Here is a 56,828-nt window from a genome sequence, read left to right on the forward strand (position 1 = left end):
CGACATGCCACTTGATAAACTGAAAATAGATCGGTCGTTTGTCGAGAACATTGTCACGGATCAGCGTGCCAGAACGTTTTTCACCTCGATGGTCACCTTTACCAAATCCCTTGGGTTCGGGATCGTGGTTGAAGGGGTGGAGACGCTCGAGCAGCTTAATATTATACAGATGTCCAATGTCGATCTCATTCAGGGCTATTTGTTTGGGCGGCCGATGGTGAACGACGACATCAATGCGCGCATAGATGAACTCCTGGCGATTGACAAAGGGCAGACGGGAAAGAAAGTTGTTCGGATCAAAAAGCCTTGATGCCGCCATCGGTGGTCGTATTTGCTCAGATGCACGCACTCGCCTGCCATGATTGAGCGAAGAGAGGTCCGGCCAAAGGCGGCATAAAAAGCCTTATATTGCGTCCGATTGACCTTTTGTCAGACACGATATCGGGGCATCCACGATGACGCGATTTGCCTGTTAGAACAAAAAAACCGACCTGTGCGGTTAACGGGTGTCGCAGGCAATGTTGGAACGAAAGATCTAACGCGCGATCAATATTGCGGCTTCAGCCGACGGAATGACCGAAACGGATTCCACACCCTCCGGCGGCGTGCTGAAAAGGCGTTTGCGTTCTGAGCTCAGGGATCTGAAGAAAGGAAGTCGACTCAGGATGGAATCGCTGTTTTCGAGTTTTCCATTGGCGTAGAGATCCACTTCATGGGCGAACCAGTCGACCTTCTGGCTGCCTCTCCATTTTTTCATGCCGTAGTAACGCTTATAAAAGCCTGCATGCTCCGGACGAATAACGGACAGCGTGAAGTCTGCGTCGAAAAAGATGCATGCCATCGCCGTCAGCCGTATCGTCATGAAGGGCAGAAATGGAAGGATACCGGACAGGTATGAATCGGCGCAAAAGCGACTGGAATCGATAAATTTGAAACCTCTGTCAAAATGGGAATCCAGAGCGCCGGGAAAATGCGAATTCGTTGGACAAGTTCGCTCTGTGGGTGTCGCGAAATGAATGCGAAGCGAGCTCGCGAGACGATCCTCGAAATAGAGGCCGAAAATCTGGGCATTCGGCGAACTGTCATAGGCGTCCGCGCTCTGATGGGACGCATCGGACTCGATCAGTTCTTCGCGCCGATAGGCGTTGTATCGCAGGCGGAAAATCTCTTCGAGATCGTTACCGGCGACGACGCGTCGGTATTCAATCCGATTGAGTGCGGCAAGTCCTTGAGCCGCAAAGCTTGTCGTGGCAGCCAGAGGGTGTAAAGATTTATTGCGCACCGTCATCGTCTTTTCCTTTGCCCCCAAAAGATCCTAACGATTTATTAAAATCATAACAATCCTCGTCGCGATCGATCGCCTCCACCGTTCACAATATGGTTAATTTGCAAAGGGCCGCGAGCCCCTCGCCACGCAACTTTAGGTTGGCCGCCGGCGTCGATGGCTTGCATTTCTGCTGGTTTCGCAGTGAACGGGCGGCAACAGCAAAACGAGGGCTGCGAGCCGTGCGGGCTTCCACCAGTTTCACACTCTGGTTGTCGCGCGACGGAATAGACGTGCGCCCTATGTACCGGGAACGTTGATGTGGCCGAGTTGGATACCATTCAACACCAGACCCGCCAACATTGGCAAAGCGAGATGGCAGTCGCGGTCTTCACACCGCCAATCTTTTGACATGCTTTTTCGACGGAACGGAAATTCCGGCAAACTGTGGGAAAGGTACGGCGACCTATTGAAACTGCTTGTATTCGATCCTGAAACGATCCGGGACTGTTACGGGAGAGCTCTGTCTTATGATATCGAACACCGCGCCATAACCGCTGTCGCAGACGATCCTCTCGAGCTCCGCATTGGCAAGCATGGCCATGGTCGCCAAATCGCTTTCCGTAACCAAGGCCTCGTCGCTCAGCTCCAGGAATACCACGCAGTCTCCAAAGCTCTCACACCTGAACGTCGCCACCGCCTCTCGCGAATCCTCGGACAGCTGATAGTCGACGCGATCGACATGGGCAGCGTCCGCATAGGAGATCAGTCGCAATTCAATGTCGACGTTCCTGCCGGCTTTAAAACAGGCGCTCATAACTGTCCTTGTGTATCAAAGATGGTGTCGACAAGATACAGGCGTATCCTGCTAAAAACGACGATGCAAGCTCGAGTATTTTTCTAGCAGCTAATACTAAGCGGACCAATAAGAGCGCCGGCCCTTATTCGCCCTATAGTTAACCAAATATTACTCGATGATACAACTGTTCACAAATCGAACGGCCGTTGCCAATTAGTCTTGACGTCATTCGCAGTCACGAACCCGATCTCCGATGCCGCTGAAGACTGATAACGTCGAAATTGTTTCGCGCCGGGTTGCAAATGTCGTCAACCCTCGTCCCGCGCTCTCCGTCTCATAGCGCCAGGCAGGGTGCCAACGCGTCGGCAAAGCTCTCTTGTTTAACATGGAAGAGCATCGTCCATTTAAGATCTGCCGAGGCCGACAGACGAAACACACACCTAAGACGTGCAGGCATGGCAAATTGTGACTGACGATCACGCTGATTGAGACGTTGAGACGTTGAGGCAGCATCAGATCGCTGCCCTGACTTTGCGGGTTGTCGCAACCGCTGTCCGCAAGAGCGTCCGCATCAGGGATTTTCCCCTATCGATCGCCGTCACCCTTTTAGGTTGTCTATCCTCCGGTGTGAGTCAGAGCCCAGAAATGACCCTATCAACGTGAGGAATAACAAGCGTTTTATCATGCGTATCGGCATCGGGACCCCTAGCCGATTTACAGCCTGACTGCGCTGCGCTAGACACGCTACCTTGAAGCAACCTCATCACTATAGCCCTTCTAGGCGGGTATGATTGCAGTTGCCATGCTGGCCGCATTGAGATGCAGTATGCGACAGTCGTTTTGTATGGCGCAAAACTTCCTCTGGTCCAAGCGGGCCGCCATGGCCCATATAAAAGCGCCTCTTCCCGCCCTCTACCATACGGTTTAATTCTCGGGCCACTGCGTGTGGATCGTCTTCGAAAGGCGGACGTATCGCACGGCCCGTGAACGCCACGCCTCCTATGAGAATTCCAGATGCGAGCAGGTCTCCGACCAGGACGTCCTGCGACCCCAGCTCCACAGAGATCGAACCTGCGGTGTGACCTGCCGTGTGGCGTACCAGTCCGTCGACGCCAAAGTTCAGGAGATTTACCGTCTCGCCGTTGGTCATCAGCATGTCGGGCTCGAAGCCTTCATAGGGCTGATGAGGGGCAGGCGTCCTAAAAAACAGCTTTCCCACCAGACCGGTCGGACAGTAGGTCATGGGACGCCCGCGGGTGTAGAAATCGACATCGTCCGCGTGCGCGAGGATTGGCGCACCTGACAGCGCCCGAAGGCGGGCGGCGCTCCCGGCGTGATCCGTATGGGCATGGGTGACAACTATCAGCTTGATGTCACGAAACGACAATCCGTGCCGGCCGAGAACCTGGCCGATCTTGCCCTCCGATCCGGGTATTCCGGCGTCGACGAGGATGCACCCGGCCTCGCAGCGAATGACGTGCGCATTGACCATCTTCAGGGGCAGAATGGGAATGCGGATAATCTCTGTTTCGAACATGGTGGTATCCTCGTGGTCGCTTGCCTGGCCCCAACAGTCGACGCGGCTGGGTCGAAAATATCTGCATGATCAAAACAGCGAACGGATTGGGACCTTGGCCATGGCAGTAGCAAAGGTTCGGATCAATCCGGCCAGCTCCCGCGGCGCTTCCAGCGGAGAAAGGTGACCTACCCCCGGAAGAATGTGCAATGTCGCTTGCGGGATGCGCGGTAGCAGTTCCCTCTGCAGGACGGACGGAGGGTCAACCTGATCGAGTTCACCGGAAATTACCAGCGTCGGGACCGTCACATCGACAACAGCCTTCGTGATGTCCTCCTGGCTGGCGGCGAGCGGCCACGCCGCCTTGGCGGCCGGAGCGCCGCGCATGCTGTCGGCGATCACGCGGACGAGATCGTCAGGATCAAGCGGGCTGCCTGCAAGGACTTGCTCGACCGTTGCGATGACGCTCTCGCGGCTTGTATACGCACCGACCATCCCCTCTCTCACTTCCAGCGGCAGGCCGAGTGGCGACGGCGGCGATGGGGCGACCAGTATCAATCCGACCAGCCCTGTTGGCTGGCGGGCGGCAAGAAGCTGCGCAACCTTGCCGCCCATGGAATGTCCCACCACGATGTATCGATCGAGGCCCAGCACATCGATCACACCAGAGGCATCGTTCGCAAGGTCTTTCAGGGCGTATCCGTCATCGGGCGCATCCGACTCGCCCCAGCCGCGCTGGTCTATCGCGACCGTGCGATAGCCGGGTGGCAGAGCGTCGATGACGTGCCGCCACGTCCGCGACGAACCGCCCCAGTAGTGCAGAAAGACGAGAGCCGGTGCACCTACACCGCGGTCCTCGACATGGAGTCGTATGCCGTTCGAATGGATGTCCATTGCAATAGTCCTTCTATCTGAGGTCGAGCGCCGTCGCGGAAGCCTTCGGTTAAGCGGCAGCCTTGAGGATGAAGTTGGCCACGACGTCCGGATGCGAAAGCATCGGCACATGGCTGGCATCGACATGGGCAACAGTGGCGTTCATACGGGCCGCCATTCGCTCCTGTTCCACGGGCAGGATGGCCATGTCCTGGTCGCCGATCAGGTAGTAGGTCGGCCGGGTGCGCCATGCGGCCTGGGTCAGCGTCCCGCCAAGCGCTGCACCGTTGACCGGTCCCTGGGTGGCATATAGAAGCGCCTGCTCTGCGGCATCGAGGTCCTGTGCGAAGAGCGTCGAAATGCCCACTTGCGTCAGTTTCAGGAAGCCTTCCGCGTCCGGACGGATTTCACCGTTCAGCGGCGCTGCTTCGAACTGTGCGAAGAGCGAACCGGCGGATTCCCCGCCGTCGGGCGCGAATGCGTCGACGTAGACAAGGCTCGCCACCTTCGGATCGTTCCCGGCTTCGCCAATGACTGCGCCGGCATAACTATGGCCGACCAGTATGACCTCGCCGTCGGCCAGTGCAATCGCACGGCGGACTGCTGCGACGTCTTGTTCGAAGCTTGTCAGCGGAAGCTGCACGGCCGTAACCGTGCGATTAGTAGCTGCCAGCAGCGGGATGACCTTGTTCCAGCAAGAACCGTCTGCCCATGCGCCGTGAACCAGAATGACGTTGGAAACCATTGTATTTCTCCGTGATGATTTGGGTATGGATTTGAGGTTGAGGATGGGTGCGATCAGGCATTCCAGCCTGAGCACCGGATGACGGAGCAGAAATTGCCGCGGCAGAAGTGCGGCTCCTTGTCGGCAATGACGTCCGCCTTGACGTTGCCGAAAGTCGTATCGGGTTTATGTTTGATGCCGTCGTAGAAGGCCTGAATGATATCTTCCTTGAAGGCGGGTGTGCGCGGAAACGCGGCGACTACGGCTTCGCGGATGTCGTCGGCATACTGGTCGTAGGTCAGACCGAGGACGTCCATCTCGACACCCGCCGTAGTCAGCGCAATGACGGGGTGCATGAACTCGGGCACGCCCGGTGTCGTGTGCAGGGCGATGCCAGTCCAGACCTTCTCGATATCGGAAGGATCGACGTTGTGGGCCGTCAGAAAATCGCGGGCAGCGTTTGCGCCGTCAACTTCGAACCGTAGGTGAGGGCTACTGTGCGATGGCATCAGACCCACGTCATGGAACATCGTCGCGGCATAGAGTAGTTCGCGATTGACTGTGAGACCGCGCTTTTGGCCGGCGATCGCGCCGAAGAAGTAGACGCGGCTTGAATGGTTGAACAACAGTTCGGTCTCGGTGTCCCTGACGAACTCGGTGACGGCGCGGCAAAGCGCGCTGTCGGGAATCGAGACCCCGTCGATCTCCGGCTTCGAGAAAAGTGCTTCTGATATCGTCGACGTTTTGCCTTGTGCCATGTCTTCTCTCCGTACCTGCAGACACGCCTCCGCCATCCCAAAATCGGGGTGGTTGCGAGCCTTGCGATCGTTTGTTCGTTGAACGCCTTGTCAGGGCTGGGGCGGCGTTGTGTTCCGCCCCTCCTTGATCGCAGATGGGCGTTCTGACCGCAACGACGGCGGACATTGAGAAACTGCCAACTGTGTGTGATAACCTGCCTCAGCGTAAAATTTGCGATCGGATGGTAGGCCATGGCAATAAGGGAGGTGGCAGTGGTCATTCATGACGGCGTTCAGGCGTTGGACGTCGCGGGACCGCTCGATGTGTTCGCCGCAGCCAATGGGTTTCTTCCGGCTGAAGACCACTATCGATGCCTGCTGGTGGCTGGGAGCAAGACACCTGTCCAAAGTTCGAACGGCATGTGGATGATGCCCGATCTCGACTACGAAGAAGCCAGTCGCGAATTCAATACGGTGCTGGTTGCTGGCGGACCCGGTCTTCCCGGTAGAGCGCCAGACGACGCTATGTCGGCCTGGCTCCAAAACTGGGGAACACAGGCCGAGCGCTACGGCTCCATATGCAACGGCACATTCGCGCTCGGGCACGCCGGTCTTATTGACGGCCGGACGGTGACCACCCACTGGATATGTTCAGCCCAGCTTGCAGCCATGTTCCCGACTGCTCGTGTGGAGCATGACCGGATACACGCCCGTGACGATCGCCTCGTGACGTCGGCAGGTGTCACGGCAGGGATAGACCTTAGTCTCGCTCTCGTCGGCGAAGATCACGGATCTGCGGTATCGCTGGCATGTGCCAAAGGCCTCGTCGTCGTGGCTCAACGCCAAGGCGGCCAGTCCCAGTTCAGTCCGCTGCTGCGAGCGCCAGGCGAGACGGTCACGCCACTGGCCAAGGTCCAGGCTTATGTCATGGAGCATGTCGGCGAGGCTTTCCCGGTCGAGCGGCTTGCTGAGATCGCAGGTGTCAGCTCGCGCAGCATCGCGCGAATGTTCGTACGGGAGATGGATATAACGCCCCACGACTTCGTGGAGGGCATTCGAATAGATCAGGCGCGGAGCCTGCTCGAGGCAACCGACTATCCGCTCAAGGTCGTGGCGTTCGACTGCGGTTTCGGCAGTCCAGATCAGATGCGTAGTGCTTTCCAGCGCAAGCTCGGTGTGACGCCCCTACGATATAGGGAGAGTTTTAGGATTGCGTCATAAGAAAATTGACTTGAACTTTCCTCCAGGGTTCGCGTCGCTAGAGTGCGATGAAGGGCGACTAACGCGACAAACCTTGCGACACCCCGACAGCGCTCGCTATTCGGTCCTAACTGCCGCTAGAGCGATCGCCACCTGAAGACCCTGACACCTAGTATGAGGAGCCCGAAGCACGCTTATATCGACTATTTCTACTATAGCAACTTATACGACAAACCTCCGTTCAGGAATTGCCGTCGAGCCTCACATTGCGACAGGGTTTGTCGTGCAAAAAATGACCCTGTTGCATGGCGAACTTTGCCCCGCCATCAACCTGAGCAGAAATCATTTGTTTCCCGTCACGGTCTCGCCCTGACAAAGCGTTGCTCGCAGACCTCGCTTCCCCATTGGTTGCCGGCCCGCTCCTCTATGAGCGAGAACCCATAAGCTTCATAAAGATGCCTGGCCGCATCGAGCCCTCCAAAGGTCCAAAGATGAGTTTCGACGAATGCCTGAGCGTCTACGAAGTCCAGTGCTGCAGACAACAACTTTCGCCCGGCGCCGGTACCACGTATGCCATCATCGATGATGAACCAGCGCAGATGGGCGATGCCCGCCCCCAGATCTTCTCCGTCGATTGCGACCGATCCGACGATCTCCCCGTCTCGCAAAACTGTCCAGATCGCATTTTGCGGATTGTCCAGTCTGCCACAGAACTCAGCGAGACCACTCGCCACGACGCTCTCGAACCGCTGTCCGAAGCCCGATGTCCTGGTGTAGTAGAGGGCGTGCATTTGCGTGATGCGGGCAATGAGACCTGGCTGGTATCCAGCGGCGATCCCAATGACTGGAGCGGGCACGGTCTTCCCGAGCGCCCCGGCGTAAAGTCGCAGCCCGTCCAGCACGATGCGGGCCTGTTGGGGGCGAAGATGGGCAAGAGCATCCGACACTTGCGCCCGCGCAAACGCATGGATGGCCGCAACGCGCTCCCTGCCCAAGGGCGTCAGTGACAGAAGCTTCACTCGCCCATCATCTCTTCCAGGATTCTCGCCCACCATGCGCGACACGATCAGCTTGCGCAGCAGGCGGCTCACGCTCGACTTTTCCAGCTTGAGAGCTTTGCCGAGTTCGACTGCGGTGGCGTTTCCTTTCTCAATCTCGATCAAGGCGTGCACCGCAGACGGAGGGAGTTCAGTACCGGCGAAAGACGCCCCCGTAAAACCCAATTCACGCACCAGATCGCGTGATGCCGCACGAACAGGATCAACAAGAGCAGAATGCTGAAGGGATACCATAGTCACACTCAAAAGGTTGCGTCATACAACTATCGTAACGTCCTACGGTCGATTGTCAATGATCGCGTGCCCTGCAGTTGTGCACCTATTGTGCGTCTGCTCACACGGACGTCGCTGTCCATCTCGGCCGAACCGAGACCTCGGGGGCCGACCAGATGAAATCGTCTATCGAACTTGTCGGCCGGTCGAGAGCTCGGCGGCTCAGCTCCAGATCATGATATTTACCCTGCAGTTGTGAACGGTCGTTGAGAAGTGCGGGTATTCGGTGCCGAGCCGCCCATGGCGGTTTTTCGTGACTTCGGAGTAGACGTTCGACGGATTGCCTGGCCCTGACTTGCCTGCGCGCAGGCAAGTCAGGGCCAGGCCGTCGAGAAGTATACCGGAGGGGTTTCTGGTGATGGGGGTGAGGACTGGTACAGGCGCTGCGCCTGCCGTAATCTTCGTGATGATCGATGAAGGCAGGCACAGCGCCGACTGAACGGCTAACTCTACCCGGCTGCGGATTTCGCTAAATCGGGACAGCGGTTTCAGCAAGTCGCGGACAAGCGTTTCGCTAAGTCGCGGACAACGGATGCGATCGAATCCCGGTTGCCTTGTTGCTGTTACGCGTGATTGTGTTCGGTTATTTCGTCGCCGGTCAAGAGCGTCGGCGTTTTTCGTTTGCGCATGCTGTCGCCTTCGAGAGTGATGCGGTGGGCGTTGTGAACAATGCGATCCAAAATCGCATCGGCCAAAGTGGCTTCTCCAATCATTTCGTGCCAGGCGGCCACCGGAAGCTGAGCTGTGATCAGGGTCGATTTCCTTCGATATCGCTCCTCGAAGATTTCGAGCAAATCGAGGCGCTGTCGGTCATTCAGGGTATGGGTTCCCCAGTCATCCAACACCAGCAACTGAACACGTGCCAGCTTGTCGATGAGGCGCGGAAAGCGTCCATCGAGCCTGGCAAGTGCGAGATCCTCGAAGAGCCGCGGCATACGAACGTAGAGGACAGAGTAGTCGAGGCGGGCCGCCTGTCTCGCAAAGGCGCAGGCGATCCAAGTTTTTCCAGTGCCCGTTTGGCCTGTCAGGATCAGGTTCTCGTTTGCCTTCAGCCATGCGCCCTGCGCCAAGGACAAGACATTGCGACGATCAAGGCCGCGGTGAGATCTAAAATCGATGTCTTCGATCGAGGCATTGGCAAATCGAAGCTTTGCTGTGGCGAGCCGATTGGTCAGCCGTCGGTCGGTTCGTAGTGCGATCTCGCGGTCGAGCATCAGGCCAAGCCGTTCGTCAAAGCTAAGATCATTTCCATGAACTTGCTCGATAAGTTCGCGATAGGCGGTTGCCATTCCGGCAAGACCAAGCGCACTCATCTGGTCCAGTGTTGGATGTGTCAGCATTAGATGTCCTTTCATTGGTAGTAGGTTTTGCCGCGGATATTGCCGTGCGGCGGTGCCGGCTTCACGGTCTCGCTTGCGGCAGGAGCCTGATCGAGACCAGATCTGAGAATGTTGGCGACAGACGAATAGGTCAGCGCATTGATGACCAACGCACGCTCACAGGCCAATTCCAGCCGATCGGTTTCGTAACGACGCGCCAGGGAGAGAATGCCCTGAGCGGATCTGTAGCCTTGCTCCGGGTGCGGCCGATCGCTAAGCAGACGCTCGATAAATATCGCAGTATTGGCCCCAACCTTCGCCGCTTCCTTGCGCAACGTGTGAGGCGTCGTGTTTGCATAGCGCTGGTGAGCTTTCGGCATATGCTCATTGACAGTGATATGGCCGGAACGCTGGGAGCTTCGGATGTGGCTGGCGACCCGCTTGTGGTCAAAGAAGATCTCGACCGCTCGATACGTCAGCCTGATATCGACCTTCCTGCCGATCAGACCGTGCGGCACGGAATAGAACGTCTTGTCGACGTCGACATGGTAATCGGGATGAACCTTGGCGACCTTCCATTCCGCGTATTCAAACGGCGTTGGCGGCAGTGGCTTGAGCTGGGAGCGCTCGACCTCATCGAACAGGGCTCGCCGGGATTTTCCATACCGACGCATCGTACGGGTGTTAAGGTCCTCGATCAGAGCGCTGATGCGGATATTGAGATCGACAAGGCTGAAGAAACGGTCGTTTCGAAGTCTGGCCAGAACCCACCTCTCGACGATTAAAACCGATCCCTCCGCGGATGGTTTATCCCGAGGACGCCGCGGCCGTGCTGGCAATACGGTCGTATCGTAGTGTTCGGCGAAGGCAGCAAATGTCGCGTTCAACGTCGGTTCGAACCAGAGAGCCTTGGCAATCGCGGATTTGAGGTTGTCGCAGATCGTTGTCTTCGTCACCCCACCGAAGTAACTGAAGGCTCGCTGGTTCGCCTCGATCCAATCCGGCAGCTTCTGACTGAAGCTGGCATAGGAGAACACCAATTGCGATGCACTCAGCACGGCCACATAAATCTGTGCTGCCCGGATCTCGCCAGAAGACGGATCGATGATCGGGATCGTATGGCCGGCATAGTCGCATTCCATCGCGACACCAGCCACATGACGACTGCGATAGGTGGGTTTGGCGCGGCTCTCATAATCAGCAAATCGGCAGCAGAACCAGGTGTAGCCGTATCCATCCGGATGGACCTCCCGGTATTCCTGCCATAGCAGGTTGAGCGTCACGCCTTTGCGTTTCAACTCGCTGGCCACTTTCGGCCAGTTCGGTTCCTCGCTGTCTCGAGGAGGTCGCCCCATCCGCCGGAATAGTCGCTGCTCCAGGAGCTCGTCATCATCCAGACCGGGTGGAAGTGGCCATGCTGCAAGCCCCGCCTCCCGCGCCCGCAGCAGATACGTTGAGACCGACGTCTTGCTCATCTTCAGCCGCTCAGAAACGGCGCGTATCGACAATTCCTGCTCGAACGTCAGCCGCAGTATCGATCGAATGTCTTTCACATCAGTATGTCTCGCTTGTTTCCGTCTAGGCATTAGATCCTCGCTTAAAACACGAGAACAAATTGCCAGATCGGCGCTCACGAGATTCGATCTAAATCCGCTGTCGCTTCTGTCCGCGACTTATTGAATTTGCTGTCCCGAACTTTCTGAATTCGGTGTCCGCGACTTACTGAAATCTTTGTCCGGGACTTTGTGAAACCCGCAACCCGGCGGCGCGCCCTACACCGTGCGGAACACGAATGCCGGGTTATTATGGCGCAGACGGGGCTTCACGTCCATGTCATGGCAGCTGCCATGGAGCAGATGAACACGATACTGGACGCTTTTTTCTGTGCGAGCGTTGCCGGGGACAAGTGCTGATCTGCCGATGCTGCGACCGCGGACAGATTTATTGCGCCGGAGGCTGCGCGCGTGTCGCCCGTGCCGAGCGGCGTCGGGATGTCGCCAGGCGTTATCAGACGAGCCGGAAGGGCCGCTTTGCTCATGCAGCCCGCAGCCGCCGATATCGGGCCCGCCACAATAAAGTGACGCACCATGGTTCACTCGCCAGCGATGCCGATGTTGATGTGATAGTGGCTTCGGTGACGACACCGAACGAGGCATCCGACCCTGCTGACACGCCGCCTTTGACCGAGCCTGCGATCCTTGAAGGATTGCCGACCGGCATTCTGGGGCATCATTGTCACTGGTGCGGCCGCTGGTGCTCACCTTTTGTCCGCAGTTTGGGCGGCGATAGATCGCCTCGATGCCCATCTTCTTCATCAGCGTGGCGAAGTGCAGCCGCCCAGCTTCCAGCCCTTCTCCTCTCAAGAGCCCTTGCAACATCCGACTTCTGGCAAACGGGTAATCGAGATGCAGTTCGTCGATCCGGCGCATAAGGGCCAGATCACCGTCACACACCTGACGAGAACGATAATAGACGCTGCCACGGCTGAAGCCGAAAAGCTTTGCCTGGCGTGACACGGAGAGTTTGTGCTCGCGGTCGATCATTTCTTTCCGCCCAGCAATCCCGCCTTGCCAAGCGCACCGGATAAAAAAATCGTTCTCCAGTGTCAGCTCGCCGATCTTGGCGTGTAGTGTTTTGACATCGCCGGTTGGACCCGCCGGTTCCGCCTTAGCTTCATCACCGAAAACTCCTGTCGCCCCCTCAAGGAGCTGGTCTTTCCACTGCTTGATTTGGGTGGCGTGCACGTCGAACTGTTGGGATAATTCCACCAGCGTCTGCTCGCCTCGGATGGCGGCGAGCGCCACCTTTGCCTTGAAAGCCGGGCTATGGTTCCGGCGCGGTCGTCTTGTAATGGTCTCTCCTGTTCCCGACATCTAAGCCGAAGTCAGGCAAAAATTCCACTTATCCCACTGTGCAGATTTCCCGAGCCAGCTCTGTTCCCGTGTCTCATTTCTTCGAAGTAAGTGAGCCTATAATCGGAAAGCCGCTTAGCGAGAAAGACGAATTATTCCATTTTGTGGGTACTATCGAAGGTCTCGATCTCAACAAGTCCTTTGCCCAGATTGTCGACGAGCACGTTCGCTGGAAAATCCTGTCATTGGTAAAGGCAATCGCGAACGCAGAAAAATGCGGAATTAGGTAGTAAATGCCACCAAGTGAAGCCCGCGAGAGCGCCAGTCTAGTGACGACATCCGTCGTCCGGATCATCAGATGAACCGATATCCGACGGCTCAATTGCCTCCCGGCGATGCTCGAGTATCGCCGGTGAATCCAAGATGTCGCCAAGGTAGTCGATGTCGCCCCCTGTGACACCGCATTCTGAAAAGATGTCACGCCATCTTCCTATCCATCCGGCCATCTGGTTCCATTCGTGCCGGGCATCCTCTTTGGACATGCCGAAGTGTGGCGCTGCCGCCACGGCGTGTGCGATGCTAAAGTCGTTCCGGAACTTCGGACTCGAGGAGATCTGGATCGCCTGCTGGCCGAGACCGTTCATCTGGGTCGGAATGTCGAAAGCCGGCGACAGCAGCCATCCATCTTCGGCATGAAGAAAGGCATGGTTCTTTGTATGATCATCAGTATTGTCTATCATGATGTTGAACGCCATTCTGCGGAACAGTTCACGCTGCATGTAATGAATGCGGTCGGGAATGCCATGCCGCCGGATAATCGCAGCAATGGTGGCATAACTATCGTCCGCCTCCGGAGACAGCAGCGTGCGCGCTGAAACAGCATGCACGCGCTGGTCGTCTACACGGTCAAACCGACGAACCATCAGAATATGGTCGATCCCGCCGGGAATAACCTGTGACGACGCGACGTGTAGGCCAGCTCGGCGGCCCAATTCCATGCAGGCATGCTCGACAAGGAGTTGATCCACGTTGCTGCCACGCGGAAATTTGGCGATCCACTCTCCTGCATCGTCTTCGATTAGCATCTTGGGATGGGCACCGCCCATGCTGCCGGCGCTCGCAATGAGTTGCCTTTCACGTTCGGTGAGAGGTTCACGTTCAAGGACGCGTGCAATTAGTGCCTCCGCCTCTTGGAGGGAATCCAAACTCATCAGTGGCTGTTCGTTGACAGGGCGATACTCGTCGAAGCTGGAAGACATCCCAAGCGCACCAAAACGCCGGTCGCCCGCATACCAGAGCTTGTCGAGAGGACTCATGCGCGATGGGCGCGAGACGACCCTGATCATGCGCTCACCCCAGCGATCCGGCATGGCGTCTTCGATTGCTCCAGGAGCCACCATGTCCTTCAAGGGGGCATGCACCTTCTTGTCAAGGGTGAGGTCTGGAGACAGAGGAAATCCCGAACGCCTCCACTCGTCATCCAGTTCAAGAAGGCATCTCCGATTGCTCGCCTCAAGCTTCACCTGCCCAACAAAGCGCGGATCGAGCGGATTTTCAAGATACCAGACCGCAAGAGAATTTCCTCGGAAGTCGCCCATGCTACCCTCTCTTTCGGCTTGCCCGGTTCACGTCGATCATTATGGCGTACTCGTCCTCGCCAGGCTCGAGGAGCTCGGAAAGCTTTTCGGACTTTCCAAAAATCCAAAGCGCCACAGCATAAACACCTATAGACACCCTTGCATCGCCCGCCTCCATCCTGCGCAACGTGGGGATAGAAGTCCCCATTCGTGTAGCCATAGTCTTCAGACTGTCTCCTCTGCGCTCGCGGGCGATGCGCAGGTGAGAGCCAAGCGTCTCCAGCGCAACCAATGTCGCGTCAGTCAGGATCTCAAGCGACGCGGAGTTCTTTGACATGAACTTATATTTTCTCTTTAGGGTAATTTTATGAAATTATATGTTCTTTTGGGCGAATACAAGAGCTATCGCTCATTCCGTCATTTGAACGGATTCCGACACGGCCTCATGCATTCCACAATACTACTTGTCGGCCATGTTGGTCAGGTCATGGAGCGGCTCGCACGCTCTAAGACGATCCCAAGGAAGTCGATGAGATTGTTGGTGGCAGTTGCTACCTAACACCGGAAAAATGAGCCATTTTTCACGGGAGGAATAGTCAGGATAGAGGCTATAATCTCTTGTCTATCTACCCAAATCTGGGTCCGAAAAGAATATGCTGCCGTAAGCAAATTAAAATGTCCTGAGCTGAACGTCTTGGTTTACAGCGTGGGGAGCCGAAAATTGCCGATATGGAGAGAAATTATACCGGAGCTGCTGGGAGTGAATACATGGATCACGATTTTGCGTTCGTAATTTCTGGCGGCAAAGTCTATAGCAAAGCGGCTCGGCCGAAGTACCTCTGCTATGCGGATAGGGCCAACACTGTGTGTCAGCCGCACTTGAGTTCATCACGGCAATAGATCTGAACGATCTCATCGAAACTGGCATCTGGGACAAAGCCAAGATCCAGAGCGAGGCGTGCGTCAAAGGATTTGGGCCAGGAGCTGACAATCATGTGAATCGCCGGATCGGGCTCTTCGCGAATGAGGGCCACTGCATCGTCACCGGCAACCTTCCGCAAGGCTTCGATTTGGTCTTCCACCGACGCTGAGACGCCAGGCATCGTCAACGCCCGGACAGTGAGGTCCGGGCCCGCAACCTCTGCGGCCCTGATGAGGAAATCTACCGCCTTCCGCGGTGAAGCGAACCAATGGCGAATGTCGCGCGATACGGGGAGGACGGCTTCTTCGCCGTTCAGGGGCTCGCGGATGATGCTCGAATAGAAACTCGACGCCGCCTTATTGGGTTTACCGGGTCGCACGCAAATCGTCGGGAGGCGTATACTCAAGCCATCTATGATCCCGCGCCTGGCATAGTCGGCGACGAGAAGCTCCCCCATCGCCTTTTGTGCGCCATAGCTTGATAGGGGACGCGGGAGATAATCATCTGGAATGACATCCGGAAGTGGCGCGCCGAAAACCGCAATCGAGGATGTGAACACGAAACGCGGTCGGTAATCTTGTCCGATCGTGCGAACGGCATTGAGTAGCGCGCGGGTCCCCTCTAAGTTGACCCGGTAGCCTTTCTCGAGGTCGGCTTCCGCCTCTCCCGATACCACCGCAGCAAGATGAAAGATCACGTCAGGACGATACAACAGGATACGCTCTGCCTCTCCTTGGTCCGAAAAGTCAGACGTCAGAACATCGACGTCAAAGTTACCGTTTACACGCGCCGCCGGCACAATATCGTGAAGGGTAAACGCCGTGATGGCCTTTCCAGCAAGCTCTCCTTCGGCCGCAAGGCGCTCGGTCAGTCTTCGCCCGAGCATTCCAGCTGCTCCCAGGATGGCAATACGCATGACTACACTCCCATATAAAGTATCATGTTCGGCAGCGGGTCGTAGCTCTTTGCCCATCGCCCATGCACACCTTAGTGGTGAAAGTGACACGTACACGCGCGTTTTCTCACGAGCTCTAATGTCTACTGCCCCGCGCAAACTCAGTTTGCGCTTATCCCCGCCGGGGCTGCCGCTACTTTTCTAAAGTACTTTTTCCTCAGCGACAACTTGGCAAACGCAATCCACAGCGACAATATCGCCCACGGTTCCCGTTTGTCGACATTCCAGCTTCATTTCGCGGTCGCGAGTCGCCAAGCTTGCCCTAGACGATTGCACGAGAAGACATTGCATCGGAATTCGCACGAAATTAAATCTTGGGGACTGGGGGTTGTGGTCTGGAGCATGGCAGCAAGAGGGCTGCGATTGGAAAGAATTCAAAGGTGTTTCCTTGGTGATTGCCGCCTCTACCTTCCGTCAGGTAGTTGATGACCGATACCTACGCCTTATTGTCCGTCGACGTTGTAGCCGCGATGTGGGCCACATCACGCGCGCTGTCTCGGGCGCTCTTCTCGGATTCCCGCGCGCTCTTTGCCGCGTTACGCGACAATTATCCGGGCGGGGATCCCTACGTTAATTACGAACGCAAGCGTGTGCTGCCAATCTCAACGTTATGGGCCGCTAGGACAAAGTCCGGTCTGAAAAAATCATCGAGAGGAAGGGCGACGATTGCGCCAAGCCCGCCTGCGCCAGTGGGCGCGCCACGATCCGTTTGCGCGCCGCCTTGATCCCGTTGACGAAAGGCACTGGCGAGGAATTGGCGAAATTCTGCAGCGCCGGGGCGGCCTCATGGGCGAAACGGGAGGCGGCATATTTGCTGTGACGGATGGTGATCTCTTCGAAATCCTCCACGCCCCATAGATTGCGGTTCTGGCAGACCGCTCGAAGGTAGAAGCTCGCCATGCCGAGCGTTTTGGCACCAACCTCGCTGTTCCAGGCATAGAATCCTCGGAAGAACAGGTCGGGCGACCCACCGGGCAGCTCGCCAGCCTCGATGGGGTTCAGATCGTCGACGAGGAACAGGAACACGTCGCGGTCGCTGGCATAGGCGTGGTGGTGTCCTTGGTGATATTGACGCGCGGAATATAGATCCCGGTCGACCAGTCGAGCACACCCGGCACCTTCCAGCGCGTGTAACCGGTGCCATTGCCGGCGATGCGCTGAACCGCTTCGACGAGTTCGTGATCGTAGATGCGACCGTAATCGACACCGGTTGACGCCCGCAGCTCGACGCGACCACCATCGGTTTCGAGCGTCTTGATCTGCTCGGCCCGATGCGAGGTCAGACGGTATTGCAGATTGATCCCGGCGAGCGCGGCGGGGAGTTGGCGCAAATAGGCGGCCGGCGCACCGACCTGGGCAGCGAGCTGTCCAAGACTCCAGTGCGTCGGCGCGATGGGCGCGTCTGCACCGGGAAGGATCAACTCCAGGCGCTCGGGATTGGTGCGGCTCGCCTCGACATGGATGAGCGCGCTTTGCACAACGCGGGTCCGGCTGCGTTCGGCACGATCACGCACCATCCGAGCCAGTTCGCCAAGCGACAGGAAGCGCTCGTCATGAGGGCGGGAATACCATTCGGATGAGACGCGACCGACCTGTCGGCCGCGGCTCTGATCAACCTTGAAGCCACCACTCTGATCACGGGGGGTGTCCAGTACCTGAATGTTCATAGGATCTACTCCAGGACGGGTGCCGGAAGCCTCTCTCTCGGCCCTCCCACGTCCACGAAATGAGACGCCGCCTCTTACTCTGGAGGGATAGCGCACGACCGAAACGGACAAATGGAGAAGCCAAAGACATGAAGCCGGCACAACGTCCTTGGATAAACTTCGGTCCTCCGGCGACATTGAGAACCAAAGCTGCATGGGGTCAGCACGTAAAGTCGCAACCGACCGCAAGAGCATTTCTCCAGGCCTGCGTTCTCCCCTTGCCGTTATTGCCCCGCCTGCCCGAGTTTTTAGCGACGAAACGAGAAACGACGCTTCCACATTTTCCGAGCCAGGAACATTTGCCGGCAAGGACGAAGGCTTTCGCGCGAGTCGCCAGTCCGGCCCTATGGCCACGCTGGCGGATGCGTTTCATCTCAACACGCGCAGTCGATCATGTTCTCACCGACGGCGGTGACGGACAGGGTCGCAACGCGCTTCAGGTTTATGACGTTATGCTAACGAAGATTCCGCCGGATAAGCGCAACTATGATTGCGCATAGACTTGATATTTGCGCGTATCTGGGCATTCTTGCGCCTACTCCGTTAGGCGCAAGAAAAGCAACGAATCGTGGCGAACCAAATTCCTGAGGACGCATTTGCTGCGATCGAAGAGATCGTAAGCCAGCACACAGGTGCTATTCCAGCATCAGAGATTCTTCGCGCTCTGCAAACGCCTATCCCCCAACGCACCCTGCAATACCGGCTGAAACGGCTGGTATCGGATGATCGCTTGATTATGGAGGGCGAAGGCCGCTGGGCAAAATATCGCCTGCCCGACCACGCTTCGTCCCCTCCATCACCTGGCGAGGACAGGGTTTTCGACATTACACTTTCCGATGCAGCCAAATCAGTGCGCGATTATGTTCGACAGCCGTCCGAAGCCCGTAAGCCGGTCGGTTACAATCGCGAGTTTCTCAACAGCTACCGCCCGAACGTTACCTTTTATTTGACCCAATCCGAGCGCCTCCATCTGACGTCGGTCGGGCGGCTACAGGTCGCAGAGCAGCCAGCAGGAACCTATGCCAAGCATATCTTGAGCAGGCTTCTGATCGACCTTGCCTGGAACTCGAGCCGGCTTGAGGGCAATACCTATTCGCTGCTCGACACCAAGCGCCTCATTGAACTCGGTGAAGAAGCCGAGGGCCGAGCCCATCTCGAAGCGCAGATGATCCTCAACCACAAGGACGCAATCGAGTTCCTGGTCAGCGCAGCCGATGACATCGGCTTCAACCGCTACACGATTCTCAATCTACATGGTCTGCTAGCCAATAACCTGCTTGTCGATCCATCAGCTGTGGGAAGGTTACGCTACATAGCGGTCGGAATTGAGCGGTCAGCGTTCCACCCTCTGGAAGTGCCGCCGCTCATTGAGGAATATTTCGATCAGATCCTGGCCACTGCCGACGCCATCACCGACCCGTTCGAGCAAGCATTTTTCGTTATGGTGCAATTGCCCTATCTTCAGCCCTTTGACGATGTGAACAAGCGCGTTTCCCGCCTTGCCGCGAACATCCCGTTTATCAAGCATAACCTCTCGCCGCTCTCCTTTGACGACGTACCACGGCAAGCCTACACAGAGGCGGCACTCGGTGTTTACGAGCTAAATCAGATGGATCTGCTCAAGGACCTCTTCTTGTGGGCCTATGAACGCTCGGCTGCGCGCTATGCCGCTGTTCGCCAATCGCTGGGCGAGCCCGATCCATTCAGGCTTCGCTATCGCGCCGAATTGCGCGAGCTCGTCGCGACCCTCATCCGAGGGTGCACCCGACGTAAGGAGATCGCCCAACGCATCGCAGCTTGGGCGGCAGAGAAAGTCGATCCCGCCGATCGTCGGCGCTTCATCGAGATTACCGAAGCCGAAGTAACGGGACTGCATGAAGGCAATTTTGCGCGCTATCAGATCCGACCCTCGGAGTTCGCAGACTGGCGCAAAGTCTGGGAGGCGGAATGACCGACAGCTCTTACCCGATTATCGCCGCCGACGACTTCGCACGCCGATTTTCAATGCGGCCAGGTGGCATAATGTGGCTACTTGGGGCTGGAGCGTCTGCCGCGGCCGGTATTCCCACGGCTTGGGACATGATTTGGGAATTCAAACAGCAAATTTATGTAAGTCAACGTCGCGTCTCGCCAAAAACCGTAGCCGACCTGGCAAATCCGGCGGTCCGTCGCTCATTGCAGAGCTTTATGGACGGCCTCGATCGGTTTCCACCAACAGGGGCTCCCGATGAATATGCGGCGTTGTTCGAAGCGGCCTATCCAAGCGAAAACGACCGCAGGACGTACATCGCGGCCAAACTCGCCGGTGCAAAACCGTCTTACGGCCACATGGCTCTGGCGACCTTCATGAGAGCAAGCCGCACCAAAATCGTATGGACCACAAACTTTGATCCGCTTGTCGCCGATGCATGTGCCAAGGTCTATGACGGGACGGGGCATCTGACCACCGTCGCGCTCGACGCTCCCGATCTCGCGCGAGACGTAATCAACGGCGAGCGCTGGCCTGCGGAAATCAAGTTACACGGCGATTTCCGATCGGCAGTAAGGATGACCGCTCGACTGCTGCCCAATGGGGAAGAATTATCAACATATCCAGCATGGCGGCATTGATGACTCCTGCGAAAAGACCCGACTATGGTGCCGCAAAGGCCGCGATGGATTGCGATGACAGCCTCTTTGGCGAAGGAGGTTGCGATGGATGGCATCACAGCCAACACGGTATCGCCCGGAACAATTAAAAGCGGCAGGCTAGACGAAGGCTTCCGCAAGGTAGCCGCCGCGCAAGGCCTTGCGCTGGACGCACCATGGACCGAAATCGAGAAAATAGTGCTGCCGATGTTTGCCCAAGTCCCCATGGGAAGGGTTGGAACACTTGAGGAGATCGCCGATGCCATCGCCTTCCTCGTTAGTCCACGCGCCTGCTATATTACGGGAGCGAACCTGCGACTTGATGGCGGCATGTGGCCAGGCCTTTGATTGTCGAGGCCTATCCGAACTACGAGCCGATATCTTGTACTGCTGCCATCGGCGCTCTGAACGTCGCCGTGAACCCCGAAGGGAGATAGGACTTCTCGGCGTGTCCCGTCCCCGCGATCCCCATGCGGATCAGCCTCGAGCCGAACCCGCGCCTGATCGGCTCAGATATCTCCGGCCCGCCGCTTTCGGTCCAAACCATCGATAGGGTCGGGACACCGTCAAGATCATCGACCGACCACTTCACAGAAACCCGGCCCGACCCGTTCGAAAGAGCTCCGTACTTGATGGCGTTGGTGGCCAGTTCGTGGAGGAGAAGGGAGAGCGATAATCCAGCCTTGGGACCAAGGGTAACCTTTGGGCCGTCCAGGTCCCGACGCGTCCCGTCGGCGTGAAGGGTGAGCACGCTGAGCATCACGTCACCGATCTCGGCCGACGACCAATTCTCCCGAAGCAGCACGTCATGTGCCCTGCTGAGCGCCTGAAGCCGACCCGTAAACGCATCGACCGCATCGCGCTCAGTCACGTCTTTCAATGCCTGGGCAGCGATCGCCAGCACCATCGACAACGTATTCTTCATGCGATGACTGAGTTCGGCGGTGAGAAACTTTCGCTCTTCCTCCGCCTGTGCCATGGCTCTCGTTTGTGCGAGCATTTGTTCGCTCAAACTGCGTTGAACCTCCGCCTCTTCCGATTTCTCCCGCAGGGCCTTACGCAGTTCAAGCTGTGCCATGACCTGCCGCGCGAGCAGACGGAGTGTGTCCTGCTGCAACTCGTCGAGGACCATCGGCTCGTACCCGAGAACGCATACTGTACCGATAGGGAGATCGTCTTCCGTCTTGAGGATCGCGCCAGCGTAGAAGCGAAGATGCGGCTCGCCTGTCACCAGAGGATTGCAGTCGAAACGCTTGTCCTTGGTCGCATCCGGAACCATCAGAAAGTCGTTCTCGAGGATCGCTTTGGCACAGAACGAGCTGTCGAACGGGGTGGACCTCACCCCCAACCCGACCTCGGCCTTGAAAAACTGCCGCCGATCCCCGATCAGGTTGACGACGGCAATCGGTGTGCCGCACAAACGCGACGCGATCTTTGCAATGTCATCGAAATCCTTCTCCGGTTCCGTGTCCAGAACGTCATAGGAATACAACGCGGCGAGCCGACGTTCTTCGGGGAAGTCGACTGCGAGATTTTTCAACGAGGGATTTCCTTGGCCTGACAAACTCAGGTCTCCATGGGATTGATATACCAACGCACGATGTAAAGCGACGAATATCGGGGTAGGATTCAGCCGGCCGCCGTCCTGATGACCGCCAGCACCTCGCGCTCCGAATACGGCTTGCCGACAAAGCCGATCGGCTGCCACTGCATCGCCATCTGCCGGGTTCGTTCGTCGAGGTTCCCGCTGACGAACAGAGACGGGATGTTCCACCTCTGCCTCAGTGCGGCGGCCGTATCGACGCCGTTCGACCCACGCGCCAGGTTGATGTCCATGATGGCGACGTCGATCCCTCCGTCCACGCTTTCGGCGATAGCTAGCGCCTGGGGCATGTCGGAGGCCTGGCCTACGACCGTATAGCCAGCATCCAGCAGCATGTCTTCGAGGTCGAGCGCCAACAGCATCTCATCCTCGACAATCATAACCCGCAAAGCCGTCATCTGTCGTTTCCCTCGAAGGCCAGCATGAAGCGATAGCCATCAGGAGCATTGGCCTCTGCGACAACACCGCCGAGCTGGGAAGCCATGGTGGCTATCAGTCTACCCCCCAGTTCGTCGGACCCCATTGGCGAGGCCACGTCCGACCCCGACACCGTTAGTTCTATCTGACCTTCGGCAGTGGTCTTCAGTGAAACGGTAATCGGATTTTGCTCGTCGGCCCCTCTCAACGCCCCGGCCAGAAGCTCGTTGACGATGACCGATATCGGTATAGCGCGTTCGGTGGGCAGCTCCAACGCGTCGGCATCGACGATGATCGCCTTGGGCCCGTCGCCCACGAGATCAAGGCAGAGCTTTGACAAGTGGTCAGCCATGTCCACGCTGAGCGAATTATGGTTTCGATAGAGCCGTTCGTGTACGGATATGATGGCTCGGACTCGCGAAATCGCCCGGGCGAAGGCTTCGTTCGTGGCAGGGTCCCGTAGTTTTCGCGCCTGCAATCGCAATGTGCTGATAACCAGCTGAAGGCTGTTCTTCACGCGGTGGTTGACCTCGGCGAGAAGAAGTTCCTTCTGCTCGATCAGTTCCGCCTGTGCGGCGAGTGCGGCGCTTAATTCGGCCTCCCTTATTCGATCTGCGGTGACGTCCATCAAGACGCCGATCATGCGGACCTTCCCGGTGGAGGTCCTCAACACCTCGCCTCTCGACGTGACGTGCCGCACTTCCCCGGACGGCAGGAGGATACGGTAATCGAACTTCATCGCCGTTCTGTCCGGACAGTCCATCACGTCGGCGACGACCTTCTTCGTGGACAGAAGGTCGTCGGGGTGCATCCTTGCAAAGAAAGGCGCCGCGAGGGGGCCGCCCTCTCCGGGCTCGAAACCGAAGATCACGTCGACGGAATGGCTGCGCCTCCAGATATCGGTTTCCGGTTCGTATTCCCAGCTGGCAAGGTCCGCGGCGTGTAGGGCGACGCGAAGGCGGGCGTCTGCCTCTTTTGCCTTCAGGACGCTCTCGGTGACGTCCATGGGATTCTGGATGATGTATTCGACTTCGCCGTCGTCATCCGTCACGGGAGTGTGGACAGGGGTCCAGAACTTCTGCATGAAGCCCCCGCCCGGCTGGGGGATGTCGTACTGGATGACCGCCATCTCATGTGGCTTGCCGGTCTCAATGACGTGGCGCAGAGAAACTTCGAGGGGGCCCTGTTCGACAGTTCCCTCGGCATCGGGGTTTTCGGGGAATGCCACCAGGATATTCTGACCGACGATATCGGCCAGGCTGCGGTCTGTCAGCGCCAGGTATGCGTCGCTGGCTCCGACGATCATGAGGTCGGTGTCGAGAACCAGATATGGCTGAGGCATTCCCTTGAGGATGGCCGCGAAATTCGTGTTGGACATGGACATTTAGAGCGGCACCCAAGATTCTTTTCCGTCATGACAGACTATCAGGCGTTGAAGTCCTTTCAATAAGCCGCTCCCAGAAATAGAGCGGCGATCTCGAAGAGAAAGTCGTAAGGCTCTGTGTTGAAGTACCTGGGCCTGTCAAACAGCGATGGTCTCGTACGTGAATATAAGCGATCCGACAGACGGCTCAACCTTCTTCGTCTTTTGCTTTCGAGGGGACCATCCCTCGGCGGTCGTCATAGGGAATTTTCTCCCTGGCGATATCCGCCGTGATCGGCCTGGCTTCAGTCTTAGCGCCGGCGGCACGTTCCAAATTGCTGACCTCCCGATCGAAGCCCCGCCGTCGACATGCAAGGTCTGTCCGGTGATGAACGCCGCATCGTCGGAGAGCAGGAAACCGATCACGCCGGCTACTTCCTCCGGCCTGCCGAAGCGGCCCATAGGAATCGCTGATAGGTATCGCTCTTCACCGTTGCTTCCGATAGGGTTATTTGTACGGAACAGTTCGGTCTCCGTGGGTCCAGGCGAAATTGCATTGACGGTGATGCCGTCCATAGCGAGTTCCAGCGCCCAACTCCGGGTGAAGCTGACAAGTGCTGTCTTGGCTGTGGCGTAACTCGTCCGCTCAACGGCGCCGAGCACCGTGAGACTCGAGATATTGACAACCCGGCCCCACCCGCGCGACCGCATACCAGTCAATGGTGGCGCCATTGACCGCCATCTCAATGTTTGTCTATTTTAATAGACATTGTCGTTTACAATATCTTCTAAAATAGACAAAACTGCCGGAATATTTGCCATTATTTCTCCGATGTGATATATCCTAAAGTAGATATTAACGTCACTTGTGTATGCCATGGCAGAGAATGCGAATTCCTTTTTGTCACTTTCGCTAACCAGTCGATCAGCGTTGCAATTGCTTGCGTCCGAGATTCAGGCAGCTCGAAAGCTTCGCGGCTGGACAGAGGCCGATCTCGCCAAACGAACCGGATGTTCGCGGCTGACGATCCGCGCGATAGAAGCCGGCAAGCCAACCGTTGCAGTCGGCTACATCTTCGAAGCAGCGACGATGGTTGGGTTGGCCTTGTTCGGAGGCCCCTTTGAGACGAAAGCCCGGCTTTCTGAAACTAAGACAAAACTCGAGCTTCTGCCAGCACGTGTCCGATATCAAAAGCCGGAGCTGAAAGATGATTTCTGATCCCAGCGAACTTTACGTCTGGATATGGTTGCCGGGAGAAATCGAGCCAGTCGTCGTGGGGCGCGTAGTCCGTGAGAGGGATCGCTATTTCTTCAACTATGGTCGCAGCTACCTGGAGAGAAAAAAGGCAATCGCCATTTTTGATCTCGACCTGCCGCTCGGCGCGGGCGTCATCGAACCTCCGGCCGATCATTTTCTCGCACCATCCCTGCGCGACGCATTGCCTGACCGATGGGGCCGGCGCGTTATAGTCAATGAATTGTTGGGACTGAAGCAGGACGCGATCGACGAGGACGCCTTTGGCGAGATGACATTCATGCGCCATTCCGGTTCAGACAGAATCGGTGCGCTGGATTTTCAGGAGAGCGCGACGGAGCACATTGCTCGCGAGGGTGACCATGCGACGCTGACGGAGTTGCTGAGTTTCGCCGATAAGGTGGAAGCCGGGGAACCGGTCCCCGAAGGCTTGCACCGTGTCATCCTTCATGGCAGCTCGATCGGCGGTGCGCGCCCAAAGGCGCTCATCAGTGACCACCAGGCGGGGAAACCAAGGAAGCTGATCGCTAAATTCTCGGCCACGAATGACACATTCGCGATGGTCAAGGCGGAATTTGCAACCATGCGCCTGGCAGCATGTGCTGGTATGTCCGTGGCGCCGGTAGAAATAGATAGAGTCTTGGATCGCGATGTCCTTCTCGTCGAACGGTTCGACCGCATTTCCGTCGAAACATCATGGCAGAGGCGTGCAATGGTCTCCGCCCTGACATGGACACAGGAGAATGAACTCGCTGCCCATCATATCTCGTATCAGATGCTCGCGGAGATCATTCGAGCTCGGTTTTCCGAACCATTGGAAAACCTGACCGAACTTTTCTCGAGACTTTGCTTCAACATTCTCGTTGGAAACACCGATGACCATGCAAGAAATCATGCAGCCTTCTGGGATGGGAAGACACTCAACTTGACGCCCGCATATGATATCGCCCCGCAACGCCGGGGAACACCAGAAGCCAATCAAGCAATGATTGTCTCTGGAGGAAGTCGCGCTGCGAAGTTGATGAACGTCTTGGCTGTCGCGCCGTCGTTTTTGCTATCAAAGGCGCAAGCTCGCACGATTATCGATGATCAGACCGCCGCAATCATCGCCAACTGGCAACTAATCTGCGAGGAGGCTGGCATGACGGCAATTGAGCGACGTTTTTTTGAGGGGCGCCAGATCCTCAACGGCTATGCCTTCGACGGCTACGGCCGCGCCCCAAGGCTTGGCGAATGAGAAATGCGGCCCAGACTTCGTTTTCGGATATACCCGTTGTGGTGTGAGTATCCAAGACAAGTGCCTCATGTCTGCAAATCAAAAAACCGCCACGCGAAACCGGAAGGCCACTGTAGTTTGTGGAATTTTGCCCTCAGCCAAGCCCTGCTCACCTTTTGGTGACACGGTTCGCAGACGTCTCGGCAGAGGAACGTTTCTCCCTGGCAATGATCGATACCATCCGCCCGCGCACTTATGATTGAAGTTGTCGCGGAGGGAGCGGAAACACCTAAACATGCTGATGTCTTGCGCGATCTTGGTGTCGATGTCTTGCAGGGCTATGCGCTCAATCGACCTGAGCCTTGGGGCGTCGTAACCCGCAGACTGTCGCTGCAGGATATGACCGTGAGGGAGCACTTAAGGAATCGCCTTGTGTAGAGATGCCGCGTCAGTTCCAAGTCAATCTCTTCGATGCCGTTTCAGTCACCCAGGCATTCCTGCCTCATTTTCGCTGACGGCTTAGTGGCTTTGTCGTCAACGTGACGTCGATGGGCGGAATGATCACCATTCCTGGGATCGCCCACTTTCAGCTTGACGCTGGAAGCCTCTTTACCTGCTGCCTCGCGAGAACAACCGCTGGAAAGAAATCCTTCAAGACACTTCTGCAGTGTTTCGACATCTAGAAAGCCAAATTCTATTTGGTCGCGGGACGGATCTGGACGCATTTTCCACTCCTGCATCGGTCACCATCTGATCGTAGCGCAACGAAGGCCCGATGCAACCGTTCGTCCGCCCGCGGACAGAGGCGCCGGGAATGTGGAAAAGTGCTGATAGTGGAGTAGGGTTGCTAGCCCATCGATCCTATCAAGCGACAGAATTCGGTCTCAGCAAGGCCGTATGCCTCACCTGCGAACGCCTCAAGTCGTTTGCGGTCCCGGATCGTTACGAGGCCTCGCGAACTGTAGACCAGGTGATCACCCTCAAGCTGATGGAGAGACGTCGTCACGCTCTGCCGCCTTACGTTCAGCATTGCGCCTAGGAATTCGTGTGTCACAGGCAGCTCGTTTCCAGCCGTCCTGTCATGCACCATCAAAAGCCATCGAGCGAGCCGCTTTTCGACGGAATGCGTCGTGTTTGACAGTGCGGTGAAACTGGTCTGGACGAAAAGGGCCTGCGCGTATCGACTCAAAATCTTTCGAAGTGCCCTACTCGCGGCGAGCGCCTCAAAGAGATGGTCGTTCAATATTCGATTGCCCTTGCCCTCCACCTGCATAAAGACCTTGAACGGGGCCTGGTCGTCCTCGAATAGACTATTTGGTGGCGACATGCCTTCCCGACCGAAGATCGCAACTTCGACCTCATGTCCAGCTGGCGAGACAGCCACCACCGATCCAATGCCCGACTCCAGAAAGAAGCTGTATTTTGCCGCTTTGTTCGGTTCCGCCATCTCGAACAATCTGGGGAGTTCGACCGGCTCGAAGTTGGCAACTAATCTTTTCCTGTCCGGCTCTTCCATTAAGGCTATCAGACGATTGAACATTATTTGGTTCTCCGTGGTGGTCTGGAGAAAGATGTTTCGTGACGGCATTCTGACAAGATCGCTCTTACTACTCCGAGACGAAAACCAATAGTGAAGCAAAGGGACGCTACCTTAACGCCCGGAAAAGGGCTGAGCCCGCCTCAGTCTTTAAGTTGTGTCATTGTGCGTCGTTCCAGCTGTCACTCGTTCGGCAGCAGCACTAACCCGCGGCTGGCTGACAAGGCAGCCAGAAATTTGGCGGCGATGTCGCCCACCAACAAGCGTTCACGGTTCTTGCAAACACGATGACGGCCCAGCTCGGCGCGTCAATCGACATGCCGTTCAATCATCTAAACAGCAGGTTATCCTCCATCTGCTCTATGAGCTAGCGCTCTGAGCGGATCGTGTGGGAAGCCTGAAACAACAGCGCACGCTGTAGCTATTTCGGCGGGATGGACGGGCGGCCGATCGCTGAAAACATCGCTTCAAATCAGGCAACACTTTCCGACGGTGGTGTAACATCGCGCGGATTGCGGCAGCGGATCGTTTTGGCGGGACGCGTACCTCGCAGCTCGCATAAGAAAACAGACTTGCTGTCTGGACATCACTGCCTCGCATGTCTTCAGACATTTGTCGGCGGGTACCAACTCGTCCGGCACGCTGAAGAATTTGACGGCTACCCCGTCACTATTGATGAATTTGTCGAGCACGCAAGGGATGGCCGGCTTGGATATCGGCGCTTGATCGCCGATGCAGCGGACAAGGCCGGCTGGGGTATGGGCATCGCTGCCGCCATCCTCAACCCACCACTGTTCGTCATAGTTGGCCAGCTGGTCGCAATCGGCGAAGCCTTCCTGACGCCGATGGAGCGCAGTTCTTGCGCCACACCCTCCAGCCGCCGGACCACCTGGTTGAAACAACGAGACCCCGTTTCGTGGATGGGAAGTTTCTGGGTAATGATGACACAGTCCTTGGTGCAGTGGCTCTCGTGTTGCATCAACACGGACGCGTCACCGGCTTTTCATAGCGGAGTTAGGCTTCCCAAATCGAACGTGACGGTCGTAGCGCTTGATGGGATGCGAGCCGTCGACCCCGTGCTTATCGCCGCTCTAAACAATTGATCAGAAGCGATCCAGTGACTGGGAACATCAGGCCATGGCCCTAAATTTTCTTAGGTCTGCGCGACTACATTGCTGTATAGCCGCCATCGATGGTCAGCACCGTGCCGGTGATGTAACTCGATGCGTCAGTGGCGAGAAAGAGAACGGCATTGGCGATTTCGCGGGGCTCGCCGAGGCGACCCATCGGCGTCATGTGCATCCATGTGTCGAACCACTCCGTGTTGCTACGGCCGCGCAAGGTCAGCTCGGTGGCGACATAACCGGGTGCGACGGCATTGACGCGCACACCACTCCTTGCCCATTCGACCGCCAGCGAATTGGTCAACAGATTCACGCCGGCCTTGGCAGCGTTGTAGGATACCTGCGGCTGGGGGAAGACGGTGACCTCGCCACAGATGGATGAGATGTTGACCATCGAGCCGCGCCCGGCAGCCACCATGCGGCGCCCGAACGCCTGGGCGCAATGGAAGACACCGCCGAGATTGATATCAAGCACGGACTGCCAGTCGTTTCGGCTCATGTCGAGAGCCGGCGCATTGCGCACAATACCGGCATTGTTGACCAGAACATCAACAGAACCATGCTGCGCATAGATTGTTTCCACGACATCCGCGACCATCGCGGGTTTTGTGACGTCGAGCGCGACGAATGCAGCCGCACTTCCGGACCTGACGATCGCATCGACGACAATGTCGCCCTCCGTCTGATCCAGGTCGGCGATGACGACACGGGCACCAGCATCGGCCAGCCGTTCGGCGATCGCCCGGCCGATGCCGCGCGCTGCCCCCGTGACAACGGCCGTCTTGCCGTCGAGGCGGAAATCGGCATCACCCATGTCGTGTACCTCCCTGTTCGAGAACCGATTTCAGCGCCGGATAGAGTACCCGGTACTGCTGATAGAATTCGTTGTGGAGTGCCATTTCGCGAGGCTGCGGCTCAATGCGTTTGCCAGGGCGCACCCAACCTCTCGGACCTTTTCAAAAGCGATATCATATTGCTCTCTGCGGGCACTGCGAAGGTGAACGCCACGCGCGCGATCTTGAAAGCTGGGTTTATAACAGGCCTCGTGATCGACGCCGATAGCGCGCGACAATTGGATGTAATTTTGCAGCGCTAGCGGCAGACCTATGTAGGACACGGTCGACGTACCAACGACATAAGCGGCGGGCATTAGCCTCGAACCATGACGAACCACGGACCTGTCGTGAAACTCCATCTCCGACCGATCGTCGCCAGTCAGCCTCGGATCGAAGCCATTTAGATGAATGGTCGATCGCTTCGTGATCAATCACTCAATATCTCGCTACCCTCCCCATCTACATTTCTGCAGCGCTGTCTCAGGAACGGTGTCGGCAGCCAAAGTCCAAGCCGCTCTGCGCGGTCGCACGCCATGCATCGCAGAACAGCACGACGCTGCCTGTTTGGAGGCACGGTGCGATTGTACCGGCGGCATAAGAACAGTATGTGGTTTCAGCGCATCCCACCTTATCGCTCAAAGCATTAAACGTCTCTCTTTCACGTCTAATTATGACAATAAAAGCATATCGTACCGCTCTTGGCCATTGCGTATCTTTCTGACCCGAAATATTATTCCCACACACAAAGGGGAAACGCCCGTTCTTGAGACCAAAAATATACTACATTTCAAAAATAGCATCTCGTGAGCAGCTGTCTTATGGCCATACATGCCTACCTGCAAAAAAACATTGGTAAAAACGAGGTGACAGACGTCCAAGAGATGCTGGCAAAGTTTGCTGGCGAACGAAACTGGACGATTGCCACCACCAGCGTCGAGACCGAGGGCGGCGCGACATACAACTGTCCGGGCCTTTTCCACCTATTGGCAATCTGCAAGCCCGGCGACATCCTCCTGATCGCCCAAGTGGACCGTCTTACCCGTCTGAACGTCGAAACCTGGGATCAGTTGCGCTCCGAAATCAACGCCCGTGGTGTTCTCGTGGTATCTCCGGACCTGCCGACAACGTGGGCTTTCGGATCGGCGGAACCGACTGAGCTCTGGGGACCTGTGAATCAGGCGATCAACAGCACCCTTATCGACGTCCTGGCCACCGTTGCGCGTAAAGCGCAAGAAAATAAGCGCTGGCTTCAGCGTCAAGGTATCGCCGCTACCAAGGCGGCCGGTGGTTATCGTGGCCGTCCGGAGAACACGCGGCGCAACGACGAGATCATAGCGATGCTTCGAAGTGGGAGGACCTGGGAGAGCGTGCGGAATAAGGTCCGATGCTCGAACTCCACAATCGCGCGAATGGCAAAACGCATAAAGACCGAGCCGGTGGACGAATGACCGTCCCCGGCTGCCGCTGAGGCCAAAGCCTTTGGACTGTGGGCGTCCGCCATTCGGGCTTTCGGGGCAGGTGTCAGCGGCGGTGCCGTCGCAAATGGCATCCCCGTGCTCCACCGACCGGACCATCTGCAGTAGGTAGGAATAAGCCGCACCTGATGTCCTGGTCGTGACCGCCGGTTATTGCCCGTCCCCGGATCATCGGTGCAATTGCGCTATAGCGGTGTGAAAAACGCAGCTCGGCTGTCTCGCGCAATTGCCTTTTGCTGTTGGAAGCAGCAAGACATGTTCGGTGTGCTGAAGATGGCCGATGCGCCGTGCAGGAATATGAATGCGGACTGGGATGACCGGCGCCTGAGGAAATTGTTGATGGTATCTGCCGATCGGCTCGTTCTGCCCTTTTTGGCTTTGCCGCGCGTAACAAAGCGCGCCTTTGCACTCCTGGTCGACTCCAGCCTTTGTGTCCTTACGGTATGGTTTGCCTATTGTCTGCGGCTTGACGGGTGGGTGATCCTCGAGGGCGTCGAATGGGTGCCTGCCTTCGTCTCGCTCCTGCTCGCGATCCCGATCTTCATCGTGCTGGGGCTTTATCGCGCGATCTTCCGCTATGCCGGCCTCTCGGCGTTCATGACCGTGGTCAAGGCGGTGGCGATATACGGCCTGGCCTTCATGACGATCTTCACCGCGATCAGCATTCCAGGCGTGCCGCGCACCGTCGGCATATTGCAGCCGTTGCTGCTTCTGATCGCTGTCGGGCTGTCGCGCATGTGGACTCGCTACTGGCTCGGCAACGCTTACCAGCGGCTTCTGAACCGCAATTCGCTGGCAAAAGTGTTGATCTATGGCGCTGGTGCTTCCGGAAGGCAGCTCGCCGCAGCTCTGTCCAATAGCTCGGAGTTGAATGTCGTAGGCTTTCTTGACGATGACAGGCACCTGCATGGCAGTATCATGGCCGGGCTGCCGATCTACGATCCCGCAGACCTTCCGGCACTTGTTGCTACCGGCGAAACACGCGATGTATTACTGGCGCTGCCGAATGCCACAAGGCAACGCCGCAACGAAATCCTGGAGGCGATTCGCAAGGCCCGCGTCACCGTCCGCACCATGCCCGACCTGACCGCCTTGGCGCAGGGACGTGTGGCCGTGTCCGACTTGCGTGAACTCGATATCGAGGACCTACTTGGCCGCGATGTCATTGCGCCCGACCAGGCTTTGCTCGACCGCAACATCCGAGGAAAGGTCGTCATGGTGACCGGTGCCGGAGGCTCGATCGGCAGCGAGTTGTGCCGCCAGATCGTCAAGAACCGCCCCTCGAGCCTGCTGCTGGTGGAGCAGAACGAATTCGGCCTCTATCTCATCTTGGGCGAGCTCGAGAAGGCGGCGCTGGCGATCCAGGATGCCGAGATCCGCATTATCCCTTTTCTTGCCTCCGTTCGCGACGGACCGCGTCTGGAGCAGATCATGACGGCATGGAAGCCGAGCACCGTCTACCACGCTGCCGCCTACAAGCACGTGCCGCTCGTCGAGTATAACCCTGCCGAAGGTATCAAGAACAACGTCACCGGGACCGTCGCCGCAGCCACGGCAGCGCAAAAGGCGGGCGTCGAGAATTTCGTCCTCATCAGCACGGACAAGGCGGTTCGCCCGACCAATATCATGGGCGCGAGCAAGCGACTTGCGGAGATGGTGCTGCAGGCCCTCGACGCCGATCGCGTCACCAGCGGCACGACCACGAGTTTTTCGATGGTCCGCTTCGGCAACGTGCTGGGCTCATCGGGTTCCGTCGTGCCGCTGTTTCGCCAGCAGATCCGTGACGGTGGCCCGGTTACGCTCACCCATCCGGAGATCACCCGCTATTTCATGACAATCCCGGAAGCCTCGCAGCTGGTCATCCAGGCCGGCGCCATGGCATCGGGCGGGGATGTCTTTCTGCTCGACATGGGAGAGCCGGTTCGCATCGTCGATCTCGCCCGCCGTATGGTTGAGCTTTCAGGTTTCAGCGTTCTGGACGACGACAATCCGGAGGGCGATATCGAACTGCGGATTACCGGCCTGCGTCCCGGCGAAAAACTCTTCGAGGAACTGCTGATCGGCGACAACCCGCAGCCTACGCCGCATCCGCGCATCATGCGGGCTCGTGAGGATTTTCTCAGGTGGCCGGAATTGTCCGAACGCCTGGCGGCGCTGGAGAAGGCACTGGATGAAAATGACATTCCGCTCGCCCAGAGCATCCTGAAGATGCTGGTCTCCGGCTATGCCCCGAATGGAAATGTGGTGGACCTGGTGTTTCGCGAACGCGAGGGAGAGGCCGCCGCTTAGACCGGCTCGCGGTCTTTTGTGTTTGAGCGCCTGAAAGCTTCTAGCGGCTGATCCGCTGGCATCCCCATGTCGCATAGAACCACCGTCGCAGCTGGTCGTGAGCGCGGAACCAGTGGGTTGTCATGCGCAGCATGAAGTGTCGCTTGGCAGCCCTGTAATGCGACCTCTTGCCGATCGTCGTGTCTCTTCGATGCGGACTGAATGTTACGAGATTGTCTTCTGTCGAAAACGTCTGGACACCAGTCGACCAGCCGCGTTCGAGAGCGACATCGTAGGGCAACAGAACCGTATTCAACCTCTTTACCAACTTCAACGCCGCTTCGCGCGTGACAATGTAGCATGCAGCCGAGCCCTGGGGACCGTGCAGGCAGCGGCCGACGACATCGCCGAGGGTGGTCATAGCGACGGGTCTGAAACCGACCTTTCGGTGATTTGCGAGCTTGATGACGCTGCCCTCGGTGCCAGGCACGGCCGCCACGGCCGCCATGGCCCGCGGGATAAGTGCCGCGTTGAGGTCGACATCATCCTCTATGATGATGGCCATCGCGTCGCCACTGGCAACGAAGGTTTCAAGAGCCAGCAGGTGGCTTCGATAACAGCCGTATTCGCCGGCGAGGATCGTGCGGCCGTTGTGATAACTGAAGGAGCGGGGATGAAAGCCGACCCGCTCCTCCGCGAGCACAGATTGGCCGTCTACGGCTGCGACCCGAACGAGGTTCAGGCCATGCTGGACGGCCTGGGTGCGGAGGCGATCCCAGCGCTCGATGCAGCGATCCAGATTGATAACGTAAATGAGGAGCGGAGACGCGGGGACAGCCCTGTCAATCCCGTGACAGGCATCCTTTCGCTCGACCCGTTCAAGCATTCACTCAACTCCCGACAGATCAGCACGACTAAGGTCGCAACATCCAAAGAAGACGTATAAGTCATAGTGCATAGTGACCCCGATTGCGAGTCCTGGCGTCGTCTCATAGTCGACGCCCCAACGAAAGCTGCCCCGACAGCGTGGGGCGACCGGAGTTGTCACCGCAGGGCACCGCAAAGCGGACCCCGCCGTCGAAAGCCTAATCCATAGCCGGCTGTCATCTGCGAACACCACTTAGGTTTGACGAAAGAACAGATTCGATCTGTCGGCTAACAGCCGACGTCGTCAAGCAGTCATCCGCATCACCCTGCGTGTAAAGATGCCGGATGCAGCTTTGACAGGAAGCTATTTCCCAACTCATCTTGAATTTTAGTATATTTGAACTGTGAAAGCTCAAAGCCCCTGCTTAGCCTATAGTCGCCGGCGTCACGAAAGGCGACGGCTCAAGAAACGGCGACGTGCGCCACATGGGTAGGGACGGGACAATGAAACTCCACAAGGGACTGCTTGCCAGCTTGTTCGGCGCAATGACACTGGCTGCTGCCTTCGGAGCCAGTGCGGCCGACAAAAAAGTCGTCGTTGGCTATCAGACGGATGCCTTGCCGTCGTCGGTCGGCATCGCTAACGGCGCCTTTGCCAAGGCGACCGGCTATGACATCGATTTCCGTAAATTCAATTCTGGCGCCGATATCTTTGCCGCCATCGCCTCCGGTGACGTGCAGGTCGGCTATGTCGGTTCCAGCCCCTTTGCAGCGGCGACTTCGCGCGGCCTGGCCGTCAAGGCCTTCTACCTCTCGTCGATTTCGGGCATCGACGAAGCGCTTGTCGTGCGCAATGGCTCTGGGATCAATACGCTGGCGGATCTGAAAGGCAAGAAGCTGGCGGCCGCTCCGGTCTCGACTGACCACTACCAGCTTCTCGCTCTCATCAAGAGCCTCGGCCTGACCGAAAAGGACGTTCAGGTCTTCGCCATTCCCCAGCCGCAGATCGTTGCGGGTTTCGCGCGCGGTGATATCGATGGCGGCTTCGTTTGGGATCCAGCGCTGACTGAACTGAAAAAGAACGGCAAGGTGCTTATCACCTCCAAGGAGGTTGCCGACAAAGGAGCGCCGACCTTCTCCGCCTGGGTCGCCGCTACCGACTTCGCCGACAAGAACCCCGGTTTCCTGAAAAACTTTGCCGGCGTTATCAACGCCTCCTATGTTTCCTTCGCCAACGACAAGCCCGCTTGGGGGCCGGACAGCGACAACGCCAAGCTGCTGGCCAAGCAGCTCGGCGGCACGGCGGAACAGCAATCTGCCGCACTGAAGAACCTGACATTGCTGACACCTGAAGTTCAGGCTTCCGATGCCTGGCTCGGCGGTGGTGAGAAGTCCGGTGCGGCCAAAATCCTCAAGGATACAGCAACGTTCCTTAAGGACCAGGGCAAGGTCTCGGACGTCCTGCCAAGCTACGCCGCCTTCGTCACGCCGGACGCCGTCGTCGCGCCGAGTAACTGATAGCAGCTGTCCCGCGCTGTCGTTATTCGCAGCGCGGGAAACGAATTGGATTTCACATATGCTGAAAGTCGAACGCGCCTCCGTCTATTTCAAAGCGCGGGATGGCCGCACTGTGCATGCTCTGGACCGGGTGTCTCTCGACATCCCCGACCAGGGTTTCGTCGTTGCACTGGGTGCTTCCGGCTGTGGCAAGTCGACCTTGCTGCATGCCATCGCCGGATTTCTGCCGCTGTCGGAAGGCAAGATAACGCTGGACGGCCGGCCGATCGAAAAGCCCGGTGCCGACCGTGGCGTCGTGTTTCAGAAAGATACGCTCCTGCCCTGGAAGTCGGTCCTCGACAATGTTGGCCTCGGGCTGAAATTTGCGGGCGCCGGAAAATTCGAGCGCCGCGAGAAATCGCAGGAGCTGCTGCAGCTGGTTGGTCTTGGCGAGTTCGGCAACGCCCTGCCTCATGAGCTCTCCGGTGGAATGCGCCAGCGCGTCGGCATCGCCCGGGCACTGGCGACGGAGCCGGATATCCTGCTCATGGACGAGCCGTTCGGCGCGCTCGACAGTCTGACGCGCGAGCAAATGCAGGAGCTTCTGGTGTCGATCTGGCACCGGACGCGAAAGCGCATCTTCTTCATCACCCATTCGATCGAGGAGGCGCTGTTCCTTGGCACAGAACTGATCGTCATGTCGCCGCGCCCAGGCCGGGTCGTCGCTAGATTCAGCCTCGATTTCGTCAAGGATCTTGCCAAAAGTGGCGATGCGCGGGCGATCAAGACATCGTCCAAATTTGCCGATCTGCGCGAAGAGATCCGCACCATCATCCACAGCACCGACGACGTCAGGAGCGCTGCCGAATGACCGAACTGACAGAAGCAGCGAGCATTCTCCATCCCGAGGCGGAGGCGACCCATCGCCTCGTCAAGATGCGCACCTTCGGCATAGGCGAGCGATCGACTGCACCGATCAGCATCATCACCGGTATTTTGCTCTTGGCCGCCTGGTGGGGCGTGGCGAAATCTGGGCTCGTCGCCCATCTCTTTCTGCCGACGCCGGAAGAAGTCGTGAAGCAGGCAGTCGCCGTCTACAATGACGGCTATGCTGGCGCATCACTCTGGGAGCATGTCTCGGCCAGCCTGTTTCGAATTCTCTCTGCCGCGTTCGTTGCCTGTCTTTTCGGCGTGCCCGTCGGGCTGGCCATGGGATTGAACCGCTGGGCCAAGGGCGTACTCGACACGCCCATCGAATTCTACTGGCCGCTGCCGCCACTCGCCTACCTGCCGCTGATGATCATCTGGCTCGGCATTGGCGAGACGTCTAAGGTCACCCTGCTGGTTCTGGCGATGTTCGCGCCAATCTGCCTGTCTGCCCAGGCCGGTGTGCGGTCCCTACCGATCGAGCGGGTCAACGCTGCGCTGTCGCTGGGCGCCAGCCGCTGGAACCTGTTTTTCGACATCGTTTTGCCCTCGGCATTGCCGGAAATCCTGACGGGCATCCGCATCGCGCTCGGCGTCGGCTGGGGAACGCTTGTGGCGGCCGAATTGATCGCGGCAACCCGCGGAATTGGGTTCATGATCATGTCGGCCTCGCAATTTCTGGCAACGGATGTGGTATTCGTCGGCATCGGCATCATCGCCGCTTGCGCGTTTGCCTTTACGCTGGTGATGCGTGCCTTGGAGGCATGGCTCGTGCCCTGGAAAGGCAAGAGCTGACGCTCCTGTCAGTCGAAACCTCCGCGGAACAAAAGAGAGTAGGTCACCATCAGGAAGCTGGCTCAAGATGCGCGAGTTTCGCCCACTTGACGATCTCGTGCGGCTTTGCAATTCATTGGCAGAGGTCGCCGAAGAGGGCTATTTTTCCTGCATTGGGTGCCAGGATCGAAGTAGCGAGATACTGTTGCAATGAGGTCATTGCTGCTGCTCGATGAGCCGACCTCGGCGCTGAATGCGTCCGTCCAGGCCGGCATTCTCGACCTGCTCAACGATCTCGCGGTATCGCATGACATGACGCTGGTCAGCCATGATCCCGGCGTCATCGGACATATGACCAGGCCATAACGATGGAGAAGGTGCGCATCATCGGCGACGCCGACCACGCTGCGCTCGTCGCGCAGGCATCGGCCGTGCGTTAACGACGCCGCCGATAGCGCAGAGAAGACAAGCTGCCGTCCAGTTCGGAAATCTGCGCTAGCAGCTCGTCGGTGGTGCCGTCCTCGCAATCGTCACTTCCAAAGCAGCGGCGCGCCTCATGCAGATTCAGCCTGTCTTCCAAACTGTCGCGGCAAGACCGAAGGCGACCGAAATAGCGCAGGACGCTCATAGCGTTCTCCATGTCAGACGTGGATGTCTCCGCGGAAACGGTTCTGTCAAATTAGTCTATCCAGCGAGTAGACTAAAGAAATGCAGCCCCGCTCTTGTCGCAATTCTTGAAAAAGATGACCACCGGGTGCCAACCCTCGGCTCTAGATCATCCGGCAACGACCCGCCGCTAAGCACGGATGCGCAGGACGGCGCGATGTGAGCGGCCGATGTCGAGATCCGCGGCGACGCCCCCATGCAGATCGATTGAGGAGACGCCCTCGCCACGCGTTTGCAGACGGCCCTGCTCCGCGCCATGGTCTGGCCCGACGAGTTCGATAATCGACGCGCCGATGGCGATGCGGATATCCTCGCCGGATCGCGTGACGGCATCGTCGCCCAACAGCGCGCGATAACGGCCGGCGCTCGCCGCAATGTCAGCGACATCGACACGAACGACGGCGATGCCCTCAGCGCGGTTGGCGTGCTTGCGGTGCTCGCCAAGAGGCACGCGCAAATCCCGCGCGGTGACATCGCCGCACCAGAAGGGCAGGTCGCGCGTTTCCGGCCGAACGATCTGCCAATCGAGCCTTACGCCATCCGGCCGCACGCGTCCGCCGGCGGCGGGCTCTGTTAAGCTGAGGCCCCGCGCCCGGGCGGCGGCGATACCCGCCTGCGTGTCGTCGGGAGCAAGGGCGAAGTCGACAAAGCCCTCGCCGGCCTCAGCAAGCAGCGTCCACCACGGATTGCCGGGATCGGGCCGATGATAGGCGATGAGCTCGAAATAGGCGCCATCGGCAAACACCACCAGGGCATTATGCGATACGCCGCCATGATGCACGCCGCCGGGATAAACCGTGAAGCCGAGTAGCCGGTAATCCGCAACGGCCCGCGCCAGATCGTTGACGGCGATGACGATATGGTCGAGGGCAAAAGCCATGGCTTGGTTTCCTTTGCGGCAGGATCGTGGGAGAGGTCGGACGCGCAAGCCGCTTCAGGCCGCAGGCGTTGGCTCTCCGAGCGACAGCATCAAGCGGTTGGCCCAGTTGAAGAATGCAGCGCCATGGATGACGTCGGAAATTTCCAGATCGTCCAGCCCCTCGGTCCGCAAGCGCTCAATTTCGGCAGCTCCAAAAACGGAGGGCGTGGCCGTCAGCGCCACGGAGGCGGCGACGATGGCATTCCAGCGGCTGCCGAGATCGGCATCGGTGCCCTCATCGAGAAGCCGCTGCACATCCTCCGTTCGCCTGGAAAAATGCGAGGCAAAACGGGCATGCACCGAGGCGCAGAAGATGCAGCCATTGGAGCGCGATGCGGCGGCGGCGGATACTTCGCGCTCGGCGCGCGGCAAGCCGGACCTGGTGTTGTAGAAAATGTCTTTGTCCGCCTTGGTGCGGGCGCCCAAGATGTCGGGATCACGGGCAAGCAGCATGAAATAACTTGATTTCGCGCGGGCCGCATCGACGAGGCCGGCCCAATGCCGTTCGGTCAGGTCGGCCTCTTCCAATGGCTGAAGCCAGGGTGTCCAGCCGATCTCGGCCTGGGTAAAGGCGTTCGGGCGATTGTCGATATCGGTGTGGATGATCGTCTCGGTCAAAGTTGTCTCCTACGTGTTCACGGTTGCCGTCGTGTTTGGAGCAGCCAGTCGCTTGGTGCCGGCAGCGGCCAAGGCGGTCAGACCGCCAACCACGCGGATCTGGAAGGCCAGGAAGGCGACGATCTGCGACAGTGTGACGATGGCCGTCGTGCTCCAGCCGGCATCCAGCAGCCTCTGCAACGCCGCGGGGCCGGCCTCGCGCGGCCGGAACACCAGCAGATGGCTGTGCTGCAGCGCTGCCGTCAGCGTCTTGCCAAGCGTCACGGCGTTGAATTCTGAGATGGCGAAGGCCGGCCCCGGCTTGTCCTCCGCCGAAAGCGGCCCGCTCGGGAAGCGTCCGTAAGGCCCTTGCGTCCGTCCCTTTTCAACCTCGGCCTTGATGGCGCCGAGAAGCGACGCGCCGCCAGGAATCTCGGCCAGGCCCGAGGCATAGAAGTCCGCCACCGCATCGGCTCGATGCAGCCCCGCGACGAAGGCGGCCACCGTCAGGCGCTCAGTCCGACTGACATCGCCAGGCTCGGTTGGCTCGAACAGCGCCAGATAGCTCTTCTGGGCATTGGCGCGTGTTTCAGGTCGCTCGCTGCGAATGCGATCAATCTTGGACCCGGAGCTTATTCTGGTCAGGAGGTCGATGACGTCAGGTGTTGACGATGTCATGGGAATACCTTTCTGTTGAAAACGCGATCACATGGTTGCCACATTGAGGCGCCCAAGCGGTCGAATCGACTGCCCGCTCCAGCCTAGCGCAGGCGCGACTTCGCTGGCGATCAGCTCGAGCGAGCGCAGGATATAGGCGTGTGGTGGATCGACGGAGTGCACCTGGAAGACAAGATCGGTGACGCGCGACAGCGCCGTGTCGGCCTTTAACGAGGCAATGACATCATCCGGCGTCCCGACATGCACGTCGAAGGCCTTGATCAGGCCGGCGGTCGTCCGGTCGGCGATGACATGGCCGCTAGCGACAAAGCGCTCGACGCTGCGCTGAAGGCCGATTTCCGCCAGATGCAACGCCTCTTTCCGGTCGTCGGCGACAAACAGGCTGCGAGAGCCGAGAATGCGCGGTGCACGCCCGGTCGGCAACGCCGCATGATAGGCGTCGATGATCGGGTTCTGCAGGTCCCAGAGGGCTGCAGACGGTGCCTGCTCCGGTCGCGGTTGGGTGCGCGACAGCATCAGGCCGTCGCCATCGCGGCCGGCCCTCTCGCCGCCGCCGACAGAGAAGGTCGCCTGCCAGACGCGATCCCCGAGGGTCGGCGCCCTCGGATAGAGCCTGTTGCCCCCCGGCAACTCGCCGCCGCTCCAGGCATTGCGGATGTTGGCGAGGTGGCTGGCATAGACGGGTCCGCGTTCGGCGCTTTCAAGGCCAAAGGGCAAGAAAGCTTGCGGCGTGCCACCGGTGCCAAAGCCGACCTCCAGCCGACCACCTGACAAGAGATCGAGCACGGCGGTGTCTTCGGCCACCCGCACGGGATTTTCCATCGGCAGGGTGATGACGCCGGTGCCGAGCCGGATGCGCGAGGTCCGGGCGGCAATATCGGCGAGCAGAATGAGCGGCGCCGGTAGGCCGCCTTCCTCCCCGTTAAAGTGGTGTTGCGCTAACCAGGCGCTGTCGAAGCCGAATTTCTCGGCATGGATGATCTGTTCGCCGACAAGGCGATAGCGGGTTTCTGCGTCCGTCTGGTCGAGTACGCGGCTGAAGAAGCCAAGGCGCTTTGGCTGAGAGCAAGCGGTCATGGGATTATCCTGCACTGGTAAGGGCGGCGCGCGTCAACAGCTGGTAGCGCTTGCCCGGAATGGCTTCGAGCAGCTCGCGGGTGTAGGCGTTTTGCGGATTGCCGAAAACGTCTTCCACCGCGCCATCCTCGACCAGCCTGCCGTTGTTGAGCACGGAGACGGTGTCGGCGATTTGTCGGACGACAGAAAGATCGTGTGAGACGAACAGATAGGTGAGGCCGAGATTTTGCTGCAACTTTTCCAGCAGCGTCAGGATCTGTGCCTGGACGGTAACATCGAGGGCGGACACAGCTTCGTCGAGCACAAGAATCTGCGGATCGAGGACCAGCGCCCGGGCAATGGCAACGCGCTGCCGCTGGCCGCCGGACAAAGCCCGCGGCTGGCGGTGCAGCACATCGGCCGGCAGGCCGACCTCTTCCACCATCGCCGCAACTCTGTCGAGCCGCTCTGCCGGCGCGATCCGCTCGAAATTCAAAAGTGGCTCCTCGACGATCCGGCGGATCGTCTGGTGCGGATCGAGCGAGCCGAACGGGTTTTGATAGACGAGCTGGATTTTCTTGCGAAAAAGCCGCAGCGTCTCGCCCTTCAGCGAAGCGAGGTCCAACCCATCGATGACGATCCTACCCGTCGTCGGGCGCAGGAAGCCGGCGACGGCGCGGATGGTCGTGGTCTTGCCGGAGCCGGATTCGCCAACAATGGCATGGGTGGTGCCGCGCCGGACGCGGAACGAAATGTCGTTGACAGCCCGAAAACCCGCACCCCTGCCCTGTCCAAACTCCTGGACGAGGTTTTCGACGACGATGATGTCCTTCGAGAGATCGTTCGCCGGCTGCGTATTGTCTGTCTGCTGCACGGCAATGGCCGCAAAGAGCCTTCGTCTGATGTTAAGAGACGGCGCATCCGCCAAGAGCTGACGGGTATAGCTGCTTTTCGGCTGCCGCAGAATTTGGGCGGTGCGGCCCTGCTCCTGGATGACGCCGTGCTGCAGGACGACCAGCCGGTCTGCGCGGTCGGCGGCGACCCCGAGGTCATGGGTGACAAGCAGCACCGCCGTCCCCGATTCCTGCCGCAGCCTGTCGATCAGCTCGAGGATGTGCCGCTGCACTGTAACATCCAGCGCGCTGGTCGGCTCATCGGCAATGATCAGCGATGGCTTGAGAGCGATGGCGATGGCGATCAGCACCCGCTGCTTCATGCCGCCGGACAGTTCGTGGGGATATTGCCCGGCGCGAAGTTCGGGCTGATTGAGGCCTACCCGATGCAGCAGTTCGATGGCGAGCTTATAGGCCTGCGCACCCGAGGCCTTGCCGTGGATGGTGAGGATTTCTGCCACCTGTCGGCCTATTATCTTGACCGGGTTGAGCGAATTGCCCGGGTCCTGAGGGATAAGGCTGACGACCGAACCGCGAATACCGTTCAATCGCTTCTGCGGCCATCGTGCAATGTCCTGGCCATTAAGGCGGACGCTGCCGCCTTCAAGCCGGCCGTTAGAGGGCAGCAGCCCGATGATAGCCTGCGCCGTGGAACTCTTGCCGGAACCGGACCCACCGACCAGCGCTACAACCTCGCCGGCGGCGACGGTAAAATCGATGCCATGAACAGCGGTGCGCCATCCGTTCCGGTCCTCGTAGCCGACCGTTAGGCCGGAGACGTCGAGGGCATGCAAGGCGGCGTTGTTAACTGTCTGAACGATGGTCATATCCGCGCCCTCCCAATGGCTTGGCTGACACGATTGACAGAGAGTACGACCAATACGACGACGATGCCGGGTGCGGCCGTCAGCCACCAGGCGGTCGCGATATAATTTCGCCCCTCGGCGATCAATAGCCCCCATTCGGGTGTCGGCGGCGGTGCGCCGAAACCGAGGAAGCCAAGCGTTGCCAGCTGCAGGATGGCCCAGCCGATCTGCAATGCCGTAAACCCGATGACGGATGTCAGGGAGTTCGGCAGGATATGGCGCCAGAGCACCTGTAGGAAAGTGCCGCCACTGCCGAAGGCGGCCTCGACATAGTCGCTGCGGCGGACGGTGACGACCTCCGAGCGCACCAGCCGGGCAAAGCTGGCGATTGAGGTGACGCCGACGGCGATGGCGGCGTTGGTCGTACCGAAGCCAAGTAGCGCGATGACGCTCAGCGAAAGCAGCAGCGCCGGGATCGACAGCAGCACATCGACGAAGCGCATGATGGTGGCATCAACCCAGCCGCTGAGCGAGCCGGCGAAAATACCCATCGTCGTGCCGACGACAAGCCCAATGGAGACGGCCGCAAGCGCGCCTGACAGCGAATTGATCGACCCATAGACGATGCGACCGTAGACGTCGCGGCCGAGCGAATCTGTGCCGAGCAGATGCAGCGCGCTCGGTGCCTTGAGCTGCTGGCCCGGCTGGCCGGCAAAGGGGTCGTAGATCGTGAACAGACCCGGCACAATGGCCCACAAAGTGACGACGGCAAGAACGATGATGCCAAGGATCAGGCCCGGTTGGAGACGACGGATCAACCCGCGAGAGCGTCGATGTTCGGGCAGCAGGACTGGTGCTGGCGCAGCTGCGCCAACGCCGGTTTCCGCTGTTTCGACGGTATGTCCGGCTACATCGAGAAGGCTCATCGGATCCCTCCAAAAGCAACTCTCAGCCTCGGGTCGAAGACTGGATACAAGAGGTCAACGACGAGGTTGATGACCACGAAGGCGGTGGCGGAGATAACGACGATCGCCTGCAGCACAGCGACATCCTGACTATTGACCGCCTGTTCCGTCAGGCTGCCGATGCCATTCAGCCCGAAGACGGTCTCGGTAACGACGGCGCCGGCCAAAAGTTCGCCGAACAGTACGCCAGCGACGGTCATGACGGGAAGCGCCGCGTTTTTGGCGACATGCCGCCAAAGCACCCAGGCATGCGACGCACCCTTGGCACGGGCCACCGACACAAAGGGCCGCGTCAAGACCTCATCGATGTTTCGCAACAGGATTTGCGCCATCGGCGCCGAGATCGGCACGGCAAGTGTCAGCACCGGCAGGATCAGACCCTGCCAGGGGCCGGGGTTGATTACCGGGACGAGGTGGAAGCGAAACGAAAACAGGTGAATGAGCATGATCCCAAGCCAGAAGGCCGGTACAGAGATGAAAAGCGCCGGGATCGACTGGATGAGGGTGCGCAATCGTCCGAAGCCGGCGATGTTGGCGAGCACGGCGATGACCATGGCAAACAGCGTTGCGGTCGCAAAGCCGAGGCCGGCAAGCCACAGGGTGGCCGGTAGATTGGTGGCAAGCTCGGAGCTGACCGGAACGCCGGCCTTGAACGAATAGCCGAAATCGCCCGTCAGAAACTTGCCTATGGCGCGAAAATATTGCTGCAATATCGAGCCATCAGCAGCGTAGGCGGTACGGAGCTCCGCCAGCTGGTCGGGGCTGAGGCCATAGTCCGGATTCTGAAATTTGATCAGCACCGCATCTCCAGGCATCGCCTGCAGCAGCAAGAAGGAAACCGTGAAGCTTACCCAGAGTACCAGCACCGCCTGCCCTACTCTGAACATGATATATCTTGGCATGACAGACCTCATCAACTGCATTGGCCCGGACGTCTGGCCGGGCCAGATATGTTTCAGTGTTCGGCAAGCCAGGTGTCGTAGAAGCTTGGACGGCCGACGGATTCAAAGGCAATGCCGCGGACATAAGGCGCGCTGGCAAAGACTTGCGGCTCTTCGAAGATCGGGATGACATAGGCCTGGTCGAGCAGATATGCCTGCGCCGCCTTGGAGGCGGCAAAGCGTTGGGCGCTGTCGGTTCCCGACGCAACGCTTTCCAGGAGTCCGTTCAGCTTGGCATCGACGAAGGTCGCCTTGGCGTTGAGACCGCCCTTCTGCAGCAATGCATCGCGGTTGAGCGGGTAGAACTGGCTTTTGATCACATCGGGATCGGCGCGGCCGACTTCGGCAACCACCAGCGGCGTTTTATCGGGATTGACGGTGTCGACGACGACATTGCCCGAGGTGCCGGCCAGCACTTGCAGCTTGACACCGACCTTTGCCCACTGCTGCGCCACGAGCTGCAGCACAGCCTTGTTCTGCGGCTGCGGCAGGGATTCGTAGACGGCCAGCGTTAGTGGCTTGCTGTCCTTCTGGCGAACGCCGTCTCCCCCCTTCGCCCAACCAGCCTCATCGAGAAGTTTTTCCGACAGCGCCGGGTCGTAGGATAGCTTATCGGACAGATCCTCATAGGCCGCGGCGGATGACGAAATCACGGATTTGGCAGCCGGGTAGTTGGCAGAAAACAGGGTCTCGACGATCTCCTTGTTGTTGGTCGCATGCAGAAGCGCCTGGCGCACCCGCACGTCGGCCACCAGCGGGTTCTCCGGTCGCAAGGCAATGCTGTCGTTGACGCCGCGGGTCGGCGCGGCATAGATCGGGAAGCTCTGGTCGCTGACCTGCTTTTCGTCATAGGCTTGCAATTGGCGGATGAAATCCGCTTGCCCTGACAGCAGCGCGCCGATGCGAACGCTGTCTTCGCCGGTAATTATGTATTTGAGGCTATCGAGATAGGCGCGCCCCTGATGCACGAGCTTCTGAGGACCCCAGTTGTAATCGCCGCGTGCCGTCAGCGTCAGATCCTTGCCGATGGTCTCGGCTGCGACCGTGAAGGGGCCGGAACCGATGATTTTCGTGGCGTCGCCGAGTTGCTCGAAGGGCAGGCCTAGCGTCTTCAACGACACCAACCCGGAGCCGATCACAGAGGTCCCCTGCAGGAAGCCGGGCGCCGGTTTCTTGAAGACAAATTTTACCGTTTGCGGATCGATAACTTCGCTGTGGTCATAATTGTTGATGACTTCGGAAACCGGCTGCTTCAGTGCCTTGTTGCCATGTCCAAAAGTATCGAAGTTCCTGGCCACCGCGTCGGCATCGAGCGGCGTGCCGTCGGAGAAGGTCACGCCCTTGCGCAGCTTGAAGACATATTCGGTGGCATCGGTGTTTACAGTCCAGGAATCGGCTATCCACGGCTCGATCTCCAGCGTCTTTGGGTTCTGGTAGGTCAGCTTGTCAGTGATCTGGTTGAGGATGCCGCCGTTCGGGTAGAAGCCGCCGGCCGGCGGATAGAGATTGGTGTGGGCCTGCTGCTCGAGATAGACCAGCGTGCCACCTGGTACCGGTTTCGCGACATCCGCCGTAAAGGCAGTCGATGACAGCAGCGATGCGATGCCGGCGAATGTTGCGGCCATGAAGGTAGTCTTGTTGCGCATGGGAGAGCCCTTGATGTGAATTCCTCTCAAGGGTACGGCATGCGGCTGCAGGCGCAATATTCTCTATTAAATTAGTGTGCTATTTTTGTCGGTATATGCAAAACAACCGACGCGTAAGATCATCTTTCCTTGCAACTTGTCTCCGATCCCATCCGCCGACCCTGTCTCGCGGCTCGTTCGGTATACAACTGCGACATCGGCCAGCACTTGCCCGTGGCATTGTCGCCGTGAATGCGGCACGCGGCCTAGACATCAGTTGGCCTATCCCCACCGCTCGGGATGTCCGCTGCCGTCGGCACAGCTATTCTCGAAAAATTATTCCTGTTGAGGCAGCCGAATGAGAGAAATCTGCGTCCCGCATCGGGGTGCCTTCTCTTACGATTGCGATAAGACAATTTTTTCGTCAAATCAAAAACAAGAGGCAGCCCCAGATGATGTCGACGATCAGAGCTACATTCTTGGGAGTTGCAGTCGCCGTCGGCATGGTCGCCGGGTCTGCAGGGGCGGCCCAGCTTTCAGAGATCCGCATCGACTGGGCTACCTACAATCCGGTAAGCCTGCTTCTCAAGAAGGAGGGCTTGCTGGAAAAGGAGTTCAAGAATGACGGCATCAAGATCACCTGGGTGCAGTCGGCCGGATCCAACAAGGCGTTGGAATTCCTTAATGCGAGCTCGATCGATTTCGGCTCGACAGCCGGCGCCGCGGCGCTGATTGCCCGTGTCAACGGCAATCCGGTCAAATCGATATATGTTTTTTCGCGGCCTGAGTGGACGGCTCTGGTCACCCGTGCAGACAGCCCGATCAAGTCTGTAGCCGACCTCAGGGGCAAATCCATCGCAGTCACGCGTGGCACCGATCCACACATATTCCTCGTGCGCGCGCTGGCAGATGCCGGGTTGACAGAAAAGGATGTCAAGCTTGTGCTGCTGCAACATGCCGACGGTAAGCTCGCCCTATTGCGTGGCGATGTTGACGCCTGGGCGGGCCTCGACCCCCTGATGGCATCGGCCGAGGTCGAAGAGGGCGCGAAGCTCTTTTTCCGCAAGCCCGAGAACAATACCTGGGGCGTGCTGAACACCACGGAGACGTTCGCTGCAGAGCATCCAGACATCGTGAAGCGCGTGATTGCGGTATACGAGCGGGCACGCCAAGATGCCCTAAAGCACCCTGAAGCGCTCAAGGCGGCGCTGGTCGAGGCAGCGAAGCTACCGGAAAACGTGATCGACAAGCAACTCGAGCGCACCGACCTCACCAAGCCGACCATCGGTACAGCCCAGAGGGAAACCGTTGTCGCGGCTGGAAAGGCATTACAGAAGGCCGGAGTCATACAGGCAGGGGCGGATGTCGAGAAGGTGGCAGGTGAACTGATCGATACGGACTTTGCCGTCACAGATACTCGGTAGGGTTACGGTTCACTCCATGACGGATGCAGCCGAAGTCAGGCAGACTATCGATAAGCAAGCCGCGAGCGCCCGCAAACGACGGGCGCTCGCGGCTTTTTCCGTGCGCATTGCCAAGGCAATTATCATTCCCGCTGGTCTACTCATTTTCTGGGAAGTGGCTGTCGATCTCGGCTGGATGGGTGGACGGTTGATGCCGCCGCCGTCGATGGTGATGAAGACAATCTGGGCACTGTTGCAGAGTGGCGAGTTGCTGACACATGTGTGGATCACGACGCTTCGCGTTCTGCTGGGATTCTGTATCGGAACCGTGGCTGGCACCATTGCCGGCGCGCTGACGGGCTATTTTCCGCTTGCTCGCCAGTTGCTCGATCCGACCCTGCAGGCGTTAAGGGCCATCCCCTCAGTCGCCTGGGTGCCCTTGTTCATCCTTTGGCTCGGTATCTTCGAGACATCAAAAATCGCGCTGATTGCCGTCGGCGTGTTCTTTCCTGTCTATCTTGGCTTTTCCGGCGCGCTGCAGTCGGTTGATCGCAAGATCGTTGAGGTCGGCCGCATCTTTCGGCTGTCAGGTTTTGCGATGGTCGGGCGCATTTTGCTGCCAGCGGTGTTTCCTGCCTACGTGATTGCATTGCGGGCTGGTCTTGGACTTGGCTGGATGTTCGTTGTCGCCGCAGAGTTCATGGGCGCTTCCGAAGGACTTGGCTACCTGCTCGTCGACGGCCAGCAATTGGGGAAACCGGCGCAGATCATGGCGGCTATTGTCTGTTTTGCAATTATCGGCAAGGCAACCGACAGCTTGCTGGTCTTGGCCACCGCCCCTTTGCTTCGCTGGCAGGACACTTTCAACCGGGGGCAGAGCTGATGTTGTCGTTGCAGGGTCTTTCAAAAACATTCGCCGGCGGCATGCACGCTCTTGAGGGAGTTTCACTGCGGGTGAGACCCGGCGAGATCGTCGCCGTGATCGGCGGCTCCGGCTGCGGCAAGAGCACGCTGCTGCGTCTAGTTAGCGGCCTTGATCACCCAAGCCGTGGCCGTGTGATGCTGGGCGCAGAAACGATTTTGGAACCGCACCCTCGCATCAATCTGATTTTCCAGGAGCCGAGGCTGCTGCCGTGGTTGACGGTGGCGGGCAATGTGGGCTTTGGATTGCCGAAACAAACCGCTATCAACCGGGTTGGCCTTGTAAATGAGGCGCTGGAGAAGGTCGGCCTCTCATCCTATGCGGCGCGGTGGCCGAAGGAGCTTTCGGGTGGTCAAGCGCAACGTGTGGCGATTGCGCGTGCCTTGGTGACCCGCCCAAAAGTCCTGCTTCTCGATGAGCCGTTTTCGGCCTTGGACGCATTTACCCGAATAGATCTGCAAGACCATCTTCTCGATATCTGGGATGATACGCGGCCGACGCTGATCCTCGTTACTCACGACATCGAGGAGGCAGTAGCGTTGGCAGACCGGGTCGTTGTCATGCGCCCACGTCCTGGCCAGATACTCGATGAGGTTGCGATCCAGCTGCCAAGAAAGCGAGACAGGACAGCCCCCGCCTTTGAAGCTAAAAGACGCGAAATCCTGGCGCTTCTGAATATGTCGTTACAATCTGCAGCGTGTCAGATGACCGCAAGTCGATCGTGATCAGTGTGTTACCAGTCGGACATCGCCGACGTCACCGAACCGGGCACGTCGGCAGTTCGGCCACTGACCTGCGACGGCGGGTGCGTGACTTCATACCTTCAAGCAGCTGATAACCGCCGCTCCATCGACCAAAGCCACTGGCCGTGTTGATGTGTCCGGCGTTACCGATATTCTTTATCTCTGCGCCCCAGCAACGGCCGACCAGCGTCAGGCGGTCGAGCGACATGTAGCGGTCGTTGAGGCTGCCAACGACTTTAGTGGGAAAAGGCAATTGCCCCATCGGCATGTCGCCGAAGAGGACTTTCCCGGGGTGAAGAGTGTGGGTCGGCTCTAGATCACAGGGCGCGACGAGCAGCGCGGCCTTGACCTGTCTGGCGGCGCCTCTCCCGGCGAGGTGTGCGGCGAGCAGGCAGCCAAGGCTGTGGGCAACGATATAAGCCTCGCCGACAGCATCGAGCGCCTCTTCCAGACGCAGCATCCAATCACTGAGCCTCGGATTGTTGAAATCATCCTGAACGACGCATAGGCTGTCAGGCTGGTCCCGCAACCAATGCTGCTGCCAGTGTGCCTCATCCGATCCGAATAGCCCCGGCAAGATTAGGACTGCGGTCATGACCTGATTTTCTCCCTCAAGAGGATTCTGGGACGCGAACAATCCCTGGTCCTGCTCGTTGAGCTCCCCTCAGACCAGTCCCGCGACAAATGCGAACAGGAACAGGAATGCGAAGACGACCGCCCCCGTCTCAGCGCAGCGCGCTAAGCTGCGCCTCAGATCGACCGGCTGAATAAGCTGCAAATGCCAAGTGTATCCAATGACATAGCTCATATATGGGCCTCAATACCACGGTGCAGGGCTGAATCCCCAATAGTACATCTCGTATTCACTGGTCGGGCGCTCGCGCTCGTGCTCTGGAAACACCTCAGGGGTGCGCAATTTCTGCCGCTGTCCACGCTCGAAAAGAGTGGCGAGACGCAGTGTCAAATGTCCAAAAAATTTTGGCTTCATGCTGATCCCCTTCTGTCTATTGAGCATTTGAATGATCCTATCGTCGACGTGGTATCTGCGGCTTGAGGGTGCCAGATACAGCCCGGTCGGCCGCCACATACCAATATTGTCGATAGATTTAGTAGATTGAAGAAATGAACGCCTAACCTTGAACCTGAGCCCGAAAAATTCGCCTGCGCGCACTGTCTTCGGCGCAACGCTTCCGTATCCGCATCAATTCAAAGAAGCCGCCATTCGACAATTCGGCGCTGCGTCAGCGCCGGTCTATGCCATCGACAAGGACGGCATAACACAAGGTATTCTCGACGGCCTCAACAAGCCGCTTGCGCAGATGGTGACTCCGGCGCATTTCGACTGGAGCGACAGTGTTTCGGGCCTTGAATACGATCTCGACAGAGCCACGGCGCTGATCGCCGCAGCCGGCAAACCCCTAAAATTACACCTGACGACTGGCGCGTTCTTCGACCAACGCGTTGCTGAAGCTATCCTGCAGGAATTGCAGGACCTAGGTTTCGATGCCGATATGGTTCAGGTCGACACCCCGCCTTTCTGCAGCTTATCCAGAAGGGGACGGCAGATGGCCCCACCCTCGCCATCAGCGCGTTCTCCTGCGCATGCCGACGACGCCCTCTCCTCATTGTTCCACCCCGGCAGCAGCTGGACAGTCGCGAAAAGGCCGGAAATCGGCAGCCTGGTCAACAAGGCTGGCTCGTCCTCAGACGACAAGCGCCGCCTCGCCGACTCGCAAAAAAGTCTCGAACTGGATCGCCAAGGGCATCCCCACTGGGCCGCTTTACCAGATGGTGGCAATCTACAGCGCAGCGAGGCCCTTAAATTTCAAACCGACGCCGAACGAAAGCTTCTCGATCAACCGCATGAGTGGCGATGGTTGATTGGATTATAGCGGGCTTGAAGCGCTCGCTAGCCAATGTGTGGAAGGATTATAGCCAATGGAAAATAATTCGAGCTCACGGCTGACCAAGTGTCAGAGATGACCTCCGGCAGCGCAAAAGGAGAAAAAAACTCTACGAAGTACTCTATTAAAAATATATACTAACTATGCATTTGGAAAGCGGCCGATTAGATTCTCGTTCAGTAAAACGAGCAGCCGGAGCCGCCATGTCGCGTTCAATTCGCTTCAATGCCTTTGATATGAACTGCGTCGGACATCAGTCTCCCGGCCTATGGAAACACCCGCGTGATAGGTCCTGGAAATACAAAGACTTAGATTACTGGCAGGACTTGGCTAGAACACTTGAGCGGGGAATCTTCGATGGCATCTTCATTGCCGACGTGATCGGTTATTATGACGTTTATAAGGGTTCGAACTATCACGCCATTGAGCAGGCGGCACAGATTCCAGTCAACGATCCTCTGCAGTTGGCGGCACCCATCGCGCTTGCGACCGAACACCTGGGCATCGGCATCACCGCATCGACATCGTTCGAACATCCCTACACCTTCGCGCGCCGCCTCGCGACGGCCGATCACCACACTAAGGGGCGCATTGGCTGGAACATCGTGACCTCGTATCTTGAAAGCGGTGCGAAGAATATTGGCCAGCTTGGTCTGAAGGGGCATGACAACCGCTATGAAATCGCTGCCGAATATGTTGAGGTCCTATACAAGCTGTTCGAGGGCAGCTGGGAGGAAGGCGCAGTTCAGCGCGATGCGGTTCGCGGCATCTTCACCGACCCCAGCAAGGTGCACGAGATTGGCCACAAAGGCAAATACTTCGATGTCCCGGGCTATCATCTGAGCGAGCCCTCGCCGCAGCGTACGCCCGTCCTGTACCAGGCTGGCGCCTCAGGGCCGGGCAAGGCTTTCGCCGCAGCACACGCGGAATGCGTCTTCGTTGGCGCGCCGACCAAATCATTGCTCAAAGCCTATGTCGCCGAGATCCGCCAGCGGGCTGCCGATGCCGGTCGCGATCCACGCAAGGTACTGATCTACAATCTCTCAACGCTGATCATCGACGAGACGGACGAGAAGGCACGAAAGCGCTTCGAGGAATACCAGGCCCATAGCTCTTATGACGGTTCGCTGGTGTTCATGTCAGGCTGGAGCGGCATCGATTTTGGCCAGTACGCGCCGACCGATGCTTTGAAGAAGGTCGAAACCAATGCGATCGTTTCGATGGTCGAGCATTTCGCTGGCAAGGACAAGACGTGGACCGTGGAGGAACTCGCCCGCTGGGGCGGCATCGGCGGTGTTGGGCCAGTCTTCGTGGGTTCGCCGTCGACTATCGCCGACATCCTGCAGGAGTGGTCGGAAGAGACCGATGTCGATGGCTACAATCTTGCCTACGCGGTAACGCCCGAAAGCTTCGAGCAGGCCGTCGATCTGCTCGTACCGGAATTGCAGAAGCGCGGGGTCTATCCAACCGCGTACCGGCCGGGAACGTTGCGGGAAAAACTGTTCGGCGAAGGTCCATATCTTGCCAAATCTCATCCCGCAGACGCATATCGCGACATCGAGGCTTTCAAGCGCCGCCAGACTGAACGGGCGGCAACGCAACAGCTTAGAACTGCGGGCTTGTAATGTCGGCGCTTCTGGAACTGCATCACGTCTCACTTTCCTTCAAGGGCGTTACTGCGATCAGCGCCCTTAGCTTCTCGGTGCAGCCGGGGGAAATCTGCGCCCTGATCGGGCCGAACGGCGCAGGTAAAAGTTCACTGCTAAACGTGATCAACGGAGTCTATCGTGCCGATTCAGGCGACGTCGTCTTTGACGGCCTGCGCTTCGAGGCAATCCGGCCGCAAAAGGCCGCGCGTCTCGGCATCGGGCGAACCTTTCAGCATAATGCTCTCTTTCGTAGGCTTTCGGTCCGCGAGAACGTGTTGGCCGGTCTTTCACGGCATGGCAAGGCAAGTTTTGTCGAGAACATCCTACGCATCGGGCGCGATTGGGAGGAGCGGCGGACATTCCTTGCCCGCGCCGAAAGTATACTAGCCTTCCTCGGCCTCGAGCGGCATGCCGAGACCATCGTCTCGACCCTGCCCTACGGCTTGCAGAAGCGGGTCGACCTTGGTCGTGCCCTCGTTGCTGATCCCAAACTTCTTCTCCTCGACGAGCCGATGGCCGGCATGAACCAAGAGGAAAAGCATGAGATGAGCAGGATCATTGCGGAGGTCAACCGGACCTTCGGGACGACCGTCGTGCTGATCGAGCACGATGTCGGCATCGTGCTCGACCTTGCTCATCATGTCGTCGTTCTAGACTACGGCCGCAAGATCGCCGACGGCCTTCCTGCTGAAGTGCGCGCCGATCCAGACGTCATCGCGGCCTATCTCGGCACGGTTCATTGAGGAGAGCCCATGTCCTTTTTCTTTGAAACCTTGGTCACCGGACTGTTTGCGGGGCTAATGTACGCGCTCGTCGCCATCGGTTTCGTGCTGATTTACAAGGCCTCCGGCGTGTTCAATTATGCCCAGGGATCGATGGTGTTCCTCGCCGCCCTTGCCTTTGTCACGCTTGTCGAACACGGGGTAAATTTCTGGATCGCATTCGTGCTGACGGTCGCGCTGATGATAGCTGCGGCTGTCCTGATTGAGGCGACGGTTCTGCGACCCTTGCGCAACCGTGATCCGTTGACGTTGTTCATGGCGACGCTTGGTCTGAGCTTCGTGGTTGACGGCGCCTCGCAGTTCTTTATGGGCACCGACGTCCATATGCTCGACATCGGTGTCGAGGATATCGCCGAGAGTTACGGCGGCATCCTCATCAGCCAGTTTGACATCGTCGCGTCGTTCATCGTCGTTGCATTGGTGGCAGTGCTGGCCTTGGTGTTCAATAAGACCCGCATGGGGATCTCGCTGCGGGCTGTCGCCGACGATATGCTGGCAGCGCAATCGATCGGCATCCGCTTGCCCGCTATTTGGCGGATCGTCTGGAGCGTTGCAGGAATCGTCGCCCTTGTCGCCGGCTTACTTTGGGGCGCACGCCAAGGGGTTCAGTATTCGCTGTCCCTCATTACGCTAAAGGCGCTACCGGTACTTATTATCGGCGGCTTTTCGTCAATCCCGGGAGCTATTGCCGGCGGTCTGATCGTCGGCGCCAGCGAGGCGCTGGCCGACATCTACATAGGCCCGCTAGTCAACGGCAGTGTCTCCTCCTGGTTCGCCTACATTCTCGCCATCGCCTTCCTCCTCGTTCGGCCCTCAGGGTTGTTCGGCGAGCGCGAAATCGAAAGGGTGTGATGATGACCGCATTTCAATATACAAGCCTTCCCACCAGTGGGCGTATTGCGCCCAATGCGCGATACCTCCTGATCGCCGCCGGCCTAGCCGTCGTTTTCGGACTCATACCGGCAATCGCCAATGACTATTGGTTGAGTTCCATCATCATCCCGACGGTCGTCATGGGACTTGCCGGCATCGGCCTCAATCTTCTGCAGGGCTATACAGGGCTGGTGTCGCTTGGCTCTGCCGCCTTCATGGCCATCGGCGCCTTTTCCGCGTACAATTTCATCCTGAGAGTTCCTGGCATGCCGCTGCCAGTCGTCCTCTTGGCCTCGGGGCTCGTTGCTGCACTTGCCGGCGTCGTCTTCGGCCTGCCTGCGTTGCGCATCAAGGGTTTCTATCTTAGCGCTTCAACGCTCGGTGCACAGTTCCTTTTCGAATGGCTGTTCAGCAACTTCAGCTGGTTCTCCAACGACAGTCAGTCGCTGACTATTTCGGCGCCGCGTCTGACCCTGTTTAACTACGACCTGCAAACGCCGCTGGGCCGTTATTTGCTGGCCACCGGCGTCACGACCCTTTTGGTCGGTCTCGCCCTGCTCATCGTCCGGAGCCGCCTGGGGCGCGAATGGATGGCTATCCGCGACATGGAGACGGCGGCATCGGTGCTCGGGATCAAGGTCGCGCGGCGCAAGCTGCAAGCCTATGCTATCAGTTCCTTCTTTCTTGGCATCACCGGCATTCTCTGGGCATTCGCTTATCTCGGTACGTCGGACGCCCACACCTTCAGTCTCGACAAGTCCTTCCAGATCCTGTTCATCGTCCTGATCGGAGGCGTTGCGACCATCTTCGGCAACTTCCTCGGCGCCGCCTTCATTGTCCTGACGCCGATCCTGCTCGATCGCGTCGTCCTGGCAGCCCACCTGTCCTTCATCGGTGACCAAGGCGCCCTGACAAACCTGCAGCGCATCGTCTTTGGCGTCATCATCATCGTCCTGCTGATCAAGGAGCCGGACGGCCTGACGGCGCTCATTCGCCGCGCGGTCGGCATGTTTAGGGCAAAAAGGTCCGAATGAAGCCTGTTGGCGACAAGCGCAAATGGCGGTCGCCCCGATCAATCATTCTCATCGCTATCCTTCAACCACCGCATCAAGGGGTTACCATGTCTCTTTTTTCTAAGACAATCACGCTCAGCGCCACAGCATTGATCGCTTTATCAACTCTCGGCGCAGCCGCACACGCGGAAGAGGGAAGTGGCCAGCAGCTCTTCCCCCTGTTTTCCTACCGCACCGGGCCCTACGCGCCATCCGGCATTCCGCAGTGGGCCGGCTATCGGGATTATTTCAACTATATTAATGCGAACGGAGGGGTAAACGGCGTCAAGATCTTCGTTCAGGAATGTGAAACGGCGTATACGCTCGAACGCGCATTCGAATGCTACGAGCGCTATAAAAATGGATATGCCGGCGCTCCGGTTGCTGTGCTCTTCACCACATCGAGCGGCTTCGACGCCGCCGTCTCCGACAAGGCCCGCCAAGACAAGCTGCCGATCGTGTCGGTCGCCGGCGGTCGGGGCGATGCCGTCGATGGAAGCGTCTTTCCCTATCAGTTTCCGCTGCTATTCGACTACTGGACCGAGGCTTCAATCGTCGTCGAGCACATCGCCAATACGGTGGGCGGCTATGACAAGCTGAAGGGACTGAAGATTGCCACCCTTTACCACGACTCGGGTTATGGGCGTGAAACCATCCAGCCCATGGCGATCCTCTCCAAGAAATACGGCTTCGAAAATATCCAGATCCCCGTTCCGGACCCAGGCCAACAGCAGCAGGCGCAGTGGCAGCAGATCAAGCGCGCCGGCGTCGATTGGGTTTTCTTCCGAGCCT

Annotated in this window: 51 protein-coding genes and 6 pseudogenes (2 of these 57 running past the window's edge); 25 read left to right on the top strand and 32 right to left on the bottom strand. The window is 58.3% G+C overall.

What is annotated here, in order from left to right; all coding sequences use genetic code 11:
• Positions 1–310: the end of a bifunctional diguanylate cyclase/phosphodiesterase gene (locus J5278_RS21330; RefSeq protein WP_142831735.1), read on the top strand. Its footprint begins 2,120 nt before the window's first position; 310 of the gene's 2,430 nt are visible here — the last part of the coding sequence; its start codon lies beyond the left edge, outside the window; it ends in the stop codon at positions 308–310.
• Between the two features lie 225 nt (positions 311–535).
• Here the strand turns inward: J5278_RS21330 and J5278_RS21335 are convergent, their stop codons facing one another.
• The 6 genes from J5278_RS21335 to J5278_RS21360 all read right to left on the bottom strand — a co-directional run bounded on the left by J5278_RS21335 (position 536) and on the right by J5278_RS21360 (position 5,934).
• Positions 536–1,288: a hypothetical protein gene (locus tag J5278_RS21335; protein WP_142831736.1), complete on the bottom strand. Its 753-nt coding sequence runs from the start codon at positions 1,286–1,288 to the stop codon at positions 536–538.
• 442 nt (positions 1,289–1,730) lie between these two features.
• Entirely contained in the window at positions 1,731–2,081 is a 351-nt protein-coding gene (locus J5278_RS21340) for a hypothetical protein (protein ID WP_142831737.1), read from the bottom strand.
• Positions 2,082–2,829: 748 nt separating this feature from the next.
• Positions 2,830–3,600, bottom strand: coding sequence for an MBL fold metallo-hydrolase (locus tag J5278_RS21345; RefSeq protein WP_209229178.1), 771 nt, complete (start codon positions 3,598–3,600; stop codon positions 2,830–2,832).
• Positions 3,601–3,669: 69 nt separating this feature from the next.
• Positions 3,670–4,473 (bottom strand): alpha/beta fold hydrolase, encoded by an 804-nt coding sequence (locus J5278_RS21350; RefSeq protein WP_209183089.1) that lies wholly within the window; start codon positions 4,471–4,473, stop codon positions 3,670–3,672.
• A gap of 49 nt (positions 4,474–4,522) precedes the next feature.
• Positions 4,523–5,197 carry an alpha/beta fold hydrolase gene (locus J5278_RS21355; RefSeq protein ID WP_142831740.1) on the bottom strand — a complete coding sequence of 225 codons (675 nt, stop codon included), beginning with the start codon at positions 5,195–5,197 and terminating at the stop codon, positions 4,523–4,525.
• A 53-nt stretch (positions 5,198–5,250) separates the two neighbouring features.
• The gene (locus J5278_RS21360) at positions 5,251–5,934 is read right to left on the bottom strand and encodes an HD domain-containing protein (protein WP_209183091.1); all 684 of its coding nucleotides are present in this window, start codon (positions 5,932–5,934) and stop codon (positions 5,251–5,253) included.
• 231 nt (positions 5,935–6,165) lie between these two features.
• On the opposite strand from J5278_RS21360, the gene J5278_RS21365 reads away from it, so the two are divergent.
• On the top strand, positions 6,166–7,134 hold the full coding sequence (locus J5278_RS21365; RefSeq protein WP_142831742.1) for a GlxA family transcriptional regulator: 969 nt from the start codon (positions 6,166–6,168) through the stop codon (positions 7,132–7,134).
• Positions 7,135–7,469: 335 nt separating this feature from the next.
• Here the strand turns inward: J5278_RS21365 and J5278_RS21370 are convergent, their stop codons facing one another.
• From J5278_RS21370 to J5278_RS21405, 8 genes and pseudogenes are all read right to left on the bottom strand, one after another.
• Positions 7,470–8,405, bottom strand: coding sequence for a helix-turn-helix domain-containing GNAT family N-acetyltransferase (locus J5278_RS21370; RefSeq protein ID WP_209188286.1), 936 nt, complete (start codon positions 8,403–8,405; stop codon positions 7,470–7,472).
• Positions 8,406–9,007: 602 nt separating this feature from the next.
• The gene (istB, locus tag J5278_RS21375) at positions 9,008–9,784 is read right to left on the bottom strand and encodes an IS21-like element helper ATPase IstB (RefSeq protein WP_111221724.1); all 777 of its coding nucleotides are present in this window, start codon (positions 9,782–9,784) and stop codon (positions 9,008–9,010) included.
• Between the two features lie 11 nt (positions 9,785–9,795).
• The gene (gene istA / locus J5278_RS21380) at positions 9,796–11,349 is read right to left on the bottom strand and encodes an IS21 family transposase (RefSeq protein WP_111221723.1); all 1,554 of its coding nucleotides are present in this window, start codon (positions 11,347–11,349) and stop codon (positions 9,796–9,798) included.
• A gap of 687 nt (positions 11,350–12,036) precedes the next feature.
• Positions 12,037–12,636, bottom strand: a pseudogene (locus J5278_RS21385) (IS3 family transposase); the annotation flags it as partial.
• Positions 12,637–12,941: 305 nt separating this feature from the next.
• Positions 12,942–14,213 carry a type II toxin-antitoxin system HipA family toxin gene (locus J5278_RS21390; RefSeq protein WP_219259050.1) on the bottom strand — a complete coding sequence of 424 codons (1,272 nt, stop codon included), beginning with the start codon at positions 14,211–14,213 and terminating at the stop codon, positions 12,942–12,944.
• Position 14,214: 1 nt separating this feature from the next.
• Positions 14,215–14,529, bottom strand: coding sequence for a helix-turn-helix transcriptional regulator (locus J5278_RS21395; RefSeq protein ID WP_142832375.1), 315 nt, complete (start codon positions 14,527–14,529; stop codon positions 14,215–14,217).
• A 532-nt stretch (positions 14,530–15,061) separates the two neighbouring features.
• Complete coding sequence (gene denD, locus J5278_RS21400) at positions 15,062–16,030, bottom strand: D-erythronate dehydrogenase (protein WP_209188288.1); 969 nt, start codon at positions 16,028–16,030, stop codon at positions 15,062–15,064.
• A 732-nt stretch (positions 16,031–16,762) separates the two neighbouring features.
• A pseudogene (locus J5278_RS21405) lies at positions 16,763–17,736 on the bottom strand (DUF932 domain-containing protein); the annotation flags it as partial.
• 607 nt (positions 17,737–18,343) lie between these two features.
• Between J5278_RS21405 and J5278_RS21410 the strand changes: the two are divergent.
• The 3 genes and pseudogenes from J5278_RS21410 to J5278_RS21420 form a co-directional block, all read left to right on the top strand.
• Positions 18,344–19,726, top strand: coding sequence for a Fic family protein (locus J5278_RS21410; protein ID WP_219259052.1), 1,383 nt, complete (start codon positions 18,344–18,346; stop codon positions 19,724–19,726).
• Positions 19,723–20,385: a hypothetical protein gene (locus J5278_RS21415; RefSeq protein WP_257623472.1), complete on the top strand. Its 663-nt coding sequence runs from the start codon at positions 19,723–19,725 to the stop codon at positions 20,383–20,385. Before J5278_RS21410 ends, J5278_RS21415 begins: the two co-directional genes overlap by 4 nt.
• Positions 20,337–20,751: pseudogene (locus J5278_RS21420) on the top strand (SDR family oxidoreductase); the annotation flags it as partial. The gene J5278_RS21415 and the pseudogene J5278_RS21420, both read left to right, overlap by 49 nt.
• 19 nt (positions 20,752–20,770) lie before the next feature.
• On the opposite strand, the gene J5278_RS21425 reads toward J5278_RS21420, so the two are convergent.
• The 4 genes from J5278_RS21425 to J5278_RS21440 all read right to left on the bottom strand — a co-directional run bounded on the left by J5278_RS21425 (position 20,771) and on the right by J5278_RS21440 (position 24,518).
• Positions 20,771–21,943 carry a sensor histidine kinase gene (locus J5278_RS21425; RefSeq protein ID WP_219259054.1) on the bottom strand — a complete coding sequence of 391 codons (1,173 nt, stop codon included), beginning with the start codon at positions 21,941–21,943 and terminating at the stop codon, positions 20,771–20,773.
• A gap of 89 nt (positions 21,944–22,032) precedes the next feature.
• Positions 22,033–22,404 carry a response regulator gene (locus J5278_RS21430; RefSeq protein ID WP_219259055.1) on the bottom strand — a complete coding sequence of 124 codons (372 nt, stop codon included), beginning with the start codon at positions 22,402–22,404 and terminating at the stop codon, positions 22,033–22,035.
• Positions 22,401–23,807: a sensor histidine kinase gene (locus tag J5278_RS21435; protein ID WP_219259057.1), complete on the bottom strand. Its 1,407-nt coding sequence runs from the start codon at positions 23,805–23,807 to the stop codon at positions 22,401–22,403. The genes J5278_RS21430 and J5278_RS21435 overlap by 4 nt, the downstream gene beginning before the upstream one ends.
• Positions 23,808–23,945: 138 nt before the next feature.
• Positions 23,946–24,518: an SDR family oxidoreductase gene (locus tag J5278_RS21440; RefSeq protein WP_219259059.1), complete on the bottom strand. Its 573-nt coding sequence runs from the start codon at positions 24,516–24,518 to the stop codon at positions 23,946–23,948.
• 145 nt (positions 24,519–24,663) lie between these two features.
• On the opposite strand from J5278_RS21440, the gene J5278_RS21445 reads away from it, so the two are divergent.
• The 4 genes and pseudogenes from J5278_RS21445 to J5278_RS31175 form a co-directional block, all read left to right on the top strand.
• On the top strand, positions 24,664–25,005 hold the full coding sequence (locus J5278_RS21445) for a helix-turn-helix domain-containing protein (RefSeq protein WP_209186906.1): 342 nt from the start codon (positions 24,664–24,666) through the stop codon (positions 25,003–25,005).
• Entirely contained in the window at positions 24,995–26,278 is a 1,284-nt protein-coding gene (locus J5278_RS21450) for a type II toxin-antitoxin system HipA family toxin (RefSeq protein WP_209207055.1), read from the top strand. The genes J5278_RS21445 and J5278_RS21450 overlap by 11 nt, the downstream gene beginning before the upstream one ends.
• 213 nt (positions 26,279–26,491) lie before the next feature.
• Positions 26,492–26,695 (top strand): annotated as a pseudogene (locus tag J5278_RS21455) (hypothetical protein); the annotation flags it as partial.
• Positions 26,650–26,844: pseudogene (locus tag J5278_RS31175) on the top strand (SDR family NAD(P)-dependent oxidoreductase); the annotation flags it as partial. The pseudogenes J5278_RS21455 and J5278_RS31175, both read left to right, overlap by 46 nt.
• A 260-nt stretch (positions 26,845–27,104) precedes the next feature.
• Here J5278_RS31175 and J5278_RS21465 read toward each other — a convergent pair.
• The gene (locus tag J5278_RS21465) at positions 27,105–27,797 is read right to left on the bottom strand and encodes a Crp/Fnr family transcriptional regulator (RefSeq protein ID WP_209186903.1); all 693 of its coding nucleotides are present in this window, start codon (positions 27,795–27,797) and stop codon (positions 27,105–27,107) included.
• Between the two features lie 569 nt (positions 27,798–28,366).
• On the opposite strand from J5278_RS21465, the gene J5278_RS21470 reads away from it, so the two are divergent.
• A complete protein-coding gene (locus J5278_RS21470) occupies positions 28,367–28,897 on the top strand; it encodes a hypothetical protein (protein ID WP_219259063.1) in 531 nt (176 codons plus the stop codon).
• Between the two features lie 64 nt (positions 28,898–28,961).
• Here the strand turns inward: J5278_RS21470 and J5278_RS21475 are convergent, their stop codons facing one another.
• Complete coding sequence (locus J5278_RS21475; protein WP_219259065.1) at positions 28,962–29,732, bottom strand: SDR family NAD(P)-dependent oxidoreductase; 771 nt, start codon at positions 29,730–29,732, stop codon at positions 28,962–28,964.
• An 840-nt stretch (positions 29,733–30,572) separates the two neighbouring features.
• On the opposite strand from J5278_RS21475, the gene J5278_RS21485 reads away from it, so the two are divergent.
• Together J5278_RS21485 and J5278_RS21490 are read left to right on the top strand one after the other, a co-directional pair.
• Complete coding sequence (locus J5278_RS21485; RefSeq protein ID WP_219259067.1) at positions 30,573–31,202, top strand: recombinase family protein; 630 nt, start codon at positions 30,573–30,575, stop codon at positions 31,200–31,202.
• Positions 31,203–31,568: 366 nt separating this feature from the next.
• Positions 31,569–33,518: a nucleoside-diphosphate sugar epimerase/dehydratase gene (locus tag J5278_RS21490; RefSeq protein WP_219259069.1), complete on the top strand. Its 1,950-nt coding sequence runs from the start codon at positions 31,569–31,571 to the stop codon at positions 33,516–33,518.
• A 40-nt stretch (positions 33,519–33,558) separates the two neighbouring features.
• Here J5278_RS21490 and J5278_RS21495 read toward each other — a convergent pair whose 3' ends face one another.
• A complete protein-coding gene (locus tag J5278_RS21495; RefSeq protein WP_219259071.1) occupies positions 33,559–34,383 on the bottom strand; it encodes a glycosyltransferase family 25 protein in 825 nt (274 codons plus the stop codon).
• Positions 34,384–34,868: 485 nt separating this feature from the next.
• Between J5278_RS21495 and tauA the strand changes: the two genes are divergently transcribed.
• The 4 genes and pseudogenes from tauA to J5278_RS21515 form a co-directional block, all read left to right on the top strand.
• Complete coding sequence (tauA, locus tag J5278_RS21500; RefSeq protein WP_219259074.1) at positions 34,869–35,882, top strand: taurine ABC transporter substrate-binding protein; 1,014 nt, start codon at positions 34,869–34,871, stop codon at positions 35,880–35,882.
• Between the two features lie 58 nt (positions 35,883–35,940).
• Positions 35,941–36,732: a taurine ABC transporter ATP-binding protein gene (locus J5278_RS21505; RefSeq protein WP_142831690.1), complete on the top strand. Its 792-nt coding sequence runs from the start codon at positions 35,941–35,943 to the stop codon at positions 36,730–36,732.
• A complete protein-coding gene (locus J5278_RS21510) occupies positions 36,729–37,583 on the top strand; it encodes an ABC transporter permease subunit (protein WP_209185846.1) in 855 nt (284 codons plus the stop codon). Before J5278_RS21505 ends, J5278_RS21510 begins: the two co-directional genes overlap by 4 nt.
• Before the next feature lie 198 nt (positions 37,584–37,781).
• Positions 37,782–37,916 (top strand): annotated as a pseudogene (locus J5278_RS21515) (ABC transporter ATP-binding protein); the annotation flags it as partial.
• Between the two features lie 82 nt (positions 37,917–37,998).
• Here J5278_RS21515 and J5278_RS21520 read toward each other — a convergent pair.
• The 9 genes from J5278_RS21520 to J5278_RS21560 all read right to left on the bottom strand — a co-directional run bounded on the left by J5278_RS21520 (position 37,999) and on the right by J5278_RS21560 (position 46,729).
• Complete coding sequence (locus tag J5278_RS21520) at positions 37,999–38,190, bottom strand: hypothetical protein (protein WP_142831688.1); 192 nt, start codon at positions 38,188–38,190, stop codon at positions 37,999–38,001.
• A 168-nt stretch (positions 38,191–38,358) separates the two neighbouring features.
• Positions 38,359–39,108: a VOC family protein gene (locus J5278_RS21525; RefSeq protein WP_209185845.1), complete on the bottom strand. Its 750-nt coding sequence runs from the start codon at positions 39,106–39,108 to the stop codon at positions 38,359–38,361.
• Positions 39,109–39,162: 54 nt separating this feature from the next.
• Positions 39,163–39,765, bottom strand: a complete 603-nt coding sequence (locus J5278_RS21530; RefSeq protein ID WP_219259086.1) for an alkylhydroperoxidase domain protein — start codon at positions 39,763–39,765, stop codon at positions 39,163–39,165.
• Between the two features lie 9 nt (positions 39,766–39,774).
• Positions 39,775–40,422, bottom strand: coding sequence for a CMD domain protein (locus tag J5278_RS21535; RefSeq protein WP_209185844.1), 648 nt, complete (start codon positions 40,420–40,422; stop codon positions 39,775–39,777).
• A gap of 27 nt (positions 40,423–40,449) precedes the next feature.
• Positions 40,450–41,499, bottom strand: a complete 1,050-nt coding sequence (locus J5278_RS21540; protein ID WP_209185843.1) for a putative FMN-dependent luciferase-like monooxygenase — start codon at positions 41,497–41,499, stop codon at positions 40,450–40,452.
• A 4-nt stretch (positions 41,500–41,503) separates the two neighbouring features.
• Positions 41,504–43,198, bottom strand: a complete 1,695-nt coding sequence (locus J5278_RS21545) for an ABC transporter ATP-binding protein (protein ID WP_219259088.1) — start codon at positions 43,196–43,198, stop codon at positions 41,504–41,506.
• Positions 43,195–44,103 carry an ABC transporter permease gene (locus J5278_RS21550; protein WP_142831682.1) on the bottom strand — a complete coding sequence of 303 codons (909 nt, stop codon included), beginning with the start codon at positions 44,101–44,103 and terminating at the stop codon, positions 43,195–43,197. The genes J5278_RS21545 and J5278_RS21550 overlap by 4 nt, the downstream gene beginning before the upstream one ends.
• On the bottom strand, positions 44,100–45,044 hold the full coding sequence (locus J5278_RS21555) for an ABC transporter permease (RefSeq protein WP_209187807.1): 945 nt from the start codon (positions 45,042–45,044) through the stop codon (positions 44,100–44,102). The genes J5278_RS21550 and J5278_RS21555 overlap by 4 nt, the downstream gene beginning before the upstream one ends.
• Before the next feature lie 53 nt (positions 45,045–45,097).
• Positions 45,098–46,729, bottom strand: a complete 1,632-nt coding sequence (locus tag J5278_RS21560; protein ID WP_374109208.1) for a TIGR04028 family ABC transporter substrate-binding protein — start codon at positions 46,727–46,729, stop codon at positions 45,098–45,100.
• A gap of 434 nt (positions 46,730–47,163) precedes the next feature.
• Here J5278_RS21560 and J5278_RS21565 point away from each other — a divergent pair, with 434 nt between their 5' ends.
• The 3 genes from J5278_RS21565 to J5278_RS21575 are packed head-to-tail and all read left to right on the top strand — an operon-like array spanning position 47,164 to position 49,758.
• Entirely contained in the window at positions 47,164–48,132 is a 969-nt protein-coding gene (locus tag J5278_RS21565) for an aliphatic sulfonate ABC transporter substrate-binding protein (RefSeq protein WP_142831679.1), read from the top strand.
• Between the two features lie 16 nt (positions 48,133–48,148).
• Positions 48,149–48,994 (top strand): ABC transporter permease, encoded by an 846-nt coding sequence (locus J5278_RS21570; protein ID WP_142831678.1) that lies wholly within the window; start codon positions 48,149–48,151, stop codon positions 48,992–48,994.
• The gene (locus J5278_RS21575; protein WP_209185840.1) at positions 48,994–49,758 is read left to right on the top strand and encodes an ABC transporter ATP-binding protein; all 765 of its coding nucleotides are present in this window, start codon (positions 48,994–48,996) and stop codon (positions 49,756–49,758) included. The genes J5278_RS21570 and J5278_RS21575 overlap by 1 nt, the downstream gene beginning before the upstream one ends.
• Before the next feature lie 31 nt (positions 49,759–49,789).
• Here the strand turns inward: J5278_RS21575 and J5278_RS21580 are convergent, their stop codons facing one another.
• Together J5278_RS21580 and J5278_RS21585 are read right to left on the bottom strand one after the other, a co-directional pair.
• Positions 49,790–50,371: an alpha/beta hydrolase gene (locus J5278_RS21580; RefSeq protein WP_142831697.1), complete on the bottom strand. Its 582-nt coding sequence runs from the start codon at positions 50,369–50,371 to the stop codon at positions 49,790–49,792.
• A gap of 222 nt (positions 50,372–50,593) precedes the next feature.
• Positions 50,594–50,764, bottom strand: coding sequence for a hypothetical protein (locus J5278_RS21585; RefSeq protein WP_153816604.1), 171 nt, complete (start codon positions 50,762–50,764; stop codon positions 50,594–50,596).
• A gap of 148 nt (positions 50,765–50,912) precedes the next feature.
• On the opposite strand from J5278_RS21585, the gene J5278_RS21590 reads away from it, so the two are divergent.
• The 6 genes from J5278_RS21590 to J5278_RS21615 all read left to right on the top strand — a co-directional run.
• Entirely contained in the window at positions 50,913–51,668 is a 756-nt protein-coding gene (locus J5278_RS21590; protein ID WP_244615510.1) for an ABC transporter substrate-binding protein, read from the top strand.
• A gap of 215 nt (positions 51,669–51,883) precedes the next feature.
• Positions 51,884–53,305, top strand: coding sequence for an LLM class flavin-dependent oxidoreductase (locus J5278_RS21595; protein WP_219259090.1), 1,422 nt, complete (start codon positions 51,884–51,886; stop codon positions 53,303–53,305).
• Complete coding sequence (locus tag J5278_RS21600) at positions 53,305–54,072, top strand: ABC transporter ATP-binding protein (RefSeq protein ID WP_209185839.1); 768 nt, start codon at positions 53,305–53,307, stop codon at positions 54,070–54,072. Before J5278_RS21595 ends, J5278_RS21600 begins: the two co-directional genes overlap by 1 nt.
• A 9-nt stretch (positions 54,073–54,081) precedes the next feature.
• Entirely contained in the window at positions 54,082–54,963 is an 882-nt protein-coding gene (locus tag J5278_RS21605; protein WP_209185838.1) for a branched-chain amino acid ABC transporter permease, read from the top strand.
• Between the two features lie 2 nt (positions 54,964–54,965).
• Entirely contained in the window at positions 54,966–56,018 is a 1,053-nt protein-coding gene (locus J5278_RS21610) for a branched-chain amino acid ABC transporter permease (RefSeq protein WP_224128293.1), read from the top strand.
• Between the two features lie 86 nt (positions 56,019–56,104).
• Positions 56,105–56,828: the 5' portion of an ABC transporter substrate-binding protein gene (locus J5278_RS21615; protein WP_209185837.1), read on the top strand. It continues 617 nt past the right edge of the window; 724 of the gene's 1,341 nt are visible here — the first part of the coding sequence; the start codon lies at positions 56,105–56,107; its stop codon lies off the right edge, out of view.

It is taken from the genome of Rhizobium sp. B21/90, from assembly GCF_019355815.1.
In the GTDB taxonomy this organism is placed as follows: Bacteria; Pseudomonadota; Alphaproteobacteria; order Rhizobiales; family Rhizobiaceae; genus Rhizobium; species Rhizobium rhododendri.

What these genes read in the sequence shown, in the direction of transcription:
- J5278_RS21335 (WP_142831736.1), bottom strand. Translation starts at nt 1,288, where the DNA reads ATGACGGTGCGCAATAAATCTTTACACCCTCTGGCTGCCACGACAAGC.
- J5278_RS21340 (WP_142831737.1), bottom strand. Translation starts at nt 2,081, where the DNA reads ATGAGCGCCTGTTTTAAAGCCGGCAGGAACGTCGACATTGAATTGCGA.
- J5278_RS21345 (WP_209229178.1), bottom strand. Translation starts at nt 3,600, where the DNA reads ATGTTCGAAACAGAGATTATCCGCATTCCCATTCTGCCCCTGAAGATG.
- J5278_RS21350 (WP_209183089.1), bottom strand. Translation starts at nt 4,473, where the DNA reads ATGGACATCCATTCGAACGGCATACGACTCCATGTCGAGGACCGCGGT.
- J5278_RS21355 (WP_142831740.1), bottom strand. Translation starts at nt 5,197, where the DNA reads ATGGTTTCCAACGTCATTCTGGTTCACGGCGCATGGGCAGACGGTTCT.
- J5278_RS21360 (WP_209183091.1), bottom strand. Translation starts at nt 5,934, where the DNA reads ATGGCACAAGGCAAAACGTCGACGATATCAGAAGCACTTTTCTCGAAG.
- J5278_RS21365 (WP_142831742.1), top strand. Translation starts at nt 6,166, where the DNA reads ATGGCAATAAGGGAGGTGGCAGTGGTCATTCATGACGGCGTTCAGGCG.
- J5278_RS21370 (WP_209188286.1), bottom strand. Translation starts at nt 8,405, where the DNA reads ATGGTATCCCTTCAGCATTCTGCTCTTGTTGATCCTGTTCGTGCGGCA.
- istB (WP_111221724.1), bottom strand. Translation starts at nt 9,784, where the DNA reads ATGCTGACACATCCAACACTGGACCAGATGAGTGCGCTTGGTCTTGCC.
- istA (WP_111221723.1), bottom strand. Translation starts at nt 11,349, where the DNA reads ATGCCTAGACGGAAACAAGCGAGACATACTGATGTGAAAGACATTCGA.
- J5278_RS21390 (WP_219259050.1), bottom strand. Translation starts at nt 14,213, where the DNA reads ATGGGCGACTTCCGAGGAAATTCTCTTGCGGTCTGGTATCTTGAAAAT.
- J5278_RS21395 (WP_142832375.1), bottom strand. Translation starts at nt 14,529, where the DNA reads ATGTCAAAGAACTCCGCGTCGCTTGAGATCCTGACTGACGCGACATTG.
- denD (WP_209188288.1), bottom strand. Translation starts at nt 16,030, where the DNA reads ATGCGTATTGCCATCCTGGGAGCAGCTGGAATGCTCGGGCGAAGACTG.
- J5278_RS21415 (WP_257623472.1), top strand. Translation starts at nt 19,723, where the DNA reads ATGACCGACAGCTCTTACCCGATTATCGCCGCCGACGACTTCGCACGC.
- J5278_RS21430 (WP_219259055.1), bottom strand. Translation starts at nt 22,404, where the DNA reads ATGACGGCTTTGCGGGTTATGATTGTCGAGGATGAGATGCTGTTGGCG.
- J5278_RS21435 (WP_219259057.1), bottom strand. Translation starts at nt 23,807, where the DNA reads ATGTCCATGTCCAACACGAATTTCGCGGCCATCCTCAAGGGAATGCCT.
- J5278_RS21440 (WP_219259059.1), bottom strand. Translation starts at nt 24,518, where the DNA reads ATGGCGCCACCATTGACTGGTATGCGGTCGCGCGGGTGGGGCCGGGTT.
- J5278_RS21445 (WP_209186906.1), top strand. Translation starts at nt 24,664, where the DNA reads ATGGCAGAGAATGCGAATTCCTTTTTGTCACTTTCGCTAACCAGTCGA.
- J5278_RS21450 (WP_209207055.1), top strand. Translation starts at nt 24,995, where the DNA reads ATGATTTCTGATCCCAGCGAACTTTACGTCTGGATATGGTTGCCGGGA.
- J5278_RS21465 (WP_209186903.1), bottom strand. Translation starts at nt 27,797, where the DNA reads ATGTTCAATCGTCTGATAGCCTTAATGGAAGAGCCGGACAGGAAAAGA.
- J5278_RS21475 (WP_219259065.1), bottom strand. Translation starts at nt 29,732, where the DNA reads ATGGGTGATGCCGATTTCCGCCTCGACGGCAAGACGGCCGTTGTCACG.
- J5278_RS21485 (WP_219259067.1), top strand. Translation starts at nt 30,573, where the DNA reads ATGGCCATACATGCCTACCTGCAAAAAAACATTGGTAAAAACGAGGTG.
- J5278_RS21490 (WP_219259069.1), top strand. Translation starts at nt 31,569, where the DNA reads ATGGTATCTGCCGATCGGCTCGTTCTGCCCTTTTTGGCTTTGCCGCGC.
- J5278_RS21495 (WP_219259071.1), bottom strand. Translation starts at nt 34,383, where the DNA reads ATGCTTGAACGGGTCGAGCGAAAGGATGCCTGTCACGGGATTGACAGG.
- tauA (WP_219259074.1), top strand. Translation starts at nt 34,869, where the DNA reads ATGAAACTCCACAAGGGACTGCTTGCCAGCTTGTTCGGCGCAATGACA.
- J5278_RS21505 (WP_142831690.1), top strand. Translation starts at nt 35,941, where the DNA reads ATGCTGAAAGTCGAACGCGCCTCCGTCTATTTCAAAGCGCGGGATGGC.
- J5278_RS21510 (WP_209185846.1), top strand. Translation starts at nt 36,729, where the DNA reads ATGACCGAACTGACAGAAGCAGCGAGCATTCTCCATCCCGAGGCGGAG.
- J5278_RS21520 (WP_142831688.1), bottom strand. Translation starts at nt 38,190, where the DNA reads ATGAGCGTCCTGCGCTATTTCGGTCGCCTTCGGTCTTGCCGCGACAGT.
- J5278_RS21525 (WP_209185845.1), bottom strand. Translation starts at nt 39,108, where the DNA reads ATGGCTTTTGCCCTCGACCATATCGTCATCGCCGTCAACGATCTGGCG.
- J5278_RS21535 (WP_209185844.1), bottom strand. Translation starts at nt 40,422, where the DNA reads ATGACATCGTCAACACCTGACGTCATCGACCTCCTGACCAGAATAAGC.
- J5278_RS21540 (WP_209185843.1), bottom strand. Translation starts at nt 41,499, where the DNA reads ATGACCGCTTGCTCTCAGCCAAAGCGCCTTGGCTTCTTCAGCCGCGTA.
- J5278_RS21545 (WP_219259088.1), bottom strand. Translation starts at nt 43,198, where the DNA reads ATGACCATCGTTCAGACAGTTAACAACGCCGCCTTGCATGCCCTCGAC.
- J5278_RS21550 (WP_142831682.1), bottom strand. Translation starts at nt 44,103, where the DNA reads ATGAGCCTTCTCGATGTAGCCGGACATACCGTCGAAACAGCGGAAACC.
- J5278_RS21555 (WP_209187807.1), bottom strand. Translation starts at nt 45,044, where the DNA reads ATGCCAAGATATATCATGTTCAGAGTAGGGCAGGCGGTGCTGGTACTC.
- J5278_RS21560 (WP_374109208.1), bottom strand. Translation starts at nt 46,729, where the DNA reads ATGCGCAACAAGACTACCTTCATGGCCGCAACATTCGCCGGCATCGCA.
- J5278_RS21565 (WP_142831679.1), top strand. Translation starts at nt 47,164, where the DNA reads ATGTCGACGATCAGAGCTACATTCTTGGGAGTTGCAGTCGCCGTCGGC.
- J5278_RS21570 (WP_142831678.1), top strand. Translation starts at nt 48,149, where the DNA reads ATGACGGATGCAGCCGAAGTCAGGCAGACTATCGATAAGCAAGCCGCG.
- J5278_RS21575 (WP_209185840.1), top strand. Translation starts at nt 48,994, where the DNA reads ATGTTGTCGTTGCAGGGTCTTTCAAAAACATTCGCCGGCGGCATGCAC.
- J5278_RS21580 (WP_142831697.1), bottom strand. Translation starts at nt 50,371, where the DNA reads ATGACCGCAGTCCTAATCTTGCCGGGGCTATTCGGATCGGATGAGGCA.
- J5278_RS21585 (WP_153816604.1), bottom strand. Translation starts at nt 50,764, where the DNA reads ATGAAGCCAAAATTTTTTGGACATTTGACACTGCGTCTCGCCACTCTT.
- J5278_RS21595 (WP_219259090.1), top strand. Translation starts at nt 51,884, where the DNA reads ATGTCGCGTTCAATTCGCTTCAATGCCTTTGATATGAACTGCGTCGGA.
- J5278_RS21600 (WP_209185839.1), top strand. Translation starts at nt 53,305, where the DNA reads ATGTCGGCGCTTCTGGAACTGCATCACGTCTCACTTTCCTTCAAGGGC.
- J5278_RS21605 (WP_209185838.1), top strand. Translation starts at nt 54,082, where the DNA reads ATGTCCTTTTTCTTTGAAACCTTGGTCACCGGACTGTTTGCGGGGCTA.
- J5278_RS21610 (WP_224128293.1), top strand. Translation starts at nt 54,966, where the DNA reads ATGACCGCATTTCAATATACAAGCCTTCCCACCAGTGGGCGTATTGCG.